Source organism: Bacillus sp. V5-8f (genome assembly GCF_002863565.1).
GTDB lineage: Bacteria > Bacillota > Bacilli > Bacillales > DSM-1321 > Peribacillus.
This window is the reverse complement of record NZ_PGUW01000015.1, coordinates 115,343-173,013: the sequence shown is the minus strand read 5'-3', so window position 1 is coordinate 173,013 and position 57,671 is coordinate 115,343. Positions and strand designations below refer to the sequence as shown.

Annotated in this window: 51 protein-coding genes, 1 pseudogene and 4 riboswitches (2 of these 56 running past the window's edge); of the genes and pseudogenes, 19 read left to right on the top strand and 33 right to left on the bottom strand. The window is 39.6% G+C overall.

The features are described 5' to 3' along the window. Positions 1–2: a 2-nt sliver of a uracil/xanthine transporter gene (locus tag CUU64_RS15590; protein ID WP_101634507.1), read on the bottom strand. 1,297 nt of this gene lie to the left of the window's left edge; a 2-nt sliver of its 1,299-nt coding sequence is all that appears in the window; its start codon straddles the left edge of the window (only 2 of its three bases are visible, at positions 1–2); its stop codon lies off the left edge, out of view. Between the two features lie 273 nt (positions 3–275). On the opposite strand from CUU64_RS15590, the gene CUU64_RS15585 reads away from it, so the two are divergent. Beyond that, a complete protein-coding gene (locus tag CUU64_RS15585; RefSeq protein ID WP_101634506.1) occupies positions 276–473 on the top strand; it encodes a ChaB family protein in 198 nt (65 codons plus the stop codon). Positions 474–598: 125 nt separating this feature from the next. Here CUU64_RS15585 and ade read toward each other — a convergent pair whose 3' ends face one another. Together ade and CUU64_RS15575 are read right to left on the bottom strand one after the other, a co-directional pair. Next, positions 599–2,362, bottom strand: a complete 1,764-nt coding sequence (gene ade, locus CUU64_RS15580) for an adenine deaminase (RefSeq protein WP_101634505.1) — start codon at positions 2,360–2,362, stop codon at positions 599–601. A gap of 70 nt (positions 2,363–2,432) precedes the next feature. Continuing rightward, positions 2,433–2,534, bottom strand: a riboswitch (purine riboswitch). Positions 2,535–2,745: 211 nt separating this feature from the next. Next, positions 2,746–3,768, bottom strand: a complete 1,023-nt coding sequence (locus CUU64_RS15575; RefSeq protein ID WP_101634504.1) for an acyltransferase — start codon at positions 3,766–3,768, stop codon at positions 2,746–2,748. A gap of 239 nt (positions 3,769–4,007) precedes the next feature. Here CUU64_RS15575 and CUU64_RS15570 point away from each other — a divergent pair, with 239 nt between their 5' ends. Further along, positions 4,008–4,325, top strand: a complete 318-nt coding sequence (locus CUU64_RS15570) for a hypothetical protein (RefSeq protein WP_101634503.1) — start codon at positions 4,008–4,010, stop codon at positions 4,323–4,325. A gap of 155 nt (positions 4,326–4,480) precedes the next feature. On the opposite strand, the gene CUU64_RS15565 is transcribed toward CUU64_RS15570, so the two are convergent. Together CUU64_RS15565 and CUU64_RS15560 are read right to left on the bottom strand one after the other, a co-directional pair. Then, positions 4,481–4,975 (bottom strand): GNAT family N-acetyltransferase, encoded by a 495-nt coding sequence (locus tag CUU64_RS15565; RefSeq protein ID WP_101634502.1) that lies wholly within the window; start codon positions 4,973–4,975, stop codon positions 4,481–4,483. 194 nt (positions 4,976–5,169) lie between these two features. Further along, positions 5,170–6,834 (bottom strand): sigma-54 interaction domain-containing protein, encoded by a 1,665-nt coding sequence (locus CUU64_RS15560; RefSeq protein WP_101634501.1) that lies wholly within the window; start codon positions 6,832–6,834, stop codon positions 5,170–5,172. Between the two features lie 161 nt (positions 6,835–6,995). Between CUU64_RS15560 and CUU64_RS15555 the strand changes: the two genes are divergently transcribed. From CUU64_RS15555 to CUU64_RS15545, 3 genes are all read left to right on the top strand, one after another. Then, on the top strand, positions 6,996–7,847 hold the full coding sequence (locus CUU64_RS15555) for a carcinine hydrolase/isopenicillin-N N-acyltransferase family protein (protein WP_101634500.1): 852 nt from the start codon (positions 6,996–6,998) through the stop codon (positions 7,845–7,847). A gap of 3 nt (positions 7,848–7,850) precedes the next feature. Next, positions 7,851–9,311, top strand: coding sequence for a sodium:solute symporter family transporter (locus CUU64_RS15550; RefSeq protein WP_101634499.1), 1,461 nt, complete (start codon positions 7,851–7,853; stop codon positions 9,309–9,311). A 160-nt stretch (positions 9,312–9,471) separates the two neighbouring features. After that, complete coding sequence (locus CUU64_RS15545) at positions 9,472–10,257, top strand: putative hydro-lyase (RefSeq protein WP_101634498.1); 786 nt, start codon at positions 9,472–9,474, stop codon at positions 10,255–10,257. A gap of 65 nt (positions 10,258–10,322) precedes the next feature. Here the strand turns inward: CUU64_RS15545 and CUU64_RS15540 are convergent, their stop codons facing one another. Next, the gene (locus CUU64_RS15540; protein ID WP_101634497.1) at positions 10,323–10,871 is read right to left on the bottom strand and encodes a BA5345 family protein; all 549 of its coding nucleotides are present in this window, start codon (positions 10,869–10,871) and stop codon (positions 10,323–10,325) included. Between the two features lie 557 nt (positions 10,872–11,428). Here CUU64_RS15540 and CUU64_RS15535 point away from each other — a divergent pair. Then, positions 11,429–12,313, top strand: coding sequence for an alpha/beta fold hydrolase (locus tag CUU64_RS15535; RefSeq protein WP_101634496.1), 885 nt, complete (start codon positions 11,429–11,431; stop codon positions 12,311–12,313). Positions 12,314–12,603: 290 nt separating this feature from the next. Beyond that, positions 12,604–13,053 carry a hypothetical protein gene (locus CUU64_RS15530; protein ID WP_101634495.1) on the top strand — a complete coding sequence of 150 codons (450 nt, stop codon included), beginning with the start codon at positions 12,604–12,606 and terminating at the stop codon, positions 13,051–13,053. A gap of 70 nt (positions 13,054–13,123) precedes the next feature. Here the strand turns inward: CUU64_RS15530 and CUU64_RS23360 are convergent, their stop codons facing one another. The 5 genes and pseudogenes from CUU64_RS23360 to CUU64_RS15510 all read right to left on the bottom strand — a co-directional run bounded on the left by CUU64_RS23360 (position 13,124) and on the right by CUU64_RS15510 (position 17,783). Then, positions 13,124–14,074 (bottom strand): methyl-accepting chemotaxis protein, encoded by a 951-nt coding sequence (locus CUU64_RS23360; RefSeq protein ID WP_483861839.1) that lies wholly within the window; start codon positions 14,072–14,074, stop codon positions 13,124–13,126. Next, positions 14,066–14,263: pseudogene (locus CUU64_RS23355) on the bottom strand (HAMP domain-containing protein); the annotation flags it as partial. The gene CUU64_RS23360 and the pseudogene CUU64_RS23355, both read right to left, overlap by 9 nt. 860 nt (positions 14,264–15,123) lie before the next feature. Continuing rightward, the gene (locus tag CUU64_RS15520; RefSeq protein WP_101634493.1) at positions 15,124–15,963 is read right to left on the bottom strand and encodes an STAS domain-containing protein; all 840 of its coding nucleotides are present in this window, start codon (positions 15,961–15,963) and stop codon (positions 15,124–15,126) included. Positions 15,964–16,393: 430 nt separating this feature from the next. Then, the gene (locus CUU64_RS15515; RefSeq protein ID WP_101634492.1) at positions 16,394–16,642 is read right to left on the bottom strand and encodes a hypothetical protein; all 249 of its coding nucleotides are present in this window, start codon (positions 16,640–16,642) and stop codon (positions 16,394–16,396) included. Positions 16,643–16,751: 109 nt separating this feature from the next. Further along, positions 16,752–17,783, bottom strand: coding sequence for an FUSC family protein (locus CUU64_RS15510; protein ID WP_101634491.1), 1,032 nt, complete (start codon positions 17,781–17,783; stop codon positions 16,752–16,754). A gap of 704 nt (positions 17,784–18,487) precedes the next feature. Here CUU64_RS15510 and CUU64_RS15505 point away from each other — a divergent pair. Continuing rightward, the gene (locus CUU64_RS15505) at positions 18,488–18,778 is read left to right on the top strand and encodes a hypothetical protein (RefSeq protein WP_101634490.1); all 291 of its coding nucleotides are present in this window, start codon (positions 18,488–18,490) and stop codon (positions 18,776–18,778) included. A gap of 405 nt (positions 18,779–19,183) precedes the next feature. Here CUU64_RS15505 and CUU64_RS15500 read toward each other — a convergent pair whose 3' ends face one another. The 15 genes from CUU64_RS15500 to thiC form a co-directional block, all read right to left on the bottom strand. Further along, positions 19,184–20,557, bottom strand: a complete 1,374-nt coding sequence (locus CUU64_RS15500) for a cobyrinic acid a,c-diamide synthase CobB (protein WP_101634489.1) — start codon at positions 20,555–20,557, stop codon at positions 19,184–19,186. A 33-nt stretch (positions 20,558–20,590) separates the two neighbouring features. Further along, positions 20,591–21,715: a cobalt-precorrin 5A hydrolase gene (locus CUU64_RS15495; RefSeq protein ID WP_101634488.1), complete on the bottom strand. Its 1,125-nt coding sequence runs from the start codon at positions 21,713–21,715 to the stop codon at positions 20,591–20,593. Continuing rightward, a complete protein-coding gene (gene cobM, locus CUU64_RS15490) occupies positions 21,712–22,485 on the bottom strand; it encodes a precorrin-4 C(11)-methyltransferase (RefSeq protein ID WP_101634487.1) in 774 nt (257 codons plus the stop codon). The genes CUU64_RS15495 and cobM overlap by 4 nt, the downstream gene beginning before the upstream one ends. Next, a complete protein-coding gene (cobI, locus tag CUU64_RS15485; protein ID WP_101634486.1) occupies positions 22,482–23,183 on the bottom strand; it encodes a precorrin-2 C(20)-methyltransferase in 702 nt (233 codons plus the stop codon). Before cobI ends, cobM begins: the two co-directional genes overlap by 4 nt. Position 23,184: 1 nt before the next feature. Continuing rightward, positions 23,185–24,393, bottom strand: coding sequence for a precorrin-6y C5,15-methyltransferase (decarboxylating) subunit CbiE (cbiE, locus tag CUU64_RS15480; RefSeq protein WP_101634485.1), 1,209 nt, complete (start codon positions 24,391–24,393; stop codon positions 23,185–23,187). Then, on the bottom strand, positions 24,377–25,489 hold the full coding sequence (locus CUU64_RS15475) for a cobalt-precorrin-5B (C(1))-methyltransferase (protein ID WP_101634484.1): 1,113 nt from the start codon (positions 25,487–25,489) through the stop codon (positions 24,377–24,379). Before CUU64_RS15475 ends, cbiE begins: the two co-directional genes overlap by 17 nt. Before the next feature lie 2 nt (positions 25,490–25,491). Then, on the bottom strand, positions 25,492–26,139 hold the full coding sequence (locus CUU64_RS15470) for a precorrin-8X methylmutase (RefSeq protein WP_101634483.1): 648 nt from the start codon (positions 26,137–26,139) through the stop codon (positions 25,492–25,494). A gap of 16 nt (positions 26,140–26,155) precedes the next feature. Then, positions 26,156–26,947, bottom strand: coding sequence for a precorrin-6A reductase (gene cobK, locus CUU64_RS15465; protein WP_101634482.1), 792 nt, complete (start codon positions 26,945–26,947; stop codon positions 26,156–26,158). Beyond that, a complete protein-coding gene (locus CUU64_RS15460; RefSeq protein ID WP_101634481.1) occupies positions 26,944–27,891 on the bottom strand; it encodes a sirohydrochlorin chelatase in 948 nt (315 codons plus the stop codon). Before CUU64_RS15460 ends, cobK begins: the two co-directional genes overlap by 4 nt. 55 nt (positions 27,892–27,946) lie before the next feature. Next, complete coding sequence (cobJ, locus tag CUU64_RS15455) at positions 27,947–29,566, bottom strand: precorrin-3B C(17)-methyltransferase (protein ID WP_101634480.1); 1,620 nt, start codon at positions 29,564–29,566, stop codon at positions 27,947–27,949. 1 nt (position 29,567) lies between these two features. Continuing rightward, positions 29,568–30,281: a HoxN/HupN/NixA family nickel/cobalt transporter gene (locus CUU64_RS15450; RefSeq protein ID WP_101634479.1), complete on the bottom strand. Its 714-nt coding sequence runs from the start codon at positions 30,279–30,281 to the stop codon at positions 29,568–29,570. Between the two features lies 1 nt (position 30,282). Beyond that, positions 30,283–30,666 (bottom strand): (2Fe-2S) ferredoxin domain-containing protein, encoded by a 384-nt coding sequence (locus CUU64_RS15445; RefSeq protein WP_101634478.1) that lies wholly within the window; start codon positions 30,664–30,666, stop codon positions 30,283–30,285. A gap of 139 nt (positions 30,667–30,805) precedes the next feature. After that, positions 30,806–30,989: riboswitch (cobalamin riboswitch) on the bottom strand. Between the two features lie 248 nt (positions 30,990–31,237). Continuing rightward, positions 31,238–31,427: riboswitch (cobalamin riboswitch) on the bottom strand. A gap of 168 nt (positions 31,428–31,595) precedes the next feature. Continuing rightward, complete coding sequence (locus tag CUU64_RS15440) at positions 31,596–31,877, bottom strand: hypothetical protein (protein ID WP_101634477.1); 282 nt, start codon at positions 31,875–31,877, stop codon at positions 31,596–31,598. Between the two features lie 155 nt (positions 31,878–32,032). Continuing rightward, positions 32,033–32,824 (bottom strand): PhzF family phenazine biosynthesis protein, encoded by a 792-nt coding sequence (locus CUU64_RS15435; protein WP_101634476.1) that lies wholly within the window; start codon positions 32,822–32,824, stop codon positions 32,033–32,035. Positions 32,825–33,107: 283 nt separating this feature from the next. Beyond that, a complete protein-coding gene (gene thiC, locus CUU64_RS15430) occupies positions 33,108–34,889 on the bottom strand; it encodes a phosphomethylpyrimidine synthase ThiC (protein ID WP_101634475.1) in 1,782 nt (593 codons plus the stop codon). A 131-nt stretch (positions 34,890–35,020) separates the two neighbouring features. Beyond that, positions 35,021–35,135: riboswitch (TPP riboswitch) on the bottom strand. 306 nt (positions 35,136–35,441) lie between these two features. On the opposite strand from thiC, the gene CUU64_RS15425 reads away from it, so the two are divergent. The 4 genes from CUU64_RS15425 to speD all read left to right on the top strand — a co-directional run bounded on the left by CUU64_RS15425 (position 35,442) and on the right by speD (position 39,182). Then, positions 35,442–36,356 (top strand): LysR family transcriptional regulator, encoded by a 915-nt coding sequence (locus CUU64_RS15425; RefSeq protein WP_101634474.1) that lies wholly within the window; start codon positions 35,442–35,444, stop codon positions 36,354–36,356. Positions 36,357–36,460: 104 nt separating this feature from the next. Beyond that, positions 36,461–36,592, top strand: a complete 132-nt coding sequence (locus CUU64_RS22700) for a hypothetical protein (protein WP_257985547.1) — start codon at positions 36,461–36,463, stop codon at positions 36,590–36,592. Continuing rightward, positions 36,579–37,955 carry an MFS transporter gene (locus tag CUU64_RS15420; protein WP_101634473.1) on the top strand — a complete coding sequence of 459 codons (1,377 nt, stop codon included), beginning with the start codon at positions 36,579–36,581 and terminating at the stop codon, positions 37,953–37,955. Before CUU64_RS22700 ends, CUU64_RS15420 begins: the two co-directional genes overlap by 14 nt. A gap of 804 nt (positions 37,956–38,759) precedes the next feature. Beyond that, entirely contained in the window at positions 38,760–39,182 is a 423-nt protein-coding gene (speD, locus tag CUU64_RS15415; protein ID WP_101634472.1) for an adenosylmethionine decarboxylase, read from the top strand. 293 nt (positions 39,183–39,475) lie between these two features. Here speD and metH read toward each other — a convergent pair whose 3' ends face one another. Beyond that, the gene (metH, locus tag CUU64_RS15410) at positions 39,476–42,895 is read right to left on the bottom strand and encodes a methionine synthase (RefSeq protein ID WP_101634471.1); all 3,420 of its coding nucleotides are present in this window, start codon (positions 42,893–42,895) and stop codon (positions 39,476–39,478) included. Continuing rightward, entirely contained in the window at positions 42,888–44,723 is a 1,836-nt protein-coding gene (locus tag CUU64_RS15405; protein WP_101634470.1) for a bifunctional homocysteine S-methyltransferase/methylenetetrahydrofolate reductase, read from the bottom strand. Before CUU64_RS15405 ends, metH begins: the two co-directional genes overlap by 8 nt. Positions 44,724–45,064: 341 nt before the next feature. Here CUU64_RS15405 and CUU64_RS15400 point away from each other — a divergent pair, with 341 nt between their 5' ends. Then, complete coding sequence (locus CUU64_RS15400; RefSeq protein ID WP_101634469.1) at positions 45,065–46,159, top strand: spermine/spermidine synthase domain-containing protein; 1,095 nt, start codon at positions 45,065–45,067, stop codon at positions 46,157–46,159. A gap of 279 nt (positions 46,160–46,438) precedes the next feature. Here CUU64_RS15400 and CUU64_RS15395 read toward each other — a convergent pair whose 3' ends face one another. From CUU64_RS15395 to mtnK, 4 genes are all read right to left on the bottom strand, one after another. Beyond that, positions 46,439–47,371 carry a spermidine synthase gene (locus CUU64_RS15395; protein WP_180954627.1) on the bottom strand — a complete coding sequence of 311 codons (933 nt, stop codon included), beginning with the start codon at positions 47,369–47,371 and terminating at the stop codon, positions 46,439–46,441. A gap of 152 nt (positions 47,372–47,523) precedes the next feature. Then, on the bottom strand, positions 47,524–48,741 hold the full coding sequence (gene metK / locus CUU64_RS15390) for a methionine adenosyltransferase (RefSeq protein ID WP_101634467.1): 1,218 nt from the start codon (positions 48,739–48,741) through the stop codon (positions 47,524–47,526). A 405-nt stretch (positions 48,742–49,146) separates the two neighbouring features. Then, entirely contained in the window at positions 49,147–50,205 is a 1,059-nt protein-coding gene (mtnA, locus tag CUU64_RS15385; RefSeq protein WP_101634466.1) for an S-methyl-5-thioribose-1-phosphate isomerase, read from the bottom strand. Beyond that, positions 50,198–51,424, bottom strand: a complete 1,227-nt coding sequence (gene mtnK, locus CUU64_RS15380) for an S-methyl-5-thioribose kinase (RefSeq protein ID WP_101634519.1) — start codon at positions 51,422–51,424, stop codon at positions 50,198–50,200. The genes mtnA and mtnK overlap by 8 nt, the downstream gene beginning before the upstream one ends. Before the next feature lie 183 nt (positions 51,425–51,607). On the opposite strand from mtnK, the gene CUU64_RS15375 reads away from it, so the two are divergent. Genes CUU64_RS15375 through CUU64_RS15355 form a run of 5 tightly spaced genes read left to right on the top strand, consistent with a single transcriptional unit; the run spans position 51,608 to position 55,926 of the window. Then, a complete protein-coding gene (locus CUU64_RS15375) occupies positions 51,608–52,774 on the top strand; it encodes a pyridoxal phosphate-dependent aminotransferase (protein WP_180954628.1) in 1,167 nt (388 codons plus the stop codon). 33 nt (positions 52,775–52,807) lie between these two features. Further along, a complete protein-coding gene (locus tag CUU64_RS15370; RefSeq protein ID WP_101634518.1) occupies positions 52,808–54,022 on the top strand; it encodes a 2,3-diketo-5-methylthiopentyl-1-phosphate enolase in 1,215 nt (404 codons plus the stop codon). Between the two features lie 8 nt (positions 54,023–54,030). Continuing rightward, positions 54,031–54,708 carry a 2-hydroxy-3-keto-5-methylthiopentenyl-1-phosphate phosphatase gene (locus tag CUU64_RS15365; RefSeq protein WP_101634517.1) on the top strand — a complete coding sequence of 226 codons (678 nt, stop codon included), beginning with the start codon at positions 54,031–54,033 and terminating at the stop codon, positions 54,706–54,708. Then, positions 54,705–55,367, top strand: coding sequence for a methylthioribulose 1-phosphate dehydratase (gene mtnB / locus CUU64_RS15360; RefSeq protein WP_101634464.1), 663 nt, complete (start codon positions 54,705–54,707; stop codon positions 55,365–55,367). The genes CUU64_RS15365 and mtnB overlap by 4 nt, the downstream gene beginning before the upstream one ends. A gap of 25 nt (positions 55,368–55,392) precedes the next feature. Next, positions 55,393–55,926 (top strand): 1,2-dihydroxy-3-keto-5-methylthiopentene dioxygenase, encoded by a 534-nt coding sequence (locus tag CUU64_RS15355; RefSeq protein ID WP_101634463.1) that lies wholly within the window; start codon positions 55,393–55,395, stop codon positions 55,924–55,926. An 83-nt stretch (positions 55,927–56,009) separates the two neighbouring features. On the opposite strand, the gene CUU64_RS15350 is transcribed toward CUU64_RS15355, so the two are convergent. Continuing rightward, positions 56,010–56,801: a hypothetical protein gene (locus tag CUU64_RS15350; RefSeq protein WP_101634462.1), complete on the bottom strand. Its 792-nt coding sequence runs from the start codon at positions 56,799–56,801 to the stop codon at positions 56,010–56,012. Between the two features lie 475 nt (positions 56,802–57,276). Between CUU64_RS15350 and CUU64_RS15345 the strand changes: the two genes are divergently transcribed. Next, positions 57,277–57,671: the 5' portion of an IseA DL-endopeptidase inhibitor family protein gene (locus CUU64_RS15345; protein WP_101634461.1), read on the top strand. The gene runs 136 nt beyond the window's last position; the window shows 395 of its 531 coding nt (coding positions 1–395); its start codon is at positions 57,277–57,279; its stop codon lies beyond the right edge, outside the window.

Sequence of the window (57,671 nt, the reverse complement as noted above, 5' to 3'; positions counted from 1 at the left end):
ATTAGCACAACACCACTTTCAATTAGCAACTTTCTATTAAATTTAATATGTATTATGGGGACAAAACTTCCAAGTCTACATTATCATATAATTCTATAGCTGTGTGCAGAAATGAAACTAGAAATCTTTTATTATAAAATCTACTTGCCTTCTCTTATTTACGGTTTCTTAGCCAATCAAAAAATATTTTCGCCTCCTCCTAGGCTTATGTCTGCATTGTTTAAAATGATGAATTTCAGGTAAAAGAAATAAAAATAGGAAAAGGAGGATATGCCATGCCCTATAGTTCCTTGAATGAACTTCCAGATTCAGTAAAAGAGAACTTACCCCACCATGCCCAAGAAATTTTTAAAGAGGCTTTCAACTCCGCCAGCGAGGAATATAAAGAAGAAGAAACTGCATTTAAAGTAGCCTGGAGTGCCGTCAAACATAAATATAAAAAAGATAGTGATGGGAAGTGGGTTGAAAAATAATAAATACTGATTCTCGAATACACTTTGCAAAGGACACTTCATAAAAGCTATGCTGTTTTAAGAAGATGATTTATTGTAAGTGAAGCGCCCCCTGTATAGTTATCAGGGGGCGCTTCATCGCGATGCTAATTACCAAGACTTGAGGTTATTTTCATAGGAAACGCTTCGACTGTGATATGTTCAAAGGTTTCGACGTTAAAGAGTCCTTTATCCGTTAGTTTCAGCTTTGGAATTACTGGTAAGGTCAAAAATGAAAGTGTAAGTAATGGATTAAATGTGTTTGGGGCGCCAATTTGTTGTAAAGCTAAATCAAGACCCTTTAGTGATTTATCCACTTGATGAAATGAATCATTTGTCATAAGCCCTCCAATAGGCAGAGATAGTGATGCAATGGTTTGCTTGTTTCTTACAACTGTAATTCCGCCATCTAGCTTTTTCAACTCCTTGATTGCTTGAAGCATATCGTCGTCGTTTGTGCCGACTACTACAAGATTATGGGAATCATGGGCAATGGTTGTGGCTATCGCCCCTCCAGTAAGACGAAATCCATTTACGATTCCTAGTCCGATATTTCCAGTGTCATGGTGGCGTTCGATCACTGCTAATTTCAAAAAATCTTTTTCAATTGAAGGAATAAACGTTTCCCCATTCATGTCGACTGATTCCACCAGATGGTTTGTAGTTAGGCTGTTAGGAATTATTTGTATGACATTGGCCAAATGTTTTTTCATCGTTATTTGTAAATCTTCACGAGCTAGAGGAGGAATATGAACAGAGCCTGTCAGCTCTTCAGCTATCGAATCATGTTGAGATAAGATATTTTTATATTCCCCTTCCTCCGCTACTAATTCACCGTTCTTGTATACTTGAAAAATCTCTACCGTCTTCAAGTCATCTAATAGGAGGAAATCTGCTTCATAACCAGGAGCAATTGCTCCTTTTCCTTTTAATCCATAACATTCTGCGGCATTTAGTGAAGCCATTTGTATGGCTAGCAAGGGATCCAGCCCTTCTTCAATGGCAAGGCGGATATTATAATCGACAGATCCTTCTACAAGAATATCGTCTAAATGTTTGTCGTCCGTACAAAACAAACAACGGCGGGCATTTCGTTCATTCACAACAGGAAGTAAAGCTTTTAAATCTCTGGCGACCGAGCCTTCACGAATCAATACATACATTCCTCGCTTCAACCGTTCCAAGGCATCTGTTGCAGTCGTACTTTCATGATCGGTCATGATGCCGGCTGTACGGTATATATTGAGGCCTGTTATATCCAATCCTGCTGCATGGCCATCTATAATAGCTTTTTGGGAGGAAGCATCCATCAGTTTACCAAGCATTTCGGGGGAACAATCCCTGACTGAAGGAAAATCCATAACTTCAGCTAAGCCAATGACTCGAGGATGCTCATAAAATGATTTTAAATCTTTGGCATTGAGAACAGCACCGCTGCTTTCAAAAGGAGTAGCAGGCACACTCGAAGGGAGCATCACCATGACGTCCAGGGGAAGGCCTTCAGAATCATCTAGCATGAATTGAATTCCTTTCACACCTGCAACATTAGCTATTTCGTGTGGATCGGTAATTACCGTTGTAACACCGTGTGGGATTACAAGCTTTGAAAATTCTCTCGGTGTTACCATTGAGGATTCAATATGCACATGGCTATCGATGAAGGACGGAGAAATATAACGGCCTTTTGCATCTATGATTTTATGCCCATTATAATCTCCAATTCCGACAATCATCCCTCCTGAAATGGCAACGTCCCCTTCTATAATTTCAAGATTAAAAATATCGATGATTTTTCCATTTTTAATGACTATATCAGCTGGAATTTTTTTGCTGGCAGCTTCGATTTGCGTAGTGTAATTTATTGTGGACATGATGACTACTCCTTTCTCTAGATAAGAAGTAGTTAGACTAAAAGAGAAGAACCTATGAAAAATTTCGATAGAAATTGCGTTCATCTCTCGTAGTCCAACTATTTACGGTAGTTCGGTAGAGACTCTTGGACCGTATTTCCAAGATTATACGAGTGATTTTAGTTATTTCGATCATTTTAAAGGTCAGACCTTTATTCGTCAATGTTTTTTTAAAAAAACAATCATTTGTTTAGAAAACGATGTGGTTTTCCGAAAAATCTGGCAATGAGATAAAGTGGTGAGGATATTCCATCCATGGACAGAGAACCTTTGTTTTTTTATAAAAACAGCACTAGGGAATCGATTTTTTTCACCATCGTGAACACAAACTAAAAAAAACATTCTTACCATAGTTCCCTTAATGATCTTTTTAATTCTTGAAGAAGATCATAAGCTACATACGATATAGAAAATATAACAGAGACCTTTATTAGATTTACGAATAAATTGTCACCTATTTCCTTCGTTAGCAAACCCGATAAAAACAAATCAAACAGATTGATAAAGAATACATGAACAATATAGATCCCTACAGCTCTTGCCCCTATTTTCGTTATGAACATTCCCTTACCTAATGTAGGATTTTGCAAGGAAAATAGAAAAAGAAAGGCTGATAAAAAGATAGTAGAAATAAAATATTCTCCGTGATTGCCTGACATCATCTTTTCTAAAATATATCCTTCTGTAACCTGCATAACAGAGAACACACCAATCAAGGATAAGCAGGTTCTTGTAGATAATGTTCTTGCCTTTATAAAGCTCCTTTCAACAACAAAGAAGCAGCCCATGGTGGTATAAAAAAGACCAAAAAACAAAGGATCACGGGTACTTTCAGGAAAATCGAAGAAAACAGAATAAGATTGCCCGAAAAGGCCTATAAGATGCAAAATGAAGCTTACGCTTAAAAGGAGCTTTATTTTTTTAAGCTTTAAGCATATAAAAACAATTGTAAGGCTCCAAATTAATGCAGTTAAAAACCACAACTGGTATCCGCTCGTACCACCACCATAATAAATGAGATCAATAAGGGAAACGCGGCTTAAATAATTCTGAACTGTTTTTTGAAAATCAGCACCTTTTCCAAAATCAGTAAAAAAATCATATATCATATAAAAGATCAGCCATGATATATAAAGTTTAATAATTTTAACAATGTACTTCTTAAAATAAAGATGTGCGTCACTTGTCTGCAAAATCTTGTTACCGAAAAAATAGCCGGACGCAATAAAGAAAAAAGGCACGGCAAATCTTGACAGGTTATCAAGAACAAATAATCCCATCTGGTTGTCTCTAGGGAATATATGAATGATTAAAACAGCAGAAATGGCAAAGAACTTTATAAAATCAATCGCGGTATTTCTCTCCATCTGTTCTCCTTCAAACACTTATCTGGGTAATTACCCATATTATTTACAACCTAGGGATATTTATTTTCTTAAAAGAATTTTATTGCCTCGTGTTGGTGGGGAATAACAGGAGAGAAAAACAAAAAACTCGTATGATAGTCAGTGCTGTGAAAGTTTAGTACAATAAAAAGGAAGTATTGCAAGGAGCAAGTTTTACTTATCTACGACCAAGTCATTGTGGAAAAACATAGGAGATTGGGATGCTTAGAAAATTTAATGTATTTGCTTTACCTTTTATAATGATTTTTATTATGGTTGCTTGTAATGATCATGAATTTAATGGTATGTCACCTGCAGAATATTGGAACTCACTAGATAGAAATCAAAAACATATTCTGGTTACAACAGAATTGGAAAAGCTACGAGGCAGTGGATTAACCATAATTGTTGAGGAATATTATTTTATTGATAAGTTGGACGAATATTATAATGAAAATCCATCAGGCAAGTTACCCGTTCACGAAGCTGTAAGAAAAATTGGAAATTCTACTGGTACGATTCAAGCTGGCCAAAAATAATTTTATGATATGATTGGTTTTAAGGTAATACTTCCCTGATTGCAGTTTCATACATAAATGACAATTATTAATTTATAGCACAATAGCCAGCAGAACAGCTGCTGGCTTTGTTTTGTTATAAACTTTGCATACTTTTGGAGGATATCCATTTTGACCTAGTCAACTTTATATTTGTAGAACTTTTTATCTATACGTAAAACCGGGAAATTCTCAGGTAATTCGCTTTGCGCTACATTTATAAATCCATTTTTTTCATAAAATCTATGGGCTGCCAAAAATTGAGGCGTTGTTCCAAGATACACTTCTTTAATAGATTGGTCCCTAGCCCATTGGATAACATTATTTAATAAAAGACGTGCAGTATTAAATTTTGAACCTCTAAATTCTTTATTTACAAACACCTTTCTTAATGCAGCTTGATCATTGCCGATGTCTATAAGACCTATTGTCCCTACTACTTCTTCTTCATATAGTGCTACCCAAAAATTGCCTTTACCAGACTGATAAAACTCTTCTATAGTAAAGAGGTCTGGCTGATCATCCTTGGTTATTGGAATGTTGTATTCTTCTTGCTGAATCCTAAGAATTAAATCAACCACTTGAGTTTGGTACTTTTCAGTGTATTCTTTTACAACAGGAAATTCATGCATATTTACACCGCCATTTACATGTTCTTACTTATGATGTCAAAAAGGTTGCGGTTTTAATCGTGGGATTTTTTTAAAGAAAAGGAAACATTTTATCCAAGGAGAAAATTGAGGCAACGAAGAAATTTTGTAACTATATTATTTCTCATTTATTGATTTTTACACGTTTACTGGAATCTAAATGCAGTCCCCATTCATCAGGAATTTACATTTTGTATTCCGTATTTCTTTATCCGCCTTGCTATGTAGGACTGGGAGACACCTAACTTATTTGCAGCTTTATAGGTACTTCCTTCTTTCAAAAGCGTTTCTGTAATAATCCTTTGTTCAAAAAAATCGACTTCTCTTTTTAAATCCGTGATGTTGTTATAATTTTCCGTTTGGTAACCTCCATCTTTGTTGTATTCTAAAAAAACTCCCTTTTCACCATTTAACACTACAAATCGTTCTATCAAATTGGACAGCTCACGCACATTTCCAGGCCAATTTACGCTCTTTAACAGAGACAATACATCAAATGTCAATGTAACGTTCTTTTTATATTTTCGGTTGAAACGATCCAGAAAGTATAAGGCTAACACATCAATATCTTCCTTCCTTTCTCTAAGCGGCGGTATTTCAATGGGAATCACATTTAGGCGAAAGTATAGATCCTTACGAAATTTACCTTCCTCTACAAGCTGCTTTAAGTTGTGATTTGTGGCAGCGATGATCCTGGCATCTGTTTTGATATGCTTTGTTCCACCAATCCGTCGAAATTCCTGGTCTTGCAGCACTCTTAATAGCTTTGCCTGCATTTCGAGGGGAAGGTCGCCGATTTCATCAAGAAAAAGCGTGCCGTTATCGGCTGCTTCAAATAATCCGCTTTTGCCCCCTTTTTTTGCACCTGTAAATGCGCCATCTTCATACCCAAATAGTTCTGATTCGATCAATTCCTTAGGAATAGCAGCACAGTTAATTTTCAGAAATCCGCCTGTTGTCTTACGGCCGCTCATGTGATGAATTTGTTCAGCCACGACCTCTTTTCCAACTCCCGATTCCCCTGTAATCAACACTGATACATCCAAATGGCTGATTTCTGTTATTAATTTGTAAATTTTAAGCATCGCCATGCTCTGGGCGATCATATTTTCGTTAGAGATTGATGAGTGTGCCTGCTTTAACTGTACTTCAAGCCGGTGCTTTTCTTTTTCCACTGCTTCAAGTTCATCTTTTAATCGATGTAGTTCAGATACATCCCTTACATTCGTGATAATCCGATATAGCTTTCCTTGTTCATCGAAAACGGGACTGCCCGTTACCAACGTTTCTTTTCCCGTATTTACTCTTTGTATAGTACTATATGGTTTTTTAGTCGCTGCTACCTTCAAAGTGACCACATCATTAAAAACTCCAAGAGAAATTAAATGGTCCAGGCTTTTTCCAACAAAAAATTCCTTTTTAATCCCGGTCAATCGTTCAATTGCCTTATTCGCCCTAAGGTTCACTCCTTCTGGTGTGGATATGTAAATCCCATCATAGGAATTCTCGATTACCGCATCCAGTTCCATTAATTTTTTTTGAATGTTCTTATGTAAAGCTGTAATTGGAATGACACCTACATAAATTGGCCGGCCATCCACGTACTCAACTGCTGGGTAATAAAAGATGTTCTCTGTGACTGTAAACTGATTGATTTCTTGTCCAAGAATGAGCGGCTGCAAATATGTTAAACGAGATTGGTTCCCTTCCCTTAGTTCAACCCCGATATATTCTCCCCCTTTGACACGGGGAACCATAGTATGCCAACTCTGTAGGTCCCCGCTATATGTTTCATTATTCTCTTCAAAATAAGGATAACTTTCAAGTAAATCGTCCTTCATTGCTCTCCCCCTCGACAATTAAGTCGTTTCTGTAAGTTAATTTCAACTTAATTAATTTTATTTCGACTTAAATTATATCATAATCATTTAAATATTCAGATAATGGTTACAATTCTTTTTTGGCACAATAATTGCATAGATAAAATCAGGGGGTGGAAATTATGTCAATACCAGGTTGCAGCATTGCTGCGATTAAATCTGAAGGGCGTTACATATTGGCTTCAAACAGCGACAACCCATGGGATACAAGGACAAGACTACGCGTTAGCCAGGGGAAAAATTATAAGTTTATCGGAACAGAGCTTATTTGCCCGGATGATAATTTACCATGGGCCAATATGGTAACCCGGGGAATAAACGAAAAAGGGATCAGCTTTACTTTCGCATATGTGGATAGCGATCCTAAATTTTATCAAGGCGGCATTGGTTTTAAAGAATTTGGAAGTTATGTTCTCGGCTGCTTTCAATCATTAAAGGAAATTGAAAGTTATATTCAGAATGAGCCACTCCAGGTTCACGGCAATTTCCTTTTCGCTGACGGGTTAGGCAATCTATTGGCAGCTGAAATTCATCCAAGCGAGAATCATCTTGAATGGAATCCCGATGATATTATGTTCCGGACTAACCATTATGTTCGGCTTCCATTCACAAACGAAAAGGAGATGATTGAAACGTGTTCGATTCTTCGCTACCAATCCGGATTGAGTGCGATTAATCATGATGAACAGCGTAATAGCTTCGATTTTCTGCACTCGTTCCTTCGAAATCATGAGCTAAAGGAGCATGGTACAGATTGGGGATCATCCACTTGTAATCACGGTGAAAAATTTGGCACAGTAAGTTCGGAAATTCTCGATCCCTTTTGTCGCGAAATGTTCTACTGTTATGGGCCTCCTTGCGGCAGCGGGGAGAAAATGCAAAGCTGGGGTCGGCACGTATCCTTCCGTTTGGAGGACCTTCACGAAGGAGAAATCACAACTTTGGATGGAAAGATGATTCAACAAGGGGGTTAAAAAATGCTAGATAGTTATATTGGATATTTGATGATGATTATTTTTGGGGTTCTTATGGTCGGCATCTCTATTGTGATGAAAAATAGAGGGAAAAACAATTTGGATGACTTTTTAAGCGCTAGGGAAAGTATGAGCTTACCGGTCACGATGAGCTCGTTAGTGGTCGTGTGGGTATGGAGCAGTTCGTTAATGGGCGCAGCCGAAGGGGCATATAATTTTGGGGTTGCAGGATTTTATATGTACGGCGTCTCCGTTCTGATGTCATCCTTGTTAATCGGATGGCCTGTGTTTAAGAGGGTTAGAAAAATAGCGCCATCAATAAGCACGTTACCGGAATTTATGAAGCTCAGGCTCGGAACACGGACTCATTTAATTTTCGCGATTGTCGGGATCCTTCAATCCTTCTTTTGGGCCGTGCTTCAAATTACGGCAATCGGCCTGGTGATGAATGTATTGTTTGGAATTCCTCACGCAGCTGCAGTTATTTTAGGTACATTAATCGTCACCATTTATGTTGCAATTGGTGGGCTTAGGGCTTCTATTGGAACTGATGTTGTCCATTTTATGATGCTGCTTGTCCTTCTGGCAATTGTCATACCGGTGACATTATGGGTAGCTGGCGGGCCAAGTGAAATCTATCAAGGCCTTGCTAATTCAAAGGTTGAAACCGCAACACAGCTTTGGACGAAAGAAAGCGTAACAGGATGGCTTCTCGTTAGTATCCTTTCGTTTATCAACTATGCGATCATCGACCAAAGTGTATGGCAGCGTGTTTACGCTAGTAAAAGGGGAACAGAATCAAAGCTGATATTAGGTACAACCTTTTTATGGCTTCCTATCCCTGCTGTTGCAGGGCTTATTGGAATGGTTGGGTTGGCAAAAGGCTTTGATGTAACTCCTTCCGAAGTATTTCCCGCAGTTGTGGGAGAATTGCTTGGAACATGGGGAGCGTATGCAATGGCAATTATCATGATTGCTACGATCTTATCCACAACCGATTCATGTTTAAATGCGTTATCAACTCTAATTGTGAGGGATATTTACCTTCCTTATATCAGAAAAAACAAACCAATGGATCCAGGGAAAGAAATTATGGTGGCCCGTATTGTTGTTATCGTGGGCGGAGCGGGTATTGCCCTTTTCAGTCTGGCTCAGTTCTCGATCTTATATTTAAATTACGCCGTGGGTGCACTTACACTAGCGATGACATGGCCATTCGTTTTATCCGTTTTTATGAAAAAGCTGAACAAGACAGCTGCTTTCTGGGGCTTGATTATAGGGACTGTTTCCGCTTTATTCTTTGCTGTACTTCCCGGTGCAGGTTTAATGGATCCAATTGTTCCATTATGGGTAGGTTATTTAATTTCACACATCATTGCTGCTGGCATTCCGCTGATTGGCACATGGATTGCACCTGACCATGACTTCCAGTATCAGGCAGCGTTCAGTAAAGGAGGTATGTAATAATGATATTAAGCGAAACTGGATTTGTCATAATTACATATATTCTGTTAATCTGGTTTATAGGTTCGAATCTCACCCTAGTATATTTCTGTTTGAAAGATTGGATTAAAGGTCTAGTGAACCGAGCATAAGCAGTAAAGCACACCGAGGAGATGATTATATGGATAAAAATATTGAACTTTCAGAATTACGAAAGCTTTTAAGAAACAATGAATTTACCGGGCCTACCGCAGGATACGGCCATGGGCATACACAGGCGAATCTCGTAATTTTGCCGAAGGAGCTAGCTTATGACTTCCTTCTTTTTTGCCAGCGAAACCCAAAACCGTGCCCGTTAATTGAGGTAACGGATGCAGGTTCTCCAGTTCCAAGGTTGACAGCGCCAAATTCGGATCTGCGGTATGAAGTGCCGAAATATTTCATATATAAAAAAGGAGAGCTAGTCGAAGAAGTTCATGATATCGAAGCATACTGGAGAAACGACCTGGTATCCTTTTTAATAGGTTGCAGCTTTACATTCGAATTTCCCCTGCTCGAAAACGGGCTTGAAATTCGACATATCGCAGAAAAACGAAATGTCCCAATGTATATCACAAACATTCCTTGTGAACCGGCAGGAGTTTTCCATGGAAACTTAGTCGTGAGCATGCGTCCTTTTTCACCTAACGATGCAATCCGGGCTACTCAAATCACATCAAGATTCCCATCTGTACACGGTGCACCGGTGCATATTGGTAACCCCGAAGTGATTGGGATCAAAGATCTTTCTAAGCCTGATTTTGGTGATTCAGTGACAGTGAAGGATGGCGAGGTACCTGTATTTTGGGCTTGCGGTGTAACACCTCAATCGGTGGCGATGTCTAGCAAACCTGATTTAATGATTACCCACGCGCCTGGCCACATGTTTATAACCGATATGAAAGATAGCAGCTATTCCATACTATAAAAAAATGAGGGTGAGTCCTCCGGTATATCTATTTCCCGGAGACTCACCCTATTTTCACACCTTGATTATTCACTCTCAAATTCAATTAAAATATTATTCACAAAGTAAATAAAGTTATTGTAAAAATACAGATAATTTATAAACACAATGACAAAAAGGACAAAAAGAATAATCAATAAAACTAGTATGGCAGTCGAATATTCAATCATATAAGCAAGTACAATTACAGTCGTGAGGGTCAATGCCAAACTTGTCAATAGAGCTCTTACGGCATGCAGATTTCCAAGCCTATAACTATATATTCTTTGAATCTCCTTCCCTCGATCGTTTTTTATGATTCTTCTGTCAATTTCATACTCCGTCCTAAAATACTTGGCCTGTTGTGTCCATATAACAAAACCCAATCCTATGCTGACTTGATGGATTAATTGGCCAAGAATGATTCCTGCAAGTATGAATATCGTAGCTGACGCTACAATTTTTGATACCTGATTACTGAATATAAATTCGGAAGACGCACCTAGGTCTTTTACACAAAAATAAGCTATGATAGATGATAAATAAACCCAGCCGGGAATTCCCCATCTAATCCAATGTTTAGCCTCAAAATTCACAATGATCACCTCCAATTTACTTATATACCAATTGTACAATGAAATAATCTGTTAGAAAGTCTTTAACTATTTAATCTTACTAGAAATACTATTTTAATTTCATCAAAAATGCGGTTTGATCATTAAATTCTCTTCAATTTACGTAAATTAGAGTCGTTTGTTGGGAGTCCCCCACTATGATACCTCAATAATACGCTATGGTACTTAACCTATCAGTATAAATAGAAAATAATTCACTAAAAATCACCCAGGTATTCTTCCATTTAATATTCAACAAATGGTAGATTATTTGTGAGTGAAAGCGCATATATCCCTTAAACATTTTGTCAGGTATATCGAAGATTTATTATCATCCTTTTGATACACACGCTCCTAGTAAAAAAATAGACCTTTGCTCCTAGCAGGCAATGGTTCCGAAGCTACAGTAATTATGATCTAGCGTTCAATGAAACTACAAGAATAGTTTTTATCAATGCGAAAAGAGGATTAGTTGTATGTTTCTCGTATAAAGATAAAAAGAGTTGATTTACCTTATAGAGGAGAGAGGGACAATTATCATGTTCACAGGTTTTGAAGAATTTGATATTAATGTAAATGGAGTAAACATTCATGGTGTAAAAGGTGGTAAAGGTCCAGGACTTTTACTGCTACACGGATTCCCCCAAACCCATGTGATTTGGAAGTTAGTAGCAGAGCAACTTTCCCAAAACTATACGGTAGTAGCAACTGACCTGCGTGGTTATGGGGATAGCAGTAAACCTGAGGGATTACCCGAACATATTAACTACTCAAAAAAAGTAATGGCAAAAGATCAATTGGAAGTGATGCGCTATCTGGGATTTGAAAAATTTTATTTAGTGGGTCATGATCGAGGAGGCCGAGTTGCCCATCGTTTAACCGCGGATTATCCCGAGCATGTTGAAAAATTGGTAGTGCTGGATATCGCTCCAACCCTTGCAATGTATGAAAAAGCTAATTTGGGATTTGCTCGTTCTTATTACCATTGGTACTTTCTTATCCAACCAGCACCGTTTCCTGAAATGTTAATAGAATCCAATGTGGACTTTTTTTTAAGAAATAGTTTAAGTGGATTTGCGCCGCAAGATTCTCTTCCCCCTTGGCTTACCGATGAAAACTATTCTGAATACTTTCGCTGTTTCAACAATCCTGCTGCTATTCACGCCATGTGTGAAGACTATCGTGCAAGTGCCGGGATTGATTTAATTTTAGACCGGGATGACCGGGAAAAAGGCAAAAAAATTGAATGCGAGTTGCTAGTCCTCTGGGGAGAAAAAGGAGTTGTCGAAAGATATTTCGATCCATTAGAAGAATGGAGGAAAGTGGCTGTTCTAGTACAAGGAAGCAGGATGCCTTGTGGCCATTTTATTCCAGAAGAAATTCCTGATTTACTGCTTAAAGAGCTTCAATCCTTTTTAAAATAGTATTAGTTAAATGATTTTCATACTATCGATTAAAAGGATGTCTGCCAAAGCAAGTTTAATGGTCTCCCAACTTTTAGGCTAAATGCTTACATACCATAAGTGTCAGTCCCTCATCTTAACACGATGTGTATCTAACCCGTTAAGACACAATTTAATAATGGTTGCATATACTTTAATGGTACTTTCATCAGGGCGGCAATGGAATTTACATTATGGATGCAAAGGAAAAACCTATAGCCTGGAAGTTAAATGGCATGTAATTTTTAGGACTAATTAAGGAGAGATTCATTTTGGAAACTGTTCGGCAGACACAGGTAAACATCCCAGCCCCATCCAGGTGGGGAATACACGCTACTGTAGGTAGCAGACCGGTCGTTTACGGCACCCTCATTATCAACTCCGTCACAGATAACAGAATCACTGGAACGATAAATTTTCGAGGCAGGCCCATTCCAGTCAATGGCAGTTGGAATCCAGGCTCCAGACAAATTCAATTTGATACACCCTATGCAACCTATTCAGGTAATTTGGAAATATTTGATGACCCATCAATAAGAGTCCGGCATTTACTTGTTAGAGGACGGCTTAGGATGAAGCCGCCATCATCACAAGCAGGCGAATATGGAACTTGGGTTGCCTCAACTGAAACTGCTCTTACCGGACCTCCTGTTAGCACTCATGGCCTGCCACCCGTTGGAGCCTTCTTAACATCTGAAATACTCTACGGGACTCCTGAATAAAAAAGGGGTCAGTCCCCCATCGCGTTAATGCTTTAACGCACCGGGGGACTGACCCCGTAGTTCGTAGTTTTTATTTCAATATAAATTTTCGGATTAAAGCATTCAATCCCTGAGACATGTGATTTAGTTCTTGTGCGGATGAGGCTATGTTGGCGACTAACATTTCTTGTTCTTCGGTTACATTCACCATCTGTAAAGTATTACCCTCGGTTTTCTTCGCTATTTTAGCTGTTTCATCAATCGCACCAGTAACTTCCTTCGTGGATTCCAAGATCTGTTCTGAGGTGGAAGAAACTTTTTGTATTTCTAATGTAACGTTTTTTATTAAAAGAAGAATAGACTCAAAGGACCGGCCGGTACCTTCAGAAATCTGGATTCCCTCCCCTGTTGCAGAAATTACTTTTTCCATGGATTCAACAGTTAGTTGAGTGTCCTCTTTAATACGGTGGATTAAACTTGATATATGGTTAGCTGATTTTTCAGACTGCTCAGCCAACTTTCTAACTTCATCTGTCACGACGGCAAATCCCTTGCCGGCCTCCCCTGCCCTCGCAGCTTCAATAGCAGCATTTAAAGCGAGTAAATTCGTCTGAGCAGAAATATCTTTAATGACCTTTATGATTTCATTAATGTCTTTCGATGTGGTTTCGAGAGTTTTTATGGTGCTGGATGAGTCTTCAACTGAATGATGAATGGCCTCCATTTGTTTGATGAAATTTTGAACCAGTTGAAAACCTTCTTCAGCACCACTCAACGACTTGTCCGCCAATTTTGAAACTTCCATGGAAGAAGAAGCAATATTTTCGATTCCACCTGTCATTTCTCCTATGGAAGAGGCACAGATTTCTGTGCTTTTAAACTGCAATTCGGTGCCTCCAGCAATCTCTTGAATGGAGGCATTTATTTGATTACTAGCTGCTTGCGCTACTATCGAGCTGACCAATAACTTATCTGAGGATTGATTCAGCTTAGATGTATTATCAGTGATGCCTTTAATAATGTCTCTTAAGTCATGAATCATATTTTGTATTGAGCTAGATAAGAGACCTATTTCATCTTTTCTTTTTAAATCTATTTCTACGGAAAGATCCCCTTTCCCAACAAGTTCCACCTGTTTAGCCAGCCGTTTTACTGGGTTTATTAATAATCTCGAGTAAAAGTAGGTAATCAATAAACTCACTATTAAGATAATGGCAGTCGTTACGATCATATTTTGATTGCTGCGTTCCATTTGGCTATGGACATGTTCAGCATTGAAATCTGCACCCACAATCCCAATAACCTCACCAGAATCATCTTTTATTGGAACATAAGCTGAAATTAAAGCACCGTAACCGGACGTTACACTCATTTCTCCTACTTGGGTCTTTCCGGTTTCAAATGCTTTAATTAATTGTGGATACTTATCAGCTTCCTCTTCAATATCTCCTAAATTGGAGGCATCTTTATGGCCAATTGGCATACCGTCAACCATATAATGATACTCATACCCGTCACCCTTTTTGCTTCTTTCCATCGTATAGAGAAATTCCAAGCCATTCTTTTCTCTTATGTCATTTAATTGACTACGCAGCTGCAAATAGTAATCTGTTTTACCTGATTCAATTTTGATTTCTTTATACTTTTCAATATCTAAAATTTTAACAGCTTGTTCCGTAATCGTTTTTGCTTGAAGGCTGACTGTATCAACAACTAATTTGGAATAGGAACGATAGTTCAAATAGCTAATGATGAGACAAGACAGCAAAATAACGGTAGAAAACACAATGATCATTCTTGTTTGAAGACTTCTTCCCATAGCAATGCCCTCCGTTGTTCTCCTATAAATAATAGATAAAATGGTAAATAATAACTAGTCCTATTTTACTATACATAAGATAGAAAACAACATTATTTTGTGTACATTTACGTAAGAAGAACTTAATCTAAGATGCTAAAAAACTGACTTCCGTGTCAATTGCGGGTATCTTATTCGCCCACTTTAAAAAGCAACAACCCTTCCCGACTGTAATCCGGGAAAGGCCGCAGTTTTATTTACTATAATTTTTAAATAAAATACTTTAGTGTTTTTTAATCATTAAAGAGTTGATTTATTGCCTTTTCTAGCGTTGAAGTGATGGAAATCTTATCAAACGGAAGCTCCAGTCGCATGGCTGTCTGGGCAATCTCTGGCCTTAATCCAGAAAGTGTTGATTGTACCCCCAGGAGTTTCAAGCCTTCGATTAATTGAAAGATTTGGTGGGCCACCATTGTATCTATGATCACAACACCTGATAAATCAATAAAAAGGTGATTAACCCCTTTTGCCGCACATTGCTGGAGCGTATTTTCCAGTAAAAATTTGGCCCGTTCAGTATCAATATCACCAATCAGAGGAAGCAAAGCAGTATTACGATTTAAAGATATAATGGGCGAACTCAATTCTAAAATCATTTCCTGCTGTGCTTGGAGTAGCTTTTGTGAGTATGTATAATTTTCTCTCGTAAACCAAGTAATCACTTCGCTGAAAGTTTTGATAATGATTTGGTTCCAAGAGTCAATCTGTTCATCCGAAAACTCTCCTGAATGCAATGAAACAAACTCTTTAACTAAAACTAGGTACTGTTGTTGTGTCCTGAAAAACTCCCGTAATATAAAATGGATCGGTGTGCTTAAATGTTCCGGATCTTGTGCGATTTCCAAAATCCATTCTTCGAAGGTTTCAAAGAATTTGCATTCTTCATCAACAAAAACTTTGCAAAAACGTTTATGAAATTCGTGATTTTGATTTTTTAATCCCTCGATTACCTTTGGATCGGACGAGGCATAAACACCCGATTGGTTACTTTTGTCCAAGGACTGATACCATTGTTCTGTCAATTCCCAAGTTTTATCCAATAAAAAGTGATATAATTCTTTATTACGATGCATGTGATCCACCATAATCCCTTCGCATAAGAATCCTACACATTATTGTATCTTAACAATACTTGGTGTGTCGATTGTTTAAACTTAGCTTTCCACGCAAAAGAGATAAAACGGATTCAGTGTTCATTCAATTCTCCCATTTAATTACTGTTTTCAATCTTGGTATATACATTGCCTAAAATATTGATCGCCCTAAACTAAATACTATAAATTTATGTCTTGCATGAATAATTTTCTCACGTCGTTTATGGTAGCTGCTTTCTTTATGAAATAGACGCTGCTTTTTCGAGCCAAGCTAGGCGGGATCACTGTCAAAATCATGGATTCTAAACGGATGCCTTTAAAAACGTGACGTTGCTCGGGTAATAGTTACTCAACTTAAGTGCTAAATGAACTGATGAGATTCCCCCTCCAACAATGGTTATAGGTGCTTTCATTTTGGAAAAGGAAGGCAGATCATGATCAAAAATATGAAAATTGAGTTTTTCTGTTTATCTTGAAATTCCCTTGCCCAGTCCGGCCAGTAAGGCTGTTCCCCAATCCCAATTGCGATCACGAGTTTTCGACCGAGAAGAACACGGTCATAATCCAAATGGACTTCCCATCCCTTCTTAGATATACGGGCAGCAATTACTTTTCCTTGAATCCATGATTCCTGTATTCCTAAACCATGGACAATCACCTAGGTTTTATTCCCTACTTCCTAATCAATTAGGTCAACAAAAAGAAGCACACATATCTTCCATGCGTACTTCTAGTAAAAGATCGATAAATCGGTATAGCTGATAGTGTTATTTCTTTTTAGCCGCCTGGAACTGGCCGATTAATTGATTCAACCGCCGTAAATGGTAGCTATATTCGACAATGGAGGAAGCAATGATCATTAGCCTGAATTTCTGTTCTTTATTTTGCAAATAATTATGAAGAACCTGTTCAAAGAACGCTTCACTTTTTTTCATCATATCATTTTCAAAGTCACTTTCCTCCGCTTTAATTTTCCCCTCAAATTTAAGCAACACATATTCATGCTCTTTGATTAATTCTTCCAGCTGCTGATCGAAAAATTCATCTTCATCGTCATTTGCCCTACTCTGAAAATAGTGTTCATTAATATTTTCTAAAACTTGTTCAGCTTGTTTTATTGTCTTTAACATTTGTTTGAATACAACAATTTCCCTAACATCCAGTTCATTTAATTTAACAAGATTTCCTCTTTCTTCATCAAAGAGTTTAAATTGTTCTTCAAGCTTCCCAATGTCGGAGAGTAATTTTTCATGGTGTTCCTGAAAAGACTTTTCCTTCATTTCATTTGAAACCGCCGTGCGTAATAATAATGAGAGATTAGTGAATGCAGAATTCACTTTATCTAAGTAATTCTGTTTATATTTTGGCGGTAAGATGGCAAAATTCACGACCATGGCACATGCAATTCCTACAAAAATGATTAAACATCTGTTAAAAATAAATTCCAGATTTTCATTGGCCGGAGCACTCATGATGGCTAAAACCGTAACTAAAGTTAGGGGGATCGTACTTTCCATTTTCAATTTTAAACAAAGTGAAATGACCAAAATCATGACCAGCCCTATCATAATAGGACTATCGCCCAAAAAGTAAATCGAAAATAAAGCAGCCAGTGCACCAATTATATTAGTAATAACCTGGTCTAATAAATGTCTCCAGGTCCGATAAACAGAGGGCTGGATCGTAAAAATAGCCGCGACACCAGCAAATACAGCAGGCTGTAAATTAAGGATCGAACAAATTAATAAAGCTGCAGTAACAGCAATACCTGTTTTTAACACACGTGCACCGAGAACCATAAAATATGTGACTCCATTCTATCTTTATATCTTCTATTAAATAATGACGGATAGGTTTGGTCAAATTAGTATGCATTTTTATAGAACCGAAGTTACGCTTGTAAAATTAATTTGCTGGAGATATGCTCCGGTTTTCGCTTAAAAAATAAATTTTCCGCTCCTGTCCTACCAATTTCACTTAAATAATTTCACAGTGGATCGTATGGTTTCCAACGTAAGGCTTTGGTAATCGTTAATAAAGAGTACTTGAAGGCTTCCCACTTTTCAAAAAAAGGAAAGAAATTTACAATTTACCCCTTGCGAACATTAGTTCTTGTGTGTTATTATTTGCTCATAGAAGTACTTATTATAAAAACAAACCTTTATATAATCGATCTAAAACTACGCCGCAGGTTGTAGTACTGAGCCAAAAAAAGGGTTGTATCAGTGCGCCTCGCAGGTATCAGGTCGAGTTAAGGCTGAATAGTAATTTAGGATTAAATTTAATAGGTGAGAATGCCCCTGCCTTTTTGGTAGCGGGCTTTTTGTTAGTCAATCTAATAAGGAAAGAAATTTGGTTAATAATGAACTGGCCCAGAAATTTATCTTACGAATTGAAACCGAAAACTCCCAGGGAGAAATCCAATGACTAGAAGCTTTTTTCCTTGTATATTTTTTTCTCTACAGCAAAAAGTAACAATAATTCTTTGATGGAGGCTATTATAATGGATGGAATGAGAGTTAGATTTGAAATAAAGAATTTATATCTTAAAGTAGGGAATGTCTCGCGAGACAATCAGAGCTATGTTCTGCTTAGGGCCTATGATGATAGCAATAATGAGATTGTGTTAGAGTTAACACATGAACAAGCAGGATTTTTAGAGGATCAATTTTATGAAGCCAACAGGCGCTATGAACAGAGAGTATTTGCTCCCGTCTCTCCAGGTGAAATACCTCAAGCTAACCTGACATTCAGTAATCAATATCCTTCAGCAGCTCAATCGCAATTTTTGTAATACCTTATTATCATTAAACACTAATCAAGTAACACATACACCCTTAGATAACTGAGGGTAATTTCTACATTAAAGTATTCCAGGTAGTATTCCATTAAATGAAATTCGTTGGCAGAAACTAAATAGGAAAAGATAAGACAAGGAAAGCCCAATAATATGGCTTAGCCTTTAAAATCAAAGCCTGCAACCATATCTAATTACATTTTCATTTTGAAGAGTTCTGAAAATAGAGATATGATTTTCCAAAAACGGAGATAAAATAAATAAACACTTGGATTCCGAAGAAATCCAAGTGAATATCGTGAGATACCGTTTACTTTTTTGATGAAGCACTACTATCCTTAAATTTAAATAATTTCTCTCTTATCCGAGCGAATACATACATTTGAACATAATGTGAACGCTTTAATCAATTGCTTTAAACTCTTTACATTTCTTTACCCAGTTCTCCACCATTTGCGGACATGAGCCAAAATGGAAATGAGTGTAGCCAGCAATTAAATTCCCCTTCATGTATCCCTCTTCCTTTATACCGCGCATTCCTTTTGTTTTGTATGCATGCTGCACTTCTGATTGAGGGTGAAACGTAGAATAGTGAAATTCATGTCCTTTTGCTTCAATATCTCCCTGTAATAAGTAGTTCCCTTTTTCACCTGTAATTTCCCGATAGCCTAACGCTGCTAGTTTTGTTTGCATCGTTACCTTCCCGGGAATTATACCTACCATTTCATGCTTGTTCCCATCTGTTGTTTCAATCTCATCCGTTAAATACATAAAACCGCCACATTCCGCGAGCGTAGGCATCCCTTGTTCAATAGCTGTCCGAATGGAATGCTGGACTGCAGCTTCATATGAGAGTTCTTGCGCGAATTCCTCTGGAAATCCTCCACCGATATACAAGCCGCTCACATCATCCGGCACAGTTTCACCTCGTAATGGCGAAAAGTCTACTAGCTGGGCACCATACGCCTCGAGCATATCAAGATTTTCCTGATAATAGAAATTAAAGGCCGCATCCCGGGCAACAGCAATCCGAACCTTGTCTTCCTTTTCCCTACTGCTAAATTGGGATTCTTTAATTTGGATTGTTGGGGCTTTGGCCAATTGAAATAATTGGTCCACATCTATCGTTTCGATCATAAGGTTTCCTAATTGATCAAAAAAAGAGTCCAGTTCCCCACGTTCAATAGAAGGAACCAGGCCTAAGTGCCGTTCAGGAATGGTGATATCCGCTTCTCTTTTTAAATAACCAAGAACCGCAATCCCGCATTCCTGTTCAATGGCTGTTTTCACAATTTTAAAATGCCCCTCACTTCCGACACGGTTTGCAATTACACCGACGATATTCGTATCAGCAAGAAATGTCTGAAAACCTTTTACTATGGCAGCTGCACTACGGGCCATGCTGGCGCAGTTCACAACGAGGATAACCGGGCTCCTTGTTATCATACTGATTTCTGCTGTGGAACCTTCATTATTTGTTGGATTCTTACCATCGAAAAAACCCATAACCCCTTCAATAATGGAAATGTCTGCGCCTTCACTGCCCCGGTTAATAATTTCCTTTACCATTTCATGATTAAGCATCCAGCTATCTATGTTTCTTGAAACCCTTCCCGTTACGGCGGTATGATAAGTCGGGTCTATATAATCCGGACCGCATTTAAAGCCTTGCACGATGTATCCTTTTTTCTTCAAAGCTGACATAAGGCCTATTGTTAAGGTTGTTTTCCCAACGCCGCTTCCTGTACCGGCAATAACAAGTCTTCGATCTGACATAATGGTCCCCCCTTTCTTTATACTATACTCGAATTAATATGGAATCACTGCAACTGAAATGGTAACGTTTCCTGACTTCTTCTTTACCAGTTCCAATTTTTCCGCACCGCTGTACATTCGCGCAGCTGGCTCGCTGACACCATAAGCACCCGTATATTTAAATACCGTTTCTGATGGCTCTACAAGTTCCAACGCGTTCAGTTCACTCGCTGTATAACAGACAAATTCCCAACTATTTTTCTTTACAATCTCCAGCAATCCTGGTTCATCCTTTTTCAACTCAATAGTACAAAGCGCTTTGACGCTTTTGATGGAAAAGTTTAAATCCGATAACGTTTTATCAATTACCGTTTCAATTTCTTCAGCCGAAGTGCCACGGTTACAGCCCATTCCCAATACGAGCACCTTAGGCCGATAAAGCACTCCATTATGTAATATTTGGTTTTCCTGTTGTGAAAGATTTCTATGGGTGACTACAAGTGCAGCAGCAGGCTTAGCTTCAATAGCTTGAGATACAGTGGAATACACCTTTATATTATCTGGGAGCGGGCGGTCATAGTGCCACCATTCCTTCTCCCCTGACTCCTGTACGACTGCGATTTCTTCTTCATTTACAACTGCAGCACTTACCTGTGTCAATTTGTCGGCCGACTCCCATACCCAGCCAAAGCGTTTTCCAAATAAATCAACGGGTATGGTTTCCTGTACATCAGAAGCCGTTGTAATAACGGGACGCGCGCTAAGAACAGCGGCTACCTCTCGTGTTAACTCATTAGCTCCGCCGATATGTCCTGAAAGTACACTGATAACGTGCTCACCCTTATCATCAATTACGACAACGGCAGGATCCGTTTTTTTATCCTTTAATATAGGGGCAATCATCCGTACAACTGCCCCCAGAGATATAATCAGAATAATTCCATTGTAGACTTCAAAAAGAGACGGCAGCAGAAGGCGAACGCTTCCGGTGAACATTTGAATGCTGCGGGCTTTTTCATCTCCCTTTTCAAATTTGCTCATATAATAGACATCTGCGTTCTGAAAAGATTGCCCAAGTGACCTTGCAATGTCTACTCCGTGCTTTGTAATCGCTACAATTGCATAATCACCTTGCTGTGCAACGGTAGGCTTTTTCTCCTCCTGCAGCTCTAAAATCATGCCTCCACCCCCCGACGGTATCCATGGGTGAAGGATTTATCATAAAGCTTTGAACGGTACTCCTTCTGATGAATGTTTGCATCGAGTGCCCATCCGGCCAAAATCATTGCCTGTTTACGAATACCATTAACACGCATTGCCTCATCCAACTGGCTGAGAGTGGTGCGTACGATCTTTTGATCGGGCCATGATGCCTTATAAACGACTGCAACAGGAGTATTTTCACTCCATCCGCCATCAACCAATTCCTTAACCACTTTTTTGGTTAAGGTAGCGCTTAAAAATAGGGCAATCGTGCAATTATGCTTTGCTAAATCCCGAAGCTTTTCATATTCAGGAACAGGAGTTCTTCCTTCGGCCCTTGTCAAGATAACGGTTTGTGTTAAATCGGGGATTGTAAGCTCAGCTTGAGCCGCTGCAGCAGCAGCAAACACAGAGCTTACACCCGGAACAATCTCCACTTCGATTCTCTCCTGTTTCAAAAGAACCATTTGTTCCATGATTGCACCGTACACAGCTGGATCTCCAGTATGGACACGAACAACCATCTTCCCTGCATGGATTCTGTCGACCATGATTTTGACCATTTCGTCCAAGTGCATTCCCGCTGTTTTCAACACTTCGGCATCAGGTTTGGATTTCGCAATTAACTCTTCATTAACAAGGGAATCTGCATAAAGGACAACATCCGCTTCCTGAAGCAGCTTTAACCCTTTAACAGTGATTAAATCAGGGTCCCCCGGGCCGGCACCAATGATATAAAGCTTCATTTTCTCACCACCATTAACGTAAGATATTCCAGATCTGCTCCCTCAAGCTCGTCAGCCTTCCAGATAATTTCCTCGTCAGACGTAACCTTGGTCACAACAGAAGCTTTGTGCAGCAAATCTAGGTCACGCAAAACCATGAGCATCAAGTCGATCACCTTGGCGACTTTTATAAAAATGACACAATCATTATCTTCGATCATTTTTTTCATTGTTTCATAGTCGTCCCTGGCAGGGATGATTGCGACATGCTCATCTCCATCAGCTAAAGGGATTCCAAGCCTGGCTGCCGCTCCGTTTATCGATGAAATACCTGGTACAACCTCAATCGGCACATCAGGATGGCGCTCTTGCATTAAACGCATTATATGTATAAATGTACTGTAAAGAAGGGGATCTCCTTCGGTTACAAAGGCAACATCCTTGCCCTCATTCAGCCTTTCCCACACGCTTTCGACCGTTTCTCCCCATTTTCTTTCCAATGTAGCTGCATCCTTTGTCATCGGAAACACAAGCCCGAGCATTTCTTTTTCACTAGGATGAAAATAGGAGTCTATAATTCTCTGTGCGTAACTTTTACTTCCTCTTTGTTTCTTAGGGTAAGCAATCACAGGAGATTCCTTTAATTTACGGTATGCCTTTACAGTGATTAGCTCCGGATCTCCAGGTCCTACTCCTAAACCGTATAATGTACCAAGCATATTATTCCCCTTCCTGGCGCCTGGCGGCTATTATGTATATAGGATTCAATGCATCAAAGCGTGTTAAATTAAGAATCGGCTTGCTTCTGGATATTTGGGCAAGCGTAATATCTGTTTCAAACCCACGCTGTTTAAATGCTGCTATTGCCTCTGCCAAATTCTCAATTGTGACTGCATTTAATACAATGCGGCCGCCTTTCTTTAGCCGGCTGCAGCAAATATTCAAAATTCCTTCCATTCCTCCTGCTGTTCCTCCGATAAAAACAGCATCCGGATCAGAAAACGCTTCTAATCCTACCGGTGCTTTTCCTTGGACAACGGTTGCATCCACCCGGAATTTTCCCAGGTTCTGCTTGCAATTTTCAAGGTCTGCCTCATTCTTTTCGATGGCGCATATTTCGCCTTCACGAGCTATTTTTGCTGCTTCGATGGCCACTGAACCTGTACAGGTTCCGATATCCCAGACTACGCTGTTTTCCTTTAAACGGAGTGAGCTTATGCTTAATGTCCGAATTTCCCTCTTCGTAATCAATCCTTTATCAGGCTTCCGCTGGATAAACTCCTGATCATCAATTCCGAGTGTCCATGACTTACTTTCAGATATTTTTTTCAAAATAACGAGATTAAGTGTTGAAAATTCTGCGTCCCTCATCTCCTCGAGATCAAACCAACGGCACCTTTCGCCAGGCCCGCCCAGGTTTTCAGTGACAAACGCCCGGTATTCCGTCATGTGAAAGGAAAGAAGATACTGTGCAATTTTATTTGGGGAATTTTCAGTATCCGTTAAAATAGCGATCTTTTCCCTTCCATCTATTCTCTGGGCAAGGCCTTTCATGCTTCTTCCATGCACGCTGACAAAGTATGCATCCTGCCAGCGTTCTCCCATCCTTGCAAACGCAAGCTGAACCGAGCTTAAATAAGGATAGATCTGAACTGATAATTTGTTCGATAAGTAGCTTCCTATCCCAAAAAACAAAGGATCCCCAGAAGCTAGGATAACGACATCCCTTGTTTCATCCTTTATGCGTTCAACCAGTGAGGACACTCCGCCCTCAATAACCATTTTTTCACCTTCATAATCGGGAAAAAAAGAAAGTTGACGCTTTCCACCGATTAAAACGCTGCTGTCATAAATCCATCTTTCATATAAAGGCAACAAGCTTTGTTTTCCGTCATCACCAATTCCAATCATTTTAATCGATGCCGCCATTATTACGCACCGCCCTTCCCAAAAATTCGCCTTTCATCGTATACAATGAGGTATCAACCACCATGCCCCCGCCTATTTCCTTTAATGCGGAATCACAGCAATATCCGCATAGCTGTTCAAAAAATTGCAGATATCCATGCTCTCGCATGATGTCCCCAACCTGCGAAGCGGTATTGGCTGTCCTGATTTCCTCAACGAGAGAAGCAGGAGCGCCGGCTTCATCGGCTGCTTTGGCTAAAAAATCAAAATCAACCGGTGCGCTTTTTGAATGAACCATCATGATCCCTTGGGCTACCTTTGAAAACTTTCCCATCATGCCGACCAGGGAAACTCTTTTCATGCCCTGTCGCGTGCTCTGTTTTAAGGTAAAACCAACAAAGTCTCCCATTTCTATGAAGGCTTCTTCTGGCAGTTCAGGAAACTGCTTCATGGCATACTTTTCACTCCGGCCCCCAGTCGTAATAACAATGTGATTACAGCCGCTTGCTTTTGCTACACTGATTGCTTGAACAATACTTGCCTTGTATGCCGCAGTGGAAAAGGGAACAACAATCCCGCGTGTGCCTAATATAGATATTCCGCCAATAATGCCCAGACGTGCATTCAAAGTCTTTTTTGCCATTTCCTCGCCATCCGGGACAGAAATCACAATCTTGATTCCTTTTTCTATTCCAAATTCCTTCAAAACTGCTTCAGCAGTTTCCGCAATCATCTTACGAGGTACAGGATTGATAGCTGCCTCCCCTACTGGAACCGGCAAACCCGGCTTCGTTACCCGGCCGACACCTATTCCGCCATCCAGACTTATGCCAGGCTCACCGGACCAGGAAACCTCCGAAATAATCAAAGCCCCATGTGTTGCGTCCGGGTCGTCTCCGGCATCTTTAATAACACTTGCGGTTGCCATTTTTCCAGTTAGGTCACAGCTTTCTATCTGAAAGGTGGCAAAGCGCTTAACCGGTAAATATATGGTTGCTTCTGTTTGTTCTTCTCCTGTAATTAAAGCGGTCAGTGCCGCCTTGGTTGCAGCAGTTGCGCATGATCCGGTTGTATACCCTTCGCGCAGCTTTTTTTGCTCCTTTGGAACCTCTTTCATGTTTACACCTTGTGTGCAAGAATGGAAATTGCATTTAAGGCTGCAACGGTAATAGTACTGCCGCCCTTTCTGCCGATATTTGTAATGTAAGGGACATCCAATTTGGCTAATTCTTCTTTTGACTCTGGTGCTGAAACGAACCCGACCGGCAGCCCGATTACAAGGCTTGGCTTTGCTTCGCCTTCTTTAATCAGGCGGATTAGCTCAAGTAAAGCTGTTGGCGCATTCCCGATGGCAAAAATACCTCCATCCGCTTCCTTCACTGCTTTTCTCATCGAAATGATGGCACGGGTAGTATTTAAACGTTTTGCCTCTTCCATCACGTCGGGATCTGAAATATAAACTTTAATTTCTCCGCCATACTTTTCAATACGTGCCTTATTAGCTCCAACCTGAACCATTTGCACATCTGCTACTACCTTTTTTCCGCTTCGGATGGCGCGAATGCCTGCTTGTATGGCATCCGAATGAAAGAGGACGCTTTTGCCTAAATCAAAATCGGCAGATGCATGAATAATTCGCTGTACAATGGGATATTGTTCCTCTGTATAGGAATGCTCCCCAATTTCATCATCAATCATTTGAAAGCTTATGCCTTCAATTTGTTCTGGCTGTACAGTGACTGGTTTAAATTCTGTAAGAAAATCCATTGTGTTCACTCCTTTGTTAAAATGAAGATGGCTGTATGGCTTTGTGAGCCGCATTCTTTTTTAATGCCTTCATAACATCCTCAAACTTTGAATAGACCGTTCCATAATTGATTTGGGGCCGTCCAATTAAGATGATCTCAATTCCAAGTTCCTTGGCAGCTTCCACTTTTTCGTCAACAGACCCCACTTTGCCGCTTTCCTTTGTAACCATAACTGTGACGTCATATTGTTTATAAAGAGCCCGATCAAACTCCTTCGTAAAGGGCCCCTGTATGGCTACAATATCTTTTTGCGGCAGGCCCAACTGTTCGCATTTTTCCATATTATCGATTCTCGGTAGCATGCGGGCGACAAGCCGAATATTTGGGTTTCCTAATAGCCTTTCGGTGAAAATCTGTAAGGTTTTGCTCCCTGTTGTCAGCATAACAACCCCTTTTTTTGTGGCTGCCAAATCTGCAGCTTTCTCATAGCTATCTACTACACTTAATTTTTCATATTCATACGATTGGGAATCCCGCTCATATCTGATATAGGGTATCTTCGTTTGCTCTGCTGCACTGATTGCATTCCTGGATGCTTCTTCTGCAAATGGATGACTTGCATCAATAATGGCGTGTATACCTTTTGTTTGGATCAAACCCACCATATCTTCACGTTTTAGACGACCGGCTTGTACAGGAATTCCGGCGTGTTTCATTTCAGTTGCTGCATTTTCGGTTACAACAGTTGAAAGGAGATTGTAGCCTGAATCCTTCATTTTAATTGTCAGTGCCCGTGCATCGCTTGTTCCGGCAAGAACCAGGATCATGTTAAATCCCCTACCTTCTCCCCTTGTTGAACAGGTTGTGGCGCATGCTCGTGCTCTTGGTGGTCATGATGATGATGGCCATGGTCGTGATCATGATCATGATGGCCATGGTCATGATCGTGATGATGGTGATGATGGATATGCTCCATGGCATTGAGGCGGTATTGGCAAGTGTCACAGTTCATTTTTACTTCATCCTGAAGCGCTTCTTCTGCCCTGTCCTTCAAAATGGTCTGTAACTTAGGGTGATAGCCGAAATAACCCGCTAATTTGAATTCCACGTTCGGATACTGATTGGGGTACTGAGCGATCATTTCCTCTAAACGCTTGATTAATATTCCGGTGAACAAAAAGTATGGCAGGATTACGACTTTCTTTGCTCCTAGCTTCACACACCGATCAATTCCTTCATCGACAAGCGGGGCCGTTACCCCCATGAAAGCAGGTTCTACAATTTTATAATTCGTCTTTTCCCAAAGAAGTCTAGTAATCTTGTATAAATCGCTATTGGCGTCGGGATCACTTCCGCCTCTCCCTAACAGAAGGACAGCTGTATCATCGGAGGGATTTTGCCAATCCTCCCCTGCCTCTTCCAATCTGGTTTTTAAAATTTCAAATGTCTCCTCATGCACGCCTATAGGGCGTCCGTATGTAAATTTAATATGGGGATATGTTATCTTTGCATCATCGATTGCCGCAGGAATATGAATCTTGGAGTGTCCTGCCTGAAGAAGCATGATAGGGATGACAACAATATGGTCAGCACCCTTTTGTACACAGATATCAATACCTTGATTTACCGTCGGACGTTCAAATTCCAGAAAACAAGTCTCAATCAGTATTGATTGATCCCAGCTTGCGCTCAAGTTATGAATAAACTGACGTACTTGGTGATTTCCTTCAGGATCTCTGCTTCCATGGCCAACGAACAGAATTGCTTTCATAATTGATTCCTCCTTTTAATGTAAACCAAATTAAATTTTCAAACGATATAAAGGATTAATCTCCGCATGCCGCCACTTCTATTTTTAAGTCCGGGGTTATATCCTTAAATTCAAATCCGTTTACTTGTTTTACACGCTTAAAAAACTTATGAAAACGCTCATTCGGATGGCCCTTATCTTTATACTCCTGTATAATCCCCTCAATGACGCCTACAATCTGATCCGGTGCGATCCCTTCAGCAACAAATTGTCCGGCATGAGCGTTTCTTCCTGCTGTTTTGGCTCCTAAGAATAAATCAAAAGCTCCTTTCCGGTACACGATGCCGATGTCGTCTTTAACAGCCCCGTAGCATGCCATTCCACAACCGTTAACTCCAAGTTTCAGTTCCTTTGGAAGCTCCATTCCTCCTAGCTTTTGCTGAAGCTCTTCTGCATATGGGATGGAGTCCTTCTTCTCCCCATCACAAAAGTCGCACGCTTTTACCGTTAAAACATGACCTACAGGAGATAGTAAAAATTTTGCTGCGTTGAGTTTTTCTATCACACTATCAGGATCTGAGGTTGCGATCTTAAGCTTAATATGGTGATCCGGGCTGTATTCCATATCGCCTTCTTCTCCTACTGTCTCCGCTAGCACCATTAATTGTTGTGGAGTGAACTTTTTGTTGGCAACACCCGGACTTACAGCAAGCTCAAAAATTGATTGGATAGGCTGGCTGATGAGCGGTTTTTCATTCTGCTCATGGTTTTCACCCAAGATACGCTTTAGGGCTTCCTCAGCAATTTCTTTAGAAGAGGATAATGCTTTTATCTTTTTATTTGCAGGAACTCCCACCGGCTGGTCCAACTGTTCGAGAGCCCATGGCTCAGCTTCTTTTTTCAAGCGTTGGCTAGGTTTTAATGCCTGCTCTTTCCCAGTTAATGTATACTTCCTTTGGTATCCGCGCGGGGTAATCATCAACCCATCATAAAAGAAAGTCGAAGAGTTCCCGATCAAAACGGTAGTTAACATACCAATATCATGATCAAGCATGTCCTTTAAATTTGTCATCACAACATGCTGTCTATCACGGAATGCGCTTTTTACCAGGCCTACAGGAGTATCAGGTGAACGATATTTGAGCAATATTCTTTGGGCTTCAACGATCTGCCTCGTTCTTCTTCCGCTTTTTGGATTGTACAGCGCTATCACAAAATCCGCCTGCGCTGCTGCATCAATTCGCTTCTCAATTAATGTCCAAGGGGTGAGATGGTCACTTAAGCTGATTGTGCATGCATCATGCATGACAGGGGCTCCCAATAAAGAAGCACAGGAGTTGATTGCGGATATTCCAGGTATTATTTCTACTTCCACCCCTGTTTCCCTGGTCCATCCCTTTTCGATTAATACCTCATAAATAAGGCCAGCCATACCATAGACTCCAGCATCACCACTGGAAATCACGGCAACCTTCTTCCCGTTTTCAGCCTGCTTAACAGCTTCTTGGGCACGGCTTACCTCTTCCGTCATTCCCGTACTAATCACTTCCTGTACTGTTAATAATCCTTCAATTAATTCCACATAAGTTTTATATCCAATAATGATATTGCTTTCTTGAATGGCTTCTCTTGCCCTTTTTGTAATGTGTTCATAACTCCCAGGGCCAAACCCTATTACTAACAGTTTCCCTTTCATGTTAAGCCCCCCCTTTCAAGAATTCGATCAACAAAGTAGTTCCCAGTCCCAGGCTGTATAATCCTGTGATAGAACCTAGTATTATATAAAGCCGATTTTTAATTCTTGCTTTCAAAAATCCCCAAGTTAAGCAAATGGTAATGGCAACTGTTGAAATTAATAATCCAACAACAAATAAAATGAGCTGAGAGGTGGCTGCAGTATAGTTATTCAATCCCGCTGCATTAGTAAGCAGGGCAATTTGCGTCGGGCTTTCCACCCCGATTCCGTGGATAATTCCAATTACAAAGGCACTAACAATTCCCAATTTGATAGATGACAAACTCTTATTCTTGCTTCCTGTCTTCCTTTTGGAAAAGAAGGTCGCAATAAATTCATAAACAATTTTTAGCCGGCTTTTGTATTCATATTCGCTTCTTTGCTGTAAGAGCGAAAACAAAATAAATAGGCCTAGTATAATCAAGGTTAAACTGACAAGCACTTCCAAAAAGCTACGGGTCGCAACCGGAAGCTCAACACCGATAAAGATGGTGATCAATCCCATAATCAGCACAATCATGCCATGTCCAAACGCGTACATAATTCCTAAGGATAATTGTCTTCGTTTCTGTTTTTCACTGCCTACCATATCAGCAATTGCTGCCACATGGTCTCCATCTATTCCATGCCGCATGCCGATCATGACTGCCAAAAAAGCAAACGTTATTAGACCCATGCTACACACTCCTTTTTGATGTTTTAGAGATTCCTGTTACGCAGCCTGTCCTTTCTGGAGCCACAAAGCCATCTTGCCCATATTGGTATATGACGTTAGTACTAAAACCGTTTCCTGCCGCTAAGCCGTTACGTATAAGATTACTGCCAACCTCAGGTGTAACTTCTTTGTACCAGGTTCCCTCCGGGTAAACAATAACAACCGGCGCGTCCTTACATCTTCCATTACATCGCGTTCTAGTAGTATGAATAAAAGATTCTAGGTCCAGATTGGTGATTTCGTTTCGAATAGCCTGTGTTGCCTCTTCGCCTCCCTTTCGCATACAGCTGCTTCCGTTACAAATGAATATGTGATGCTTCGTGCCTTGTAAATTCCAAGTGGTCATTAGACATCTCCCTTTTCTTTAAGTTATGTAAAAAAAGACCCCTTAATAAGATAGGGGTCCAGAGCATACTAAATGTAAGAATACGTAATGAATCTTTCATTTATTCAGCGCTTCCACCTATGTCCCCGTAGGTATTAAAGAAGGTATCCAGACAAAGGCAGGTCTCCTGACTCAGGTTCATCATTTCATTGCGTCTTCCCAATAGATTCAGTGACTTTTGCAATGAAACTCCCCTTTACAGTGGCGGGTACCGTGACGGATTTTCACCGTTCTTCCCTTTTAAGTGCATTTCTTTCATGCACACCTTTGCCTAACTTATTAATTTGTGGATGAAAAACGATCTTTCAACAGACTTATATGGTGTTGCGGACAAATTCAAATGTATTTTAGACAGATTATTAAGATATCTTCAGCAAATCCCATAATTTTTTTGCACAAATCTCCCAAACCTCATTCTATGTATGTAAAATATAAAAAACACCCCTACTACTAGGGGTGCAAAATAAAATGGCAAATACTAATAACAATAGCATTTATGCAGCATTTCACCCATAGTCCCGTAGGTTAAAAGATTTATACATAGGTTAAGGCAGGTCTCCTGACTTAGGTTCACCATTTCATTGCGTCTTCCCGATTGGATTCAGTGACTTATGCAATGAAACTCCCCTTTACAGTGGCGGGTACCGTGACGGATTTTCACCGTTCTTCCCTTTTCATCCTTGAATCTTAGCATTTCAAGGAACCTTTCCTACATATTGAATTTTCATACTTAAAACGGTTTCATCTCTGTTAGTATATTATAAAACTCTAAAAAATTCTAATATTTTTAATTTTTATGCCATTTTTTCGTCTTTCAGTACTAAATGAATATTGTAAGATATATGAATAAGGCATTAAGATGAGTTATTCGAAATAATTTTTCATTTAGCCTATGTGTTTAAAGAGAATCCATATTTTTTATTTATTTTTTTAGCGATAGACTCCAAAAACTCTGTTACCATCATGCCTTCAATATCCCTGGTATACCATGCCAGTTTGGCATCTTTATGTTTTCCGTCGTAGGAGACTTCCAATGGCCAATACGTTTTTGTCGCATAAGTATAATCAAAGTGAACATAAAGCTCTTTTCCTTCAGGACTCTCAAGAATTACCTTATAATTCAGATTTTTGCCTTCTGTACTAAATTTTACCTTTCTGATTTTGGATAACATTCAATAACTCCTTTCCGTTACTTCATAGTTGTTTACCAATCACTATACTATCGGAAAGAGTGAGCAATCAATTAAATGGGTTAATAGAGATAAATTTAAATATAAAAAACTTGCAGAGATCTGCAAGCTTAAAATGAGCATTTTTTTACTACCAGTCAATATATTATTATTTCACTCTTGATAACGGTAACTGCTTGTCCTGCCAATATAACCCTGTCATTTTCTAAATGAATTTTCAGGATGCCGCCTCTTGAGGAAGCCTGATAGGCATTTAAATGAATTTTCTCTAACTTCTGGCTCCAATGGTGTGCAAGATAACAGTGAGCTGATCCAGTAACAGGATCTTCATCAATCCCTACTGCGGGATAAAAACATCTGGAGATAAAATCAAACTCATTTGATTTCGCCGTTACGATAATCCCTCTAGTTTGGACCATTTTTAACAAAGAGAAATTAGGTTCTATACTTTTCAGTACCTCTGCGGATTCAATTTCAATCAAGTAATCAAATCTATTTTGCCCTACGTAAAGGGGGTCTATGTTTAGTGCCTCCGTTAAGTCAGAGGGATAACTGCTGCATTCAACTCCAGCTTCCACCGGGAAGTTAAGATAAATCCATGAACCTTCTTTCTTTGCAGTCAAACGTCCGCTTTTTGTATGAAAAACAGCTTGCATATCGTTTTTTAAATGTTCAATTTCCCATAAAATATGAGCACTTGCCAAAGTTGCATGTCCGCACAATTCTACCTCAGCAACTGGAGTAAACCATCTTAGCGAGTAACCATCTTCAAACGGAAATAAGAACGCCGTCTCAGATAAATTCATTTCTGCCGCGATGTTTTGCATTTGAGAATCTTCCAACGGCTCAGTTGTGATACAGACACCAGCAGGGTTTCCTTTGTAGGCTTTATCTGTAAAAGCATCCACTACATAAATCGGTAGACCCATTTTCATCCCTCCATGTTCACATACTTATATAATATCTATTTTAATTTAAGGAGGAAATGATTAATTGGCTAAAAACCTCCGAATCTTCACACATCTTCAAGAGCAATAAAAAGATTCTCTTTGTAATTATGCTAAAGAATATTTCTACACGTGTTTATTTTGTAGGTTGTAGTGGTTTTTCAAAACAAATAAACAGATAGCAACCTTATACAGCTGCTATCCACTTAATTGCCTTTTCCCTTGTAAATTTAACAGGGCTGGGTGCTGGTATTAAGGGATTCTTTTATTTATAGATCTCACTGCCGGATTGTTTAAATTCTTCCGCTTTCCCTTTCATCCCTTCCTCAATGACAGATTCAAAAGCCACTCCCTTTTCATTTGCCATTTCCCGAATGTCCTGTGAAATTCTCATACTGCAGAATTTTGGACCGCACATGGAACAGAAGTGGGCTGTTTTTGCACCTTCTGCAGGAAGTGTTTCGTCATGATATTCCTCCGCTCTTTCAGGATCAAGAGATAAATGAAACTGATCCCGCCAGCGGAATTCAAATCTTGCTTTCGATAGGGCGTCGTCACGCTTTTGGGCTCCAGGATGACCCTTTGCGAGGTCAGCAGCATGTGCGGCAATTTTGTAGGTGATTACTCCTGTCCGGACATCTTCTTTATTTGGCAACCCAAGGTGTTCCTTCGGAGTTACATAGCAAAGCATTGCCGTCCCGAACCACCCAATCATGGCAGCCCCAATAGCAGACGTAATATGATCGTAACCCGGCGCAATATCAGTTGTAAGAGGGCCAAGTGTGTAAAATGGAGCCTCCTGGCAAATCTCCATCTGCTTATCCATGTTTTCTTTTATCAAATGCATAGGCACATGCCCTGGCCCTTCAATCATCACTTGTACATCATGCTTCCAGGCAATCTTTGTAAGCTCTCCTAATGTTTCTAATTCTCCAAATTGAGCTTCATCATTTGCATCCGCTATGGACCCGGGACGGAGTCCATCTCCTAAAGAAAAAGATACATCGTATGTTTTCATAATTTCACAGATATCTTCAAAATGAGTGTACAGGAAATTTTCTTTGTGATGTGCCAGGCACCATCTGGCCATAATGGAACCGCCCCTAGAGACAATCCCAGTTACACGTTTTGCTGTTAATGGTATATAACGAAGCAAAACTCCCGCATGGATAGTAAAATAATCAACACCTTGTTCTGCCTGCTCAATTAATGTGTCACGAAAAACTTCCCAATTTAAGTCTTCAGCAATCCCGTTTACTTTCTCCAACGCCTGATAAATAGGCACGGTTCCAACAGGTACTGGCGAATTGCGGATAATCCATTCCCTGGTTTTATGTATGTCTTTTCCGGTAGATAGATCCATGATGGTATCTGCTCCCCATCGTGTTGCCCACGTCATTTTTTCAACTTCTTGCTCAATGGAAGAAGTGACAGCTGAATTCCCTATATTTGCATTTATCTTCACGTGAAAACGGCTTCCAATGATCATTGGTTCACTTTCAGGATGATTAATGTTAGATGGTATAATAGCGCGCCCACGGGCCACTTCGTCGCGAACAAACTCAGGCGAGACATTTTCTCTTATGGAGATAAACTCCATCTCAGGGGTAATAATACCTTGACGCGCATAGTGTAATTGGGTTACGTTTTCCCTTATCTTTGCACGTAATGGGTTTCGTTTTAGTCCAGGAAAGGTGTCCAAATTTGTCCGGGGATCATCATTTTTATAACCATTATCTTCAGCTTTTCCTTCACGTCCCTCATACTCTTCTGCATCCCCGCGAGCAAGGATCCAATTACGCCGAATGGGATCCAGTCCCTTCCGGATATCAACGGATTGTTCAGAATCCGTATAAGGACCGCTTGTATCATACACACGCACAGGATTATTTTCTGTTGTTCCAGACGGTCCACTTGTCGGACTTAGTTGAATTTCACGCATAGGGACTTTGATGTCAGGTTTTGTGCCCTCGACATACACTTTCTTGCTTCCTGAAAAATTTGACATGATGGAAACATTCATTTCTGTTACTGAACGATTTGCCATAGCTTTAATCTCTCCTTTTTAATGATTAAAAAGGACGAAATCTAATTCCCATTTCAGCGGGAAAAGCCGGGTCTTTTTGAAAGACCCGGCTCACGTTAGCATGAACGAAATAATGACAATCCGTCATTATTATCACTATAATCTAACTTCCCCACGCTGGTATGAACCAGATCAGGTCCTGAGGGTTAAGAAACTTTAATGCGTTTCTCTCTCAGCCCAGCTAATTGGACACCCCTAGTTTTAATCTTTTAAATTGTCTAAATTGAATATAAACTGTATCAGGACATTTGTAAATAGTTCATTTTCCATGGTTTGATCCCTACGTTATGAGATTTTTCATAGCCTTTGGGTTATCCCCCACTATTTCAGGTGTACCATCTCATACGGATAAATATTTATATGTTCGCTTCTCATGCTTTGAACAAAACCCAAGAATGGATGTAAAATTGGGTTCGAATTAATAAATAGTACTTTTTGAAGTATTGGGTTCTCCATGATAACTAATGTTGATATACTTCTATTTATGTTCCAGAAAAAAAGGAGGAATGAAAAGTGACATTGCAGCAATTAAAATATGTGATCGAAATAGTCCTTTGCGGATCAATCAATGAAGCAGCACGGCGTTTATATATGTCGCAGCCAAGTTTATCAAAGGCCGTAAGAGAACTGGAGAAAGAACTAGGCTTCGAAATTTTCCTCCGTACTTCCAAAGGAATCACCCTTTCAACAGACGGGGCGGAATTCCTCGGGTATGCTCGCCAGGTCGTGGAGCAATCCGAGCTGCTGGAGCGCCGTTATTTTAATGCTACCCCCTCACGGCAGCTATTTTCCGTTTCCACGCAGCATTACGCTTTCGCGGTGAATGCGTTTGTTGAAATGATTAAAAAGCATGGCGCCCAGGAATACCAATTCACCCTCCGTGAAACCAGAACCTATGAAATAATTGAAGATGTGAAAAATTTGCGCAGTGAAATCGGGATCTTGTATATCAGTTCTTTTAATGAAAAAGTAATGCTTCAAATGATGAAGGATGAAGGGCTGGATTTCCATTTGCTTTTTGAAGCTAAGCCGCATATATTTGTCAGTGTTTCAAACCCGCTGGCCTCTAAATCATCTGTAACTCTTGAAGATTTGGAAGAATATCCGCGACTTTCCTTCGAACAGGGAGAATTTAATTCTTTTTATTACTCAGAAGAACTATTCAGTACGATTCCTCGTAATAAAAGCATTCATGTCAGTGACCGCGCTACCTTGTTCAATCTTTTAATTGGCCTAAATGGGTATACGATTTCAACCGGTATACTGAGTACGGATTTAAATGGTTCTAATATCGTTTCCGTACCGCTTGAAGAAGATGAGACTATATCAGTCGGCTGGATTGTGCATAAAAAAACAAGGCTAAGCAGAATGGCGAATATATATTTGGCTGAATTGAAGCAACTAATCGATTATTATTTAACACCTTGATATAGCTTTTAGCTATAGCTTACTATCAGAATTAACAGTTACGCTATAACCATTCTCCCATGCTATGATACAAACACATTAAACAGCTTAAGGGAGAAGAAACAATGAAAACAATAACAGAAAAAGCACCATTTTATTCTCTTATTTTCAGTGGCTTTTGGATCGTTGAAAGTTTAAAAGAATCACGAACCAATAATGTTAGAGAAAAGGAGATAAAACAGAATGCGAAAAATTAATGCTTCCGAAGTAATTGCTTCTAGCAGGTTAAATCGTTTTCATTTGCTGGTTTTTTTATGGTGTGTGTATGCAATTGGTTTTGATGGATTTGATATTGCCATGTACGGGGTTGGATTGCCATTAATGATGGAAGAGTTCGGGCTTTCTCCGGTCGAGGCGGGCGCTGTCGGCAGCTATACACTTATTGGAATGATGGTTGGTGCGTTTATTTTTGGTCCGCTCGCGGATATGATAGGACGAAAAAAAGTTCTGGCCATTTGCATGCTTTTATTCAGTTTGTTTTCCCTTTTGGCCGGTTTGGCACCAAATATAACGATTTTCACGATCATGCGTTTTATAGCTTCACTCGGGATGGGTGGTCTTATGCCGAACGTAATTTCTTTAATGACGGAATATTCACCGAAAAAGAACCGTGCGTTAATTGTCGCGACCATGTATTGCGGATATTCTATAGGGGGTATTCTTGCTTCTCTTATTGGGATGTATGTTATGGACGACTTAGGTTGGAGATTTTTGTACTGGCTTGGCATTATTCCGCTTTTCACCTTGCCTTTCTTTTTAAAAAAATTTCCTGAATCCCTTTCCTATTACATTGTTCGAAAAAAGGGAAAAGAGCTTGCAAACATATTAAATCAGGTTGACCCTATTGGAAATTACAAAGCAACAGATGATTATCAATATGAAACTGCAAAAGAAAGTGCGAAAGGCTTTCCAGTAAAAAAATTGTTTGCCAATAACCGCGCTGTGAGTACATTTGCTTTTTGGCTCATGGTATTCAGCTGTCTGATGATGATATACGGGTTAAACACATGGCTGCCAAAAATCATGCAGGAGTCCGGCTATGGATTAACGTCCAGCCTTTCGTTCAGCCTTGTCTTAGGAGTCGGCCAAATCGGAGGATCTTTGTTGGGCGGTTATTTAGTTGACCGAATCGGCCATCGCAAAGTACTACTATCAATGTATGTGCTTGGTGCGATTTGCTTTATTGCTCTTAGCATTACATCTAATCCACTTTTACTTTATATTTTGATTGCTCTAGGCGGTGCCTGCACAGGCGGAACACAAAACCTAGCGAATCCATACATTTCCGAGTTTTATCCGAAAGAGGTGCGCGCTACAGGAGTTGGAGTCACCGTTGGAGTCGGTCGAATCGGTGCAATCCTGGCCCCTCTTGTAATCGGACTGCTCCTAGCAACCACCCTTGAGCCGAAGAGTGCATTTATGGCGTTTGCCATTCCAAGCATTATTGGGTGTATCGCCCTTTGTTTTGTTCAGGAGAAATATGGCAGCTTCGACAGCCTGGAAGCTTCTGTATTGACTGACATGCGATTACATGAAATGACGAATAAAAAAGCAAACTAGAGGACAAAATCTGAGCCAGTGAAGGAGAATGTTACCTGATTGGAGTTGGGCTATGAAGGACAAAATCCTAGCCACCGGAAAGGAAAAGGTCCTTCAACAGAGCTTGCTGATTGTTTATATTGTATCTTCATGTACCTAACGTTCAACTCTTGCCTTCTTGTGTTTTTGCTTAAAGGGGCACCAGGTATGTACACCCAGCTAGCATACTATCTTCTTCATTCACAGTACTAACATAATCAGAGAAATACCAGATTTTTCAGTGAGAGCCCTGTTTTATTAGAGAAATTCTTATATTTTAATCAAAAATCCGGGTTTATGAGTGAGCCAATTTCCGGATTATAGTTAAACTTTCCGAGATTCATAAGCTAATTTCCGAAGCACTTATCATCGAATCTCAGAGACTTATCTACAAAATGCCCGTTTTATCTTCTTCACAACCGACTATCATTTTCATTGATTAACAGTCATTCTAGGGAATAGAAAAAAGTTCTATTCCCTACTTCCTTCCCCTTCAAATTTTCATTCCCGTACTTAGACGTTACCGGGTAGCAGGCATTCCAATTGCCTTTAGCTAAAGTTAATTTTCATGAACATGTAAAAGGATCAGGCAAATTACTCAATGAATTCCCCCTTTCATTTACAATTTTCACTACTTCAGTTTTTACTCCTACAGTAAATCGTAAATTATTGTACTCATTCCATTACACTTGTCCATTTTCGCAATAACAATGATTAACGTACAAGCCATTTTTAGTAGAAATCATATCATAATTTATAAAGGAAAACGGAGGGAATGATAAGATTTTGATCATACAAGGCAAGCATATTATCATTGATGCGTTCGAGTGCGATGCATTACATTTGAATAACATAACGTATTTAGAAGCTTTGTGCAATAAAGCGGCGATGGATGCAGGCATGGAGGTTTTAAACTCTTACTTCTACCCTTTTCAGCCACAGGGATTAACTGGATTTCTACTTTTATCAACATCACATCTGTCCATTCATACCTGGCCTGAAGAGAGATATGCGTCGTTAGATTTTTATACATGCGGGGATCAAGACCTTACTGCCCAAGTAGACTTTCTTATAAGAGGATTGTCTACAAAGAAAGCGATGGTATACTCCATGGAGCGGGGCGTTTCCCAACCTCAGTTGGTTAAGTTTAATGAAATGACAGCATTTGATCATTTAAAAGAAAAGACTTCACAGGAACTTGATTCCTAGACAGACCTAGCATCAGTATAATAAGCTCCCCGCTAAAAGGACAGGCGTATAGCGGGGTGGAATTATTCAAGGCGATAGATTCTATGTGGTTATGATGGGACGACCACGAATCTATCGCCTTTAACCATTTATGTTTTCAATTCAAAATAAGAGACGCCACCTATCATTTTTGGGTAAATCCTATGCTTCTTCCTGTAGAATGAAACACAAGTGATTTTTCATTTTGTGCACATTAGATATCAAGAGACGGGACAATGGCTTGTTTTAGCCTGACAATTGCTCCCGCCATCAGGTTAGTTGATCACATTAAAATATCTTGCTTCCGGATGGGAAACTACTATTGCAGAAACTGATGCTTCCGGTTCCATCATGAATCCGTCCGTAAGATGAATTCCAATGGACTCAGGGTGGAGAAGATGAAACAACTTTTTTTGATCCTCCAGGTTTGGACAGGCCGGATAACCGAATGAATAGCGCTGTCCTTGGTATTTTGCCGAAAAGCGCTGCTCCATTGTAAAATTAGATGGATCCGGAAATCCCCAGCGGTCTCTAATCAACTGGTGAGTCCTTTCTGCAAGGGCCTCTGCTAATTCTAGTGCTAACGCCTGGACAGCATGGCTTTTTAAATATTCCCCTTCGGCTTTAAATTGCCGGGCAACATCACGCACTTTCTTACCGGCCGTAACAGCAAAAAAAGAAACAAAATCGATAGTTCCTATTGGTTTTACAAAATCGGATATACATAAATATGGCTTGGAACTTTGTCTTGGAAATTCAAAGGTTTCAAGAATGATGCTATGATTTAAAGGATTGAAAATGCGGAGTTTTTCATCCTCGCTAGAGGCAGGGAAAAACTGATACACCGCTGAAGGCTGAAACCAGCCTTGCTTTGTCCCATCATGAACAAGCGAGTCAATGATTTCTTTCAGTTCAAGTGCTTTTTCATTTTTTTCAGCGAGCATTTTTTTGATGTTCCCTTTTAAACCTAAATGGTGGCCCAAAAGCATCTGGAGGTTAATATAAGGCAGAATTTGAGCTAAATCAATATTTTTAAAGAAGTGTATTTCACAATCCTTTGGAGTAAAAACAGGAGCTTCTTTAATGATTGACCGTGTTGGGAGATCTACAGGACTTTCCTGGGAAATTTCTTTTTTTGGCGAAGCAGTATTCTCCGCTTTTGGTTCTTGTTTCTGGTAAGAACCAGGTTCTGTCCTTAACCTGTTTGCAAGGGAAAGGCCATCCATGGCATCCTTTGCATACAATACTATTCCTTTATAGTTGGGTGAGATTTTCATGTCAGTAAATTTTCTGGAAAGGGCAGCGCCACCAACCAAAAGAGGAATCGAGATCCCGGCGTTTTGCAAGTCTTGGGCTGTGATGACCATCTGCTGTGCTGACTTCACAAGTAATCCAGATAATCCAACTATATCCGGGTTTTCTTTTTCAATGGCTTGAATTAATTGCTGCGGTGTTACTTTGATACCTAAGTCGACAACCTTATACCCATTATTGCTTAAGATAATGTCTACAAGATTCTTTCCAATATCATGGACGTCTCCTTTTACAGTAGCCAGAATCACTTTTCCTTTACCTCCATCCTCCTTTTTCTCCATGTACGGTTCTAAAAAGGCTACAGAAGCTTTCATTACTTCAGCACTTTGGAGTACCTCTGCTACAATTAGTTTGTTATCGTTAAAGAGCCTTCCTACTTCTTCCATCCCTTTCATGAGGGGACCATTAATGATGGATAGGGGGTCTTGGTATTTAACTAAGGCTTCGTTAAGGTCTGGCAATAAACCTTCCTTTGTGCCCTCGACAATGTATTGTGCCAACCGATCCTCTAATGGCAGGGATTCAACACGTATTGCATTTTCTTTTTTCTTCTCGCGGTAAAAATTCGTAAATTTTTTAAGAGTTTCATCACTTGTCTGGAACAAGAGTTCTTCTGCAAGCTTTACTTCATCCGGCGGAATGGACGCAAACCGTTCGAGCTTCTCTGTGTTTACAATGGCATAATCAAGCCCGGCTTGTGTACAGTGATATAAGTAGATGGCATTTAATATTTCTCGGCCAACGGGTGGAAGACCGAAGGAAACATTGCTTATCCCTAGTATAGTCAGGCATTCAGGAAGCTGTTCCTTTATTAATTGAATTCCCTTAACTGTTTCGCTGGCTGAACCAATATATTGCTCATCTCCAGTGCCAACCGGGAAGACAAGCGGATCGAAAATCAAATCATTGCCATTTAGACCATATTTATTTACTAAAAGATCGTAAGAACGTTTTGCCACTTCCAGTTTGTTCTCAGCAGTTAAAGCCATTCCCTTTTCGTCAATGGTTCCGACCACGATGGCAGCCCCATATTTTTTAATTAGGGGAACAACCGCTTTAAATCTTTCTTCCCCATCCTCAAGATTAATGGAATTAATAATCGCTTTTCCCTGTGTTTGTTTTAGAGCCGTTTCAATGACATTTTCATCGGTTGAATCTATGACAAGGGGAGCCTTCACCTTTTTAGAAATTTCCTGAACAAAAAAATCCATATCTTTCATCTCGTCCCGGTCCGGATCTGCTAAACAAACATCTATCACATGTGCTCCATTTTTAATTTGAGCACGTGCAATTTCAGATGCTTCTTCAAACTTTTGTTCTGTAATAAGACGTTTAAATTTACGTGAACCGATTACATTTGTGCGTTCTCCGACAAACAATGGCCTCATACTGTCTTCATAGATTAATGGTTCAATGCCCGACACCATGTGGGGCAGCTGTTTTTTGGTTAACGGGCGAGGTGTAACATTCTTGAACGCTTCCCTCAGTTCTTTTATATGGGCCGGTGTTGTGCCGCAGCATCCCCCCACTATATTAAGCCAGCCTTGTTCTGCAAACCCTTTTATTTTTTGGGTAAAAGATTGAGGGGTTTCATGATAATGGCCTTCTTCATCTGGCAGTCCGGCATTAGGATAACAGCTTACCGCACAGTTGGCTATGCCCGATAAAGTACGGATATGGTCAGTCATAAATTCCGGTCCTGTCGCACAATTAAGCCCGACTGAAATCGGACTCATATGCTGTAATGAAATATAAAAGGCCTCAATATCCTGGCCTGCAAGAGTTGTCCCCATTGGCTCAATGGTTCCAGATATCATGATGGGGATTTTTTTGCCAAGTTTTGTAAAAGCTTGAGAGATTCCAAGATATGCCGCTTTAACATTAAGCATATCCTGGCTGGTTTCCAGTAATAATAAATCAACTCCGCCTAATATCAGTCCTCTCGCTTGTTCTTCATAATTTTGAACAAGCTCATCAAACGTAATGCCGCCTGTAACGGATAATGTCTTTGTAGTAGGTCCCATAGATCCGGCAACAAATCTGGGCCATTCTGATGCAGAATATTTTTCGGCTGCTTTTTTTGCCAGTTTTGCAGATTCTATGTTGACCTTAAGTGCTAAATCTCCTAGATCATACTCATCCAAGACGACTCTGGTTGCTCCAAACGTGTTGGTTTCGATAATGTCGGTACCCGCTTTCAAATAAGCCTCATGAATGTGTTCAATTATAGCGGGAGAAACAATGGATAAATATTCGTTGCATCCTTCATATTTTTCTCCGCCGAAATCAGCTGCTGTTAAATTGGCATCCTGAATCATGGTTCCCATCGCGCCATCTATAATGAGTATTTTTTTTCTTAACTGTTCGTGAATGTCAGCCATCTATAATATCCCTCTCCTTCTGCTTGATATAGGCGGTTAATTCAACTGAAAAATCATACTGCAGAAAAGGTGTAATCAGGTAGATTCCATTAAATAAATCGTACGCAGCATCAATCAGCCTTTTGGCAATGGCTAACCCTTCGTTGCGTGCCTGCTCTTTATTCCCGCCTGCTTTTGACATTGCCTCCCTTATCTTATCGGGAATGGTGATTCCAGGTACCTCGTTGTGAATAAATTCAGCATTCCGGCTGCTCGTTAGCGGCATAATGCCAATATAAATAGGAGTGGGCAAATGTTTTGTTTCCTCGTAAACCTTTTGAATAAGTTCTTCCGAATAAATAGGCTGCGACATAAAGTAGTCTGCTCCGGAAGCAATTTTTTTCTCGAGCTTTTTAACGGCTTTATCCAAATATTTTACATTCGGGTTGAAAGCTGCAGCTACCGAAAAATCGGTCCTTTCTCCAAGAGACTTGCCAGAATAAGAGAGTCCTTCATTAAACTGCTTAATTAAACTGATTAAATCAAAGGATGATAAGTCATAGACGGAAGTGGCTCCTGGAAAATCACCAATTTTTGATGGGTCCCCAGTTATGGCCAAAACATCAGTCAATCCAAGTGTATGCAAGCCCATTAAGTGTGATTGCAGGCCAATTAAATTTCGGTCTCTGCATGAGATATGAATTAAACTCCTTAATTCCAGCTGGTTTTTCACGATTGACCCGCATGCCAAATTACTGATACGCGGGTTTGCAAGCGAATTATCCGCCAGTGTTAACGCATCTATACCGGCGCTTTTTAAAGCTTGAGCACCCTGTAAAAATTTGTTTATTCCCAGTTGTTTGGGAGGATCCAGTTCAACAATAATGGAGTGTTTTTCTTTTACAATCGACTGAAGTGGTTCATATTTTCTTCCTTTTCGGTCTGGAAGGATGATCACTTCCGGTTCATCTTCCACCAGTTTTTCCGTAATTGGGGCAAGGTGGGAGACAGCTTTAGATATTGCTTCAATGTGTTTTGGTGTTGTACCGCAGCATCCCCCTATCAATCTAGCCCCTAGTTTTCGGAATTCTAATGCACATTGGGTGAAATAAGATACATCTGATTCATAGGTGATCTGCCCATCATCAAGGCCTGGAAAGCTCCCGTTTGGATATACGGAAAGAAATGCGTTATTTAGTAAAGGAACTTTCTCCAAAGACTGAATCATATAAAGCGGTCCCAGCCTGCAGTTTAATCCAACCACATTTGCCCCCAGATCAGCAAGATGCTGAAATGCTTTTTTAAGGATTGTTCCGTCCTGCAGGACACCGGGTTCATGTAAAGACATATTTGCGATGATAGGTTTATCCGTTTCTTTCCTTGCGATTTTCAATACATTTGTCATTTCTTCAAAATCATAGTAGGTTTCTAATAGGATCCCATCTACATTGGCATTTAAAAGAATATAAAGCTGTTCCCTAAAGTTTCGTTTTAAATCTTCTATTGAATAGGCGGTTTTTTTAAACGCTGTGACCCCACCTATAGTCCCGAACACAAAGTTTTTATCTGTTACAGCTTGCCTTGCTATTTGAACAGCTGCCTCATTCAACTTTTTGATTTCCTCTTCCATGCCATACCGGGACAGCTTTAAGTAATTGGCGCCAAACGTATTGGTTTGAATAATATCCGCTCCGGCCTTGATGTACGCTTCATGTATACTTTTTACCTTGTCAGGGTCTGAAATATTTAATTCTTCAAAACAGCGGTCAATTCCATGTAAATATAACAATGTCCCCATTGCTCCGTCAGCAATTAAAATACGAGATTGAATTTCTTCTAAAAAATTCAATGGTAGTCCCCCTGATCTCTAGATTCCAGTCGCTTTAGAAATGTTGGTGATTTGACCTTGTCCAACACTCTTTTAGCCCTTCAACATTCACAATGAACTGCTTTCATCTGTTTAAATAGAATATGTTTATAAAATAAAATGGTATATGGCAAACATCTTCATCTTTAAAAAAATCCACGTTTTACTGAGGCCGATCCCAGCTCGTACCAGGGTTATTTTACATGCAAAGCTTTCGTCCATGTGGCAGAGGAATCAAAATGTAGTAAACATTTGTCCAATCACTGAACTGTTTTTTTTCATAAAATAAAATAGCTTTTTGACAAAGAGGTGAAGAAAAAAAAATGAGTAGTGAAAATAATCTTGGAGAATGTGAGCAAGAACCAGGCAAAAAACCCACTAGTCAAGCAACTAAAAAATTAAATAGGAAAAATATCAGGGAAACCATAAGGAAATCCCTTAGGTCATCCATAATAAAATCGTTTGGACGACCTCCAGAATCTAGGAGAAAATTGAGATATAAGGTTGAGCAACGACAAGAAGTAAAGCAACCCGATAAAAAAGTTCGTGGAGACGAGTGGGATAGAATTAGCCTTAGAGAGATGTTAGCAGGTAACAGCACTAAGTTATTTCAAGGACAAAGCAGGTATCAAAATATCCAGATTGTAGAAGCTAAAGACATTCGTCTATTTCTGGATGAACAATTACAATTTAGTTCATTGGATGAGCGAATTTACCATGAGGCATTTGTTCACGTGCCTATGGCTCTTAGAAATTCACATGACCACATATTAATAGTAGGGGGTGGCGACGGACTTGCATTACGGGAAGTATTAAAATATTCAGATGTCAAATCAGTGGATCTTGTTGACATTGACCCTGAAATTTTAAATATAGCCCGAAATTTGCCTGAAATTGTAGCTCTTAATGAAAGAGCGCTTTTTGATGAACGAGTCCAGGCCCATGCGAATGACGCCCGAGAATTTTTAAGAAAAAATACTAAAGTGTACGACCTTATCATTGTAGATTTTCCAGATCCTGCGGATGAGGAACTTGCAGGTCTGTATACACTGGAAATGTTCCAAATGCTTGGCAACCACTTAGCAGATGATGGGATGATTGCCTGCCAGGCCATTTCACCTCTTTATACACCTATTGTATTTTGGAGCATTGGCTTAACCCTTCAAGCAGCCGGATTTTATACAGAGGGCTACCATACCATCGTTCCTTCCTTCGGAGATTGGGGATTTCAATTAGGATCTAAAAAACCGTTACCTACTGAATTGAAAAAATCACCCGATGGTTGCCGAACACTTCCTGCTGACTTGGCCAGTTTATTTCATTTTCAAAGTGAAATATTGTACTTTAAGCGCGCGGCAATTGTTAATAAATCTGAAAAAGTATTATTGCATGATATCTACCAGTATGAAATAATATAATCTACTATCATACAGCTTAAAAAGCTGAATATAATGTACGTATTGTGAAAAATTTGTTTAAGCCAGAATTAGTAAAAGATGATCGCCATATTTAACTGGGATCATCTTTTTTTTATGTAGTATTTACCTTTTTCTGCATGTTAAAAAGTACCCTACAAGCAGACTTATTCCTTGTGTCTACTTAAAAGGGTACAAGTTTTTTAAAATTAGGTTTTCCATGGGAATTCAAACACATCCCATTGTTTGATCGAACTGGGAAAAAATAATGTCAAAACCCATTCATTCGAAATTGTAATACGCTTTATCGATTATATCAACCAGAACCGTGTTGTCGTCTGTCTGGATTTTTCCTGTATTTTTGGCAATATTTAGATAATACGGCAAGTCGAACATCTGCCTTAGCCGTTCAGTAGTCAAGTTCTTCGTAGAAACCACCATGCTTAAGTCATTGGGGTTAACCTCTGAGGTAGTAGCAAGACAATATAGCCAATCATCTGCATCATCCTCTTCTAAATAGTAATATGGAAGTACATGGAATCCGGCATCCCGAAGTGTTGCATATATGCTCCAAAGATACTGAGGCGTCGAGTCTCCATTGGAACAAGCTATACTGATTGCGCCTCCTGGGTTTAAGCGTTCTTTCAAAAGAGAGTAGAACTCCACGCTGTAAAGACGGGATACCTCCACGCTTTTACGGCTAGGCTCTGGAAGATCAAGAATAATAACATCCCATTTTTTATCGGTTTCCTCCAAGAACTTCCTTCCATCCTCATTGACGGTTTTTACTTTATCATGGTTCAATGAGCCTTTATTAAATGCAACGACAGGCTCAAGTTTTTTACCGATTTTCATAATCACTTCATCAAGGTCTAAAGTAGTGATTTTCCTTACATCAGAATAACGAAGTGCCTCCCGGGTCGTGATTCCTCCACCGCCGCCAATGATGAGAACACGCTTCCGCTTAGCTGCGGCAGCCATCGCAATGTGTACCATAGCTTCTGAGTATCTGTCCTCATCATCTGTTGTACTAAACATCACGTACCCGCCACTGTATACCAGTAGATTGCCTTCCTGTTCAACGATGGCAATTTTATGGAGCGGAGTGTTCAATTTACTTACAATCGTATATTCCCCGTCAATGTCTTCTTCAAGGCTGATATATTCCCTTATTGAAGCGTCCCCTGAAACCTTCGAATATCTGTACTTGCTCATATACATCTCCCTTTTTGTCATATTTTCTTTCCGATTATCGCTAGTATCGGGGAAGTTTAAATTATCTTCTACTAATGCTATTAAACATCTAGTGGAACGGCTTCTCCCCCAGTCGTCTTATTGATTTGGATATGAGCTAAGCTCTTGTAGTATCATCCCTGTTTAGATATTTTTTCTGCTTCTTTTTTCAGCAACTCTGCTTTATCCGTATTTTCCCAAGGCAATTGGATATCCGTTCTGCCAAAGTGCCCGTAGGAAGCAGTTTGAAAATAAATGGGCTGCCGGAGATTTAACATCTTAATAATACCGGCAGGACGAAGGTCAAAGCTCTTTCTTATTAGTTGAACAATCTCTCTTTCTTCCAATGTGCCAGTCCCAAAAGTTTCAACTGCTATTGACACTGGAGTAGCCACTCCAATGGAGTATGCCAGCTGGATTTCACATTTTTCCGCAAGGCCTGCTGCCACGATATTTTTTGCAACATAACGTGCGGCATAAGCTGCAGAACGGTCAACCTTGGTTGGATCTTTTCCTGAAAAAGCTCCTCCCCCATGCCGTGAAAATCCTCCATACGTATCAACAATAATTTTACGGCCTGTTAAGCCCGCATCCCCCTTTGGTCCCCCTGTCACGAAACGGCCAGTCGGATTAATGAAATACTTAGTATTTTCATCAATCAGTTCCGCTGGGATCACATGAGAAATAACATATTTATGCAAATCTTGTTTAATTTGATCTAACTCTGCTTCCGGACCATGCTGTGTAGAGATCACAACTGTGTCAATCCGAACAGGCTTTGCTCCATCGTATTCTACAGTCACCTGAGCCTTTCCGTCTGGACGTAAGTAAGGAATGATCCCTTTTTTCCGCACTTCTGTTAGACGTCTGACAAGTTTATTTGACAGCGATATTGACAACGGCATTAACTCCTGGGTTTCATTGCAAGCAAAACCAAACATTAATCCCTGGTCTCCTGCACCAATTGCTTCTATCTCATCTTCATTTATTAGTCCTTCACGGGCTTCCAGCGCTTGATTAACACCTTGGGCTATATCAGGAGATTGTTTATTCAGTGCTATTAAAATCTTGCATGTTTCAGCATCAAACCCATATTCGGGGTTTGTATAACCGATATTTCGAATAGTTTCTCTCACTATTTTCACGAAATCAACTTCACAGTTTGCTGTAATCTCACCAGCTAAAACAACTAGATCAGAACTAACTGAACATTCACAAGCAACACGAGCATTTCGGTCTTTTTCAAAAATAGCATCTAATACAGCGTCAGATATTTGATCACACATTTTATCAGGATGGCCTTCCGTAACCGATTCTGATGTAAAAAGATGTCGTTGTTTTTTATAAATCATATGTTAACCTCCCAAATAGTAAAATTTTGACCCCACTTAAACCTTTATTGCATTTTTTTATCCCGCTACCGGTTTGTCCAACTTCTTCTTTCTTGAAATGAAACACTTCTGGAAAACCTCGGCAGGTTTACTATGGTTGCATAACATATGATATGGCTTCCTGTTGAGAAGGGTTTGTACTATTTACCATGAAAGAAAAAATAAGTGTAAAGTCTACCATTTGGTTACCTCAATTATTTTAGATTAAAAAAGGGGCTGTCCAGAAAGTCCTTTATAGGGTAGAATGCTCCCAAAATAAAAACCCAAGAATGTTGATATAACAGCATTCTTGGGTTTTGCTTTTTTAACATTTGTGCTGAAAACACTACTTTTCGGACAGCCCCACCATCATAGTTATGACTGCATCTATTTTAAATTATGAAGAACGTTGTCATATCGGCCTGCCTGATCAGGATATACAATACCTTTTTCGGTTACAAAGGCTGTTACAAGTGAATAAGGCGTGATATCAAATGCAGGATTAAACACTTTGATTCCTTCCGGTGCAATTTTTTTCCCTAATCCATATATAATTTCATCCCCAGAACGTTCTTCTATTTGAATTTCTGTTCCGGTTGGTGTACTTAAATCAATAGATGAAAATGGAGCGGCGACATAAAATGGGAGTTTATGCTCTTTCGCTAAAATAGCTACCATGTAGGTTCCTATTTTATTGGCAACATCTCCATTGGCAGCCACCCGGTCTGTTCCAACAATAACAGCTTGTACAGAACGGTTTGCCATGACCACGGCTGCCATATTATCACAAATAAGGGTGACATCAATCCCTGCCTGCTGCAATTCCCATGCGGTAAGACGTGCCCCCTGAAGAACTGGACGAGTTTCATTGACAAAAATCTTTAGATTCCACCCTCGTTCTTTGGCGATATAAAATGGAGCAGTTGCCGTTCCATATAGCGCAGTTGCCAAGCTTCCTGCATTACAATGTGTGAGAATACCCATTCCGTCTTGAAATAAGCCAAGCGCGTGTTCACCAATCTTCCGACAAACTTTTTCATCTTCTTCTTGAATCTCAATAGCCTCTTTAAGAAGAATTTTCTTGATTTTCTCTACATTTATTCCTTTCTTTTGACCATCATAAGCTTTCTCTTTTAATCGTTTTAGTGCCCAGAACAAGTTAACTGCCGTCGGCCGGGCTGAGGATAAATAGTCCGATTTTTTTTCCAAATCCTCAATGAAAGAATTTATATCTCTTTCCTGTGTGTTTTGAATCCCTATATAAAGGCCATAAGCTGCTGCCATCCCAATAGCAGGGGCACCGCGTACCTTAAGATAGCGAATCGCTTCCCAAACTTCTTCTATAGTAGACAGAGACAGGAACACCGTTTCTTCCGGAAGAAGCGATTGGTCCAGTAAAATGAGCTGATCATTTTTCCACTGAAGTGATTGAATCGACTTATGAATCGTCCCCTACCTCCCAAGTATCGATGTTCCTTACTAATGTTGTTAGATCAGTAATTTTACTTACTGTCCCCTGCTTTAGTACTAGTACTTGTCCAACCGCAAGGGCTAATCTTTCTCCTCTTGCCCGTAATTCTGGATCTTTTATACTTTCCAAATCAGGAACATGTGCTAGTCCGATCACCCGACGCATCATTTTACACCCTGCAAATCCTGCAGTATCATGTAGCAATCGTAGCAAATAATCTTCTTTATATCGCGGTATCGAGACATATAATCCTTTTGCATTTTCCTGCCATAAGGCTTTAAATTCTTCTTCAAAAATTGTCCAAATATTCTCTATTGTCATTAACAGATAGTCCTGATAATGAAGCCGTTCTGTTTTATCGAGGGTATGACCTTCATGAGAGCAGTAACTGAGTAAAAGGTTCGCAATCAAAGCTCCGATGTCAAAACCCATTGGCCCATAAAAGCTAAATTCTGGATCAATCACTTTCGTATCCGTTTCGGTGACCATTATACTGCCTGTATGAAGATCACCGTGGATGAGTGCCTGGGCATGAGTGAGGAATTTTTCTTTTAACTTGCTAATTTCCAGTTTGAGCTCGTCATTACCCCAAATATCTTTTATATCATCCTTAATTAACGGGTTAAATTGATTCGTTTCTGCATCATAGAATGGATCAGTAAAAACAAGTTCTTCTGTAATTTTACACAATTCAGGATTTATAAATTGCCTCACTTTCTGTTTTTTGTGGTGGGAATCTAACATTAAGTCTGAGGAAAAAAACAGAGTTCTGGCAAGAAATGTCCCAATTTGTCTTGCAAAATAAGGATAACGATTACGTGCGGTCAGCCCTTTGCGCATAATGATATGGGTAGATAAATCCTCCATGATTGTTAACGCCATTTCATTATCATAATGATAAACTTTTGGAACCAAGCCTGGACAAATACTATTTTGTATCAGTAATGCCTCGCTCTCAATACGCGCCCTGTCCAATGTTAAAGGCCAAGAATCCCCTACAATGCGGGCATATGGGAGGGCTTGTTTCATAATAATACTCTTTCCTGCCGATCCCTGTTCCATAATACGGAATACTAGATTTAAATTCCCATCCCCTATTTCTTTGCAAATAAGTTGGGCATTTTCCGGAAATATACCCGCAATCTTTCTAACATATTGTATAGCCTCCATCTCATTTAGTGCATGGTAACCTATATTTGACATTTGTGTCCCCCTCTCCTTTTTGAACCTTTTCCTGAGCAAAATCCACTAGTGTATTTATTACTCTAGTAAAAGCAGGACAACTAATTGTTTTTTTACCAATTATTCACAAAAAAGGTACTGTATCATATGTTATTTTTAAGAGAGGGGTGAATCGATATTCTAAATAAAAAACTTATAATCTATCCATCTGAACAAGTGAATCGACTGCCAAAACAATTTTTCTCTACATTGGTTGGAAAGGTGAATGGGTTTATTCAGGCTGGTTATGATGTTATTAATCTTGGACAAGGCAATCCAGACCTGCCTACCCCGTCTCATATTATTCACTCGTTAAACAGGGCTGCAGAAAATCCTATTAATCATAAATATCCTCCGTTTTCAGGGAAATTAGAATTGAAGAAAGCCATCTGCACTTGGTATCAGAACGAGCATGGTGTTACATTGGATCCTGAAAAAGAAGTGGCCATCTTGTTTGGAGCAAAAACAGGGCTCGTCCAAATATCGCAAATCCTGCTAAATCCAGGAGATTCGGCTCTTGTACCAGATCCCTGCTATCCAGATTATTGGTCAGGAATTGCCATTGCTGGCGCTGAAATGATCCAAATGCCGCTTCAAGCCACAAACGAATTTTTTCCCGATTTTTCAATCCTTACTCCAGACCAATGCAAACGGGCAAAATTAATGTTTCTTAATTATCCCTCAAATCCTACGGGAGCTTGTGCAACCAGTACATTCTTTGATGAAGCCATTCGCTTTGCAGAAAAACATAATATTATTATTGCTCATGATTTTGCCTATGGAGCCATTGGCTTTGATGGACACAAACCGATCAGCTATTTATCTCGGCCAGGTGCGAAGGATGTTGGCATCGAATTTTATACGATGTCAAAAACGTATAATATGGCTGGTTGGAGGGTTGGATTCGCCCTTGGAAACCAAGAGCTGATTCGCTTGATCAATGAAATTCAAGATCATTATTTCGTCAGTTTGTTCGGAGCGGTCCAGGACGCGGCTGTAACAGCCTTGACATCCTCACAGGAATGTGTCCGTGAGCTAGTCAACACCTACGAATTGAGGCGCAATGCCTTGTTTGACGAATTAAAAGAGTTGTGCTGGGATGCTCCGCTTCCTAAAGGCTCTTTCTTTGCTTGGCTGCCCGTCGCAAAGGGATTTACCTCAAGCCAGTTTGCTGACATTCTATTGGAACAAGCAAAAGTAATGGTTGCTCCAGGAATCGGATTTGGCGCTTATGGAGATGGGTATATTCGAGTAGGATTGCTCTCTGAAGAGGAACGCATTCGGGAAGCTCTGCAACGCATTTCTAAATTATCTATCTTTTAAACGATTTATTCAGGAGGTGAAGTATTTGTGACAATTGACCCGGATTATGTCATTGCTACCTATTTGGTTCATGGGCAACTAAACTTTCACAAAAAAGCACAAGAGATTGCAGTAGGACTTACGGTCGGAACCTGGACTGAACTCCCACAGCAAAGAAAAGATCAGATGCAACCGCATGTAGGGAAAGTAATAGATATTAGTGTCTTCAATCAAAATTCAGATGAATTACCGAAGGCCGTGTTAAAGATTGGTTACCCGCTTGTTAATTTGAATCCGGATATTCCATCTATCCTCACAACAGTTTTTGGCAAGCTTTCTATGGATGGCCGGATTAAATTGCTAGACTTGCACTTGCCGGATTCGCTCCTCTCACAGTTTCCCGGCCCAAAATTTGGTATCAAAGGTGTTAGAAAGCTGGTCAATGTTTATGATCGTCCACTGCTCATGAGCATTTTCAAACAATGTATCGGCCTTCCTTTTGACGAACTGGAAACAGAATATCAAAACCAGCTGGATGGACAAGTCAATCTAATTAAAGACGACGAGATTTTTTTTCGGGATGATTATGCACCAGCTTTGAAACGAATCGCTGCTTTTGAAAAAAGGAATCAACGCCAAAAAGAAAAAAACGGAAGGCAAGTGCTTTATGCGGTGAACTTAACCGGTCCAGTTACTGAGATGGTGGAAAAAGCAAAGTATTTTTCAAACGCGGGAGCTTCTTGTTTATTGCTGAATGTAGCCCCATACGGATTTGATATACTCCACCGAATAGCCGCTGATCCTGACGTGAATGTACCAATCATGGCACATCCTGCATTTTCCGGTGCTATTTATCCATCCCGTTATTATGGATTATCAACTCCGCTTCTTTTGGGTAAATTAATGCGTTTGTTAGGTTCTGATATAGTTCTCTTTCCCTCTCCTTATGGTTCAGTAGCCATTCCCAAAGATGAAGCTCTTAAAATAGCAGAACAATTGAAATCTCACAGCAACATTCATCTTCCCGCTTTTCCAACACCTTCCGCAGGTATTCACCCTGGTCTCGTTCCAACGCTGTACCGTGATTTTGGTGAAGATTTTATTGTGAATGCCGGAGGAGGAATTCACGGGCATCCTAGAGGAACCGCAGCTGGAGGGAAAGCATTTGCTGATGCTGTACAGGCTGTCGTTAAAGGTCGTACACTTGAAGAAGAAGCACAACAATCTCCTGAACTTCTAGCGGCAATCAATAAATGGGGTGCAATATAACCGTGCCGATCTTTAAAAAAATGATCATCTTTTGTGATTTTGACGGAACGATTACCGAAAATGACAACATCATTCAAATAATGAAACATTTCAATCCTCCCGGTTGGGAACCGATAAAGAATAATATTTTAAGTGGACGAATTAGCATTCGTGAAGGAGTCGGTCGGATGTTTGGGTTATTGCCTGCATCCTGCCGTGAGGAAATCACTAGTTTTTCTATTAATACAGCCAAGATTCGACCAGGATTTCGTGAATTTATCCAATACTGTAAAGAACGGAACATCCGCTTGCTCGTAACAAGTGGAGGAATAGACTTTTTCGTTTTCCCTATTTTGTCAAACTTTTCCTTGTCAAAACAGGATATTTATTGTAATGCCAGTGATTTCAGCGGCAAGCATATACAAATTCTCTGGCCCTTTCCCTGCGATGTGCAATGCAGCAACAAGTGCGGCATGTGCAAACCAAGCATCCTTCGTTCACTTGCGTTTGACGATTCCATGAAGATTGTTATTGGGGACAGTATTACAGACCTGGCAGTAGCAAAAATGGCTGACCTTGTCATTGCAAGGGATTTTCTCGTACAAAAATGTAAAGAACATTCTCTTCATTATGAAGAATTCCATTCGTTTTTTGATGTGGTTACCATCTTAAACCAGATGAACGATGACTGGGGTGAAGACGTATAACTGAAAAAATCAATCTGGAAGAAATACAGTATGCTTTTAAAACGTTACAAGCTGTTAAAGCAACCTTATCGGAAAAAAGGTGGTTTCCGGCAACAAGCGGGAATTTATCCATTCTTGTGAACAGTTCCCGAGAGAATAACCAGCACGTTATCGCGATAACAACTAGCGGAAAGGACAAATCGCGCCATACGCCAGAGGACTTTCTTTTAGTCAATTTTGATGGAAATCCCGTGTTCCCTACCAAGTTAATACCTTCTGCTGAAACGTTAATCCACACCTCTATTTATCAATCAGTCCCTGATTGTAAAGCTATCTTTCATATTCATACCATTTATAACAACCTTATTTCCCACTTTTACAATCATCAAGGAAAAGTGACCTTTAAGGGACACGAAATGATTAAAGCTTTTGATATTTGGGAAGAAAATGCATCGATTTCCGTACCTATTATAGAAAATCATGCCTATATTCCTAAATTAGCAGAAGAAGTCAGGAAAGTCATTGACCCGAAGGTGCCAGGCGTATTGATCCATAATCATGGGATCTATGTATGGGGAGACAGTGACTTCGCTGCTAAACGTCATTTAGAAGCATTTGAGTTTTTATTTGAATATCAAACTAACATGCTTCTTTTTAAAAAAAACAATGAAACTTTGTAAAAACTTATAAAAGGAGATTGTTACAATGGCAACCATTCTATTGCGCAATACCAATACAAGATTGTCAGAAGAGCAAGAAGTAAAACAATTTTTGGATAAACAAGGGGTTCTTTACGAGCATTGGGATATGGACAAGTTACCAAAACATTTACGTGAGAATTTTATCCTTTCCGATGAGCAAAAAAGGGAGATTTTAGCAGTCTTTGATTCTGAGGTCAGATCTCTTGCCAAACGGCGCGGCTATGAACAATGGGACATTATTGCCCTTTCGGAAGCAACTCCTAATTTGGACGAGCTTCTGACGAAGTTCGAAAAAGTTCATGTGCATACCGAAGATGAAGTTCGTGCCATTACTGCGGGCAATGGTGTATTTACAATTAAGGGGGATAACGGTTATTTTGATGTAGAATTGTCCGCTGGAGACGTGATTTCTGTACCGGTCAATACTCCCCATTTCTTTACTTTAATGCAGAACCGCCAAGTAGTGGCCGTGCGTTTATTTATCGATGCCACTGGCTGGGTAGCTCATCCTTTTGAAGACCCAGACTTCAAAAAATAATAGAGGTTTATCAAAGCTGTAAAGAAAACACTAAGCCTTTTTCATGTGAAAGAGGCTTTTCATATTGGACATTATACATGTGATTATTGATTGATAGGTGCGTGGTCAAGAAGCCAATAAATGCCGTCATGATCTACAATTATTTTCAGAAAGTCATCGTTTCCTGTTTTATCGTTTGATTTCCATCTCGAATACGCCATGGATACTAGCATTGATACAAAAGCATCCCGGAAAAAATCATCTTTAAAATTTTCTTCATTCCACCCTCTAATGTTTGGAACAGAGCCGGACAACCCACTGATTTTTATAAACGCTTCTGTTAAAAAAGACTTTTCTTTCTCAATATCTCTTATTTCCTTAATGTAGAAAGGAAAATTACTAATAGGATTAGTTTCCAAGAACACTCGCTTTGATGCTCCCGATACTGGAAAATGATTTAACCAATCAGTAATCTTTAGATAACTTTCAGACTGCCATCTTTGACGAATCGGATTATTACCATACTGTACAAGGTCTACGTCACGAGTATAATATTCTGGTTTTACCGGTACGTTTAAACAAGCATTAGAGGTCAAAATTAAATATTCTTTTAAAAAAGTACTATTCGTTTTTTTATATCTGTTTTTGGAGAATTTTTTAATATTACGATATAAAAATTCGAACGCATCTTCATTTTCATTTGCCTTCAATTCCCACTTTGTTCTATCCTTATACATGAGTACCACACAGTCTCTTTCATTCTGGTAGCTGCAACCTACGCTAACACCAATAAATAAACACCTTTCCTGTATTCCAATCAAATCTAAAGGGTCAATACTCTCGTCATTGTGTTTCTTATATCCCCAAGGACTACTTTTTTCATTTATTAACTTCAAAATTGATTCACCTTCTATCCCGGAAAATCACCTTAATGTAACACTTCCCTAAGCTTACATTATTTCAGTGACAACACTATTATGACTTTATCCGGGTTCACGTAAAAATAAAAGGGGAGATCCCTAAAGATATGAAAACCCTTTTGAGCACACACCTTTTCTCTTTATCTAAGCTTTTCAAAAACGCACCATATGTATTTAAAATATTGTTGATTCCATTTAATTTTTTCAGTAAAAATCTCAACATTAAAACTTACGAATTAGATAATGAAATGATTTGGCTTCCCTTTATATAAAAGTTTCCGTTTATATTGAAAAGGTTTAACGCGTGGAGTTTAGGGTATAACAAAAATATATTTTATACTAATAAACTTTTCTTTCTCTTTCCCCTCAATTGTTGTAATATAAATGTAACATTTGTAATATTATTAAAAAATATGTTACACAGTAACTCATTTAGATAGGAGAGAAAAAAATGAAAAGACTCACTGCCATCCTATTATCCATTCTATTCCTATGTTCCCTAAGTTCTGGAGTTTCAGCAGATTCTTCAGCACAGAATTTGTCTGCCGCAAACGCGATAAAAATAGCCGACAATGCCAGCACCCGTTACTGGAATGCACTTCATGGGTACATAAGCCGCTCTTGTTTACAAAAAAGCTTTCATTACAAAGGCATGGAATATTCATATATTTGCCCTGAATTCAATACTAAGGATAAACTTGTTAAATACCTGTCAGCAACATTTACTATAAGCGCTATACAAAAAGGGTTAACAAACTATAAATATATTACGTATAAGGGAAATTTGGCCCGCCCTGTCGGAGACGGCTACGGGATGCTGGAATGGAAGAAAGCAAAGGCCAAATT

Bases quoted from the DNA above. Each gene is read 5' to 3' on its own strand.
- CUU64_RS15585 (WP_101634506.1), top strand. From the start codon at position 276: ATGCCCTATAGTTCCTTGAATGAACTTCCAGATTCAGTAAAAGAGAAC.
- ade (WP_101634505.1), bottom strand. From the start codon at position 2,362: ATGTCCACAATAAATTACACTACGCAAATCGAAGCTGCCAGCAAAAAA.
- CUU64_RS15575 (WP_101634504.1), bottom strand. From the start codon at position 3,768: ATGGAGAGAAATACCGCGATTGATTTTATAAAGTTCTTTGCCATTTCT.
- CUU64_RS15570 (WP_101634503.1), top strand. From the start codon at position 4,008: ATGCTTAGAAAATTTAATGTATTTGCTTTACCTTTTATAATGATTTTT.
- CUU64_RS15565 (WP_101634502.1), bottom strand. From the start codon at position 4,975: ATGCATGAATTTCCTGTTGTAAAAGAATACACTGAAAAGTACCAAACT.
- CUU64_RS15560 (WP_101634501.1), bottom strand. From the start codon at position 6,834: ATGAAGGACGATTTACTTGAAAGTTATCCTTATTTTGAAGAGAATAAT.
- CUU64_RS15555 (WP_101634500.1), top strand. From the start codon at position 6,996: ATGTCAATACCAGGTTGCAGCATTGCTGCGATTAAATCTGAAGGGCGT.
- CUU64_RS15550 (WP_101634499.1), top strand. From the start codon at position 7,851: ATGCTAGATAGTTATATTGGATATTTGATGATGATTATTTTTGGGGTT.
- CUU64_RS15545 (WP_101634498.1), top strand. From the start codon at position 9,472: ATGGATAAAAATATTGAACTTTCAGAATTACGAAAGCTTTTAAGAAAC.
- CUU64_RS15535 (WP_101634496.1), top strand. From the start codon at position 11,429: ATGTTCACAGGTTTTGAAGAATTTGATATTAATGTAAATGGAGTAAAC.
- CUU64_RS23360 (WP_483861839.1), bottom strand. From the start codon at position 14,074: ATGATTCATGACTTAAGAGACATTATTAAAGGCATCACTGATAATACA.
- CUU64_RS15520 (WP_101634493.1), bottom strand. From the start codon at position 15,963: ATGCATCGTAATAAAGAATTATATCACTTTTTATTGGATAAAACTTGG.
- CUU64_RS15510 (WP_101634491.1), bottom strand. From the start codon at position 17,783: ATGGTTCTCGGTGCACGTGTGTTAAAAACAGGTATTGCTGTTACTGCA.
- CUU64_RS15505 (WP_101634490.1), top strand. From the start codon at position 18,488: ATGGATGGAATGAGAGTTAGATTTGAAATAAAGAATTTATATCTTAAA.
- CUU64_RS15500 (WP_101634489.1), bottom strand. From the start codon at position 20,557: ATGTCAGATCGAAGACTTGTTATTGCCGGTACAGGAAGCGGCGTTGGG.
- CUU64_RS15495 (WP_101634488.1), bottom strand. From the start codon at position 21,715: ATGATTTTAGAGCTGCAGGAGGAGAAAAAGCCTACCGTTGCACAGCAA.
- cobM (WP_101634487.1), bottom strand. From the start codon at position 22,485: ATGAAGCTTTATATCATTGGTGCCGGCCCGGGGGACCCTGATTTAATC.
- cobI (WP_101634486.1), bottom strand. From the start codon at position 23,183: ATGCTTGGTACATTATACGGTTTAGGAGTAGGACCTGGAGATCCGGAG.
- cbiE (WP_101634485.1), bottom strand. From the start codon at position 24,393: ATGGCGGCATCGATTAAAATGATTGGAATTGGTGATGACGGAAAACAA.
- CUU64_RS15475 (WP_101634484.1), bottom strand. From the start codon at position 25,489: ATGAAAGAGGTTCCAAAGGAGCAAAAAAAGCTGCGCGAAGGGTATACA.
- CUU64_RS15470 (WP_101634483.1), bottom strand. From the start codon at position 26,139: ATGGATTTTCTTACAGAATTTAAACCAGTCACTGTACAGCCAGAACAA.
- cobK (WP_101634482.1), bottom strand. From the start codon at position 26,947: ATGATCCTGGTTCTTGCCGGAACAAGCGATGCACGGGCACTGACAATT.
- CUU64_RS15460 (WP_101634481.1), bottom strand. From the start codon at position 27,891: ATGAAAGCAATTCTGTTCGTTGGCCATGGAAGCAGAGATCCTGAAGGA.
- cobJ (WP_101634480.1), bottom strand. From the start codon at position 29,566: ATGAAAGGGAAACTGTTAGTAATAGGGTTTGGCCCTGGGAGTTATGAA.
- CUU64_RS15450 (WP_101634479.1), bottom strand. From the start codon at position 30,281: ATGGGTCTAATAACGTTTGCTTTTTTGGCAGTCATGATCGGCATGCGG.
- CUU64_RS15445 (WP_101634478.1), bottom strand. From the start codon at position 30,666: ATGACCACTTGGAATTTACAAGGCACGAAGCATCACATATTCATTTGT.
- CUU64_RS15440 (WP_101634477.1), bottom strand. From the start codon at position 31,877: ATGTTATCCAAAATCAGAAAGGTAAAATTTAGTACAGAAGGCAAAAAT.
- CUU64_RS15435 (WP_101634476.1), bottom strand. From the start codon at position 32,824: ATGGGTCTACCGATTTATGTAGTGGATGCTTTTACAGATAAAGCCTAC.
- thiC (WP_101634475.1), bottom strand. From the start codon at position 34,889: ATGGCAAATCGTTCAGTAACAGAAATGAATGTTTCCATCATGTCAAAT.
- CUU64_RS22700 (WP_257985547.1), top strand. From the start codon at position 36,461: ATGAAAACAATAACAGAAAAAGCACCATTTTATTCTCTTATTTTCAGT.
- CUU64_RS15420 (WP_101634473.1), top strand. From the start codon at position 36,579: ATGCGAAAAATTAATGCTTCCGAAGTAATTGCTTCTAGCAGGTTAAAT.
- metH (WP_101634471.1), bottom strand. From the start codon at position 42,895: ATGGCTGACATTCACGAACAGTTAAGAAAAAAAATACTCATTATAGAT.
- CUU64_RS15400 (WP_101634469.1), top strand. From the start codon at position 45,065: ATGAGTAGTGAAAATAATCTTGGAGAATGTGAGCAAGAACCAGGCAAA.
- CUU64_RS15395 (WP_180954627.1), bottom strand. From the start codon at position 47,371: ATGAGCAAGTACAGATATTCGAAGGTTTCAGGGGACGCTTCAATAAGG.
- metK (WP_101634467.1), bottom strand. From the start codon at position 48,741: ATGATTTATAAAAAACAACGACATCTTTTTACATCAGAATCGGTTACG.
- CUU64_RS15355 (WP_101634463.1), top strand. From the start codon at position 55,393: ATGGCAACCATTCTATTGCGCAATACCAATACAAGATTGTCAGAAGAG.